The 57,671-nt window shown below is 42.6% G+C and carries 49 protein-coding genes (2 of these 49 cut by a window edge); 16 read left to right on the forward strand and 33 right to left on the reverse strand.

The genetic code is table 11. The features are described 5' to 3' along the window. The 3 genes from glmS to J2X69_RS18760 form a co-directional block, all read right to left on the reverse strand. Positions 1-260 carry the 5' portion of a glutamine--fructose-6-phosphate transaminase (isomerizing) gene (gene glmS / locus J2X69_RS18750; RefSeq protein WP_310106798.1) on the reverse strand. 1,582 nt of this gene lie to the left of the window's left edge, so 260 of the gene's 1,842 nt are visible here — the first part of the coding sequence; its start codon is at positions 258-260; the stop codon falls past the left edge of the window. Positions 261-382: 122 nt separating this feature from the next. Beyond that, positions 383-1,834: a DUF4270 family protein gene (locus J2X69_RS18755; protein WP_310106801.1), complete on the reverse strand. Its 1,452-nt coding sequence runs from the start codon at positions 1,832-1,834 to the stop codon at positions 383-385. Then, on the reverse strand, positions 1,755-2,573 hold the full coding sequence (locus tag J2X69_RS18760) for a glycogen/starch synthase (protein ID WP_192347290.1): 819 nt from the start codon (positions 2,571-2,573) through the stop codon (positions 1,755-1,757). The genes J2X69_RS18755 and J2X69_RS18760 overlap by 80 nt, the downstream gene beginning before the upstream one ends. Positions 2,574-2,702: 129 nt before the next feature. On the opposite strand from J2X69_RS18760, the gene panC reads away from it, so the two are divergent. The 6 genes from panC (at position 2,703) to J2X69_RS18790 (ending at position 7,948) form a co-directional block, all read left to right on the forward strand. Continuing rightward, entirely contained in the window at positions 2,703-3,551 is an 849-nt protein-coding gene (panC, locus tag J2X69_RS18765; protein ID WP_310106806.1) for a pantoate--beta-alanine ligase, read from the forward strand. Between the two features lie 21 nt (positions 3,552-3,572). Beyond that, positions 3,573-3,920 (forward strand): aspartate 1-decarboxylase, encoded by a 348-nt coding sequence (gene panD / locus J2X69_RS18770; protein ID WP_057936936.1) that lies wholly within the window; start codon positions 3,573-3,575, stop codon positions 3,918-3,920. A 14-nt stretch (positions 3,921-3,934) separates the two neighbouring features. Then, a complete protein-coding gene (locus tag J2X69_RS18775; RefSeq protein ID WP_310106814.1) occupies positions 3,935-4,924 on the forward strand; it encodes a lysylphosphatidylglycerol synthase transmembrane domain-containing protein in 990 nt (329 codons plus the stop codon). Positions 4,925-4,955: 31 nt separating this feature from the next. Continuing rightward, entirely contained in the window at positions 4,956-5,642 is a 687-nt protein-coding gene (locus tag J2X69_RS18780; RefSeq protein WP_310106818.1) for a zinc metallopeptidase, read from the forward strand. A 98-nt stretch (positions 5,643-5,740) separates the two neighbouring features. Continuing rightward, entirely contained in the window at positions 5,741-6,880 is a 1,140-nt protein-coding gene (locus J2X69_RS18785; protein ID WP_310106822.1) for an acyl-CoA dehydrogenase, read from the forward strand. A 138-nt stretch (positions 6,881-7,018) separates the two neighbouring features. Further along, the gene (locus tag J2X69_RS18790) at positions 7,019-7,948 is read left to right on the forward strand and encodes an AraC family transcriptional regulator (protein ID WP_310106826.1); all 930 of its coding nucleotides are present in this window, start codon (positions 7,019-7,021) and stop codon (positions 7,946-7,948) included. On the opposite strand, the gene J2X69_RS18795 is transcribed toward J2X69_RS18790, so the two are convergent. From J2X69_RS18795 to J2X69_RS18810, 4 genes are all read right to left on the reverse strand, one after another. Then, on the reverse strand, positions 7,941-8,720 hold the full coding sequence (locus tag J2X69_RS18795) for a geranylgeranylglyceryl/heptaprenylglyceryl phosphate synthase (protein ID WP_310106829.1): 780 nt from the start codon (positions 8,718-8,720) through the stop codon (positions 7,941-7,943). The genes J2X69_RS18790 and J2X69_RS18795 overlap by 8 nt on opposite strands. Next, positions 8,692-9,075 (reverse strand): hypothetical protein, encoded by a 384-nt coding sequence (locus J2X69_RS18800; protein WP_310106832.1) that lies wholly within the window; start codon positions 9,073-9,075, stop codon positions 8,692-8,694. Before J2X69_RS18800 ends, J2X69_RS18795 begins: the two co-directional genes overlap by 29 nt. 1 nt (position 9,076) lies before the next feature. Further along, the gene (locus J2X69_RS18805) at positions 9,077-9,433 is read right to left on the reverse strand and encodes a phage holin family protein (protein ID WP_310106836.1); all 357 of its coding nucleotides are present in this window, start codon (positions 9,431-9,433) and stop codon (positions 9,077-9,079) included. Positions 9,434-9,503: 70 nt separating this feature from the next. After that, a complete protein-coding gene (locus J2X69_RS18810) occupies positions 9,504-10,103 on the reverse strand; it encodes a YkgJ family cysteine cluster protein (RefSeq protein ID WP_310106839.1) in 600 nt (199 codons plus the stop codon). Between the two features lie 173 nt (positions 10,104-10,276). Here J2X69_RS18810 and J2X69_RS18815 point away from each other — a divergent pair, with 173 nt between their 5' ends. The 6 genes from J2X69_RS18815 (at position 10,277) to J2X69_RS18840 (ending at position 17,857) form a co-directional block, all read left to right on the forward strand. Beyond that, positions 10,277-10,999, forward strand: coding sequence for a TIGR00730 family Rossman fold protein (locus J2X69_RS18815; protein ID WP_310106843.1), 723 nt, complete (start codon positions 10,277-10,279; stop codon positions 10,997-10,999). A gap of 140 nt (positions 11,000-11,139) precedes the next feature. Next, the gene (locus J2X69_RS18820; RefSeq protein WP_310106847.1) at positions 11,140-12,078 is read left to right on the forward strand and encodes a lytic transglycosylase domain-containing protein; all 939 of its coding nucleotides are present in this window, start codon (positions 11,140-11,142) and stop codon (positions 12,076-12,078) included. 191 nt (positions 12,079-12,269) lie between these two features. Then, a complete protein-coding gene (uvrA, locus tag J2X69_RS18825; protein ID WP_310106849.1) occupies positions 12,270-15,101 on the forward strand; it encodes an excinuclease ABC subunit UvrA in 2,832 nt (943 codons plus the stop codon). 80 nt (positions 15,102-15,181) lie between these two features. Beyond that, positions 15,182-16,234, forward strand: a complete 1,053-nt coding sequence (locus tag J2X69_RS18830) for a histidine kinase (RefSeq protein ID WP_310106852.1) — start codon at positions 15,182-15,184, stop codon at positions 16,232-16,234. 15 nt (positions 16,235-16,249) lie between these two features. Further along, positions 16,250-16,984: a response regulator gene (locus J2X69_RS18835; protein ID WP_310106855.1), complete on the forward strand. Its 735-nt coding sequence runs from the start codon at positions 16,250-16,252 to the stop codon at positions 16,982-16,984. 117 nt (positions 16,985-17,101) lie between these two features. After that, positions 17,102-17,857 carry a response regulator gene (locus J2X69_RS18840; RefSeq protein ID WP_310106858.1) on the forward strand — a complete coding sequence of 252 codons (756 nt, stop codon included), beginning with the start codon at positions 17,102-17,104 and terminating at the stop codon, positions 17,855-17,857. 96 nt (positions 17,858-17,953) lie between these two features. Here the strand turns inward: J2X69_RS18840 and J2X69_RS18845 are convergent, their stop codons facing one another. From J2X69_RS18845 to ileS, 5 genes are all read right to left on the reverse strand, one after another. Then, on the reverse strand, positions 17,954-18,175 hold the full coding sequence (locus J2X69_RS18845) for a hypothetical protein (protein ID WP_310106861.1): 222 nt from the start codon (positions 18,173-18,175) through the stop codon (positions 17,954-17,956). A 310-nt stretch (positions 18,176-18,485) separates the two neighbouring features. Then, the gene (locus tag J2X69_RS18850) at positions 18,486-19,832 is read right to left on the reverse strand and encodes a PhoH family protein (protein WP_310106864.1); all 1,347 of its coding nucleotides are present in this window, start codon (positions 19,830-19,832) and stop codon (positions 18,486-18,488) included. A gap of 191 nt (positions 19,833-20,023) precedes the next feature. Then, positions 20,024-22,963: a DEAD/DEAH box helicase gene (locus J2X69_RS18855; RefSeq protein WP_310106866.1), complete on the reverse strand. Its 2,940-nt coding sequence runs from the start codon at positions 22,961-22,963 to the stop codon at positions 20,024-20,026. Positions 22,964-23,216: 253 nt separating this feature from the next. Continuing rightward, complete coding sequence (locus J2X69_RS18860) at positions 23,217-23,849, reverse strand: lipoprotein signal peptidase (RefSeq protein ID WP_310106868.1); 633 nt, start codon at positions 23,847-23,849, stop codon at positions 23,217-23,219. Between the two features lie 16 nt (positions 23,850-23,865). Beyond that, the gene (ileS, locus tag J2X69_RS18865) at positions 23,866-27,240 is read right to left on the reverse strand and encodes an isoleucine--tRNA ligase (RefSeq protein ID WP_310106916.1); all 3,375 of its coding nucleotides are present in this window, start codon (positions 27,238-27,240) and stop codon (positions 23,866-23,868) included. 909 nt (positions 27,241-28,149) lie between these two features. Between ileS and tnpA the strand changes: the two genes are divergently transcribed. Continuing rightward, positions 28,150-28,608 carry an IS200/IS605 family transposase gene (tnpA, locus tag J2X69_RS18870; protein ID WP_310106870.1) on the forward strand — a complete coding sequence of 153 codons (459 nt, stop codon included), beginning with the start codon at positions 28,150-28,152 and terminating at the stop codon, positions 28,606-28,608. Between the two features lie 437 nt (positions 28,609-29,045). Here the strand turns inward: tnpA and J2X69_RS18875 are convergent, their stop codons facing one another. Continuing rightward, a complete protein-coding gene (locus J2X69_RS18875) occupies positions 29,046-30,161 on the reverse strand; it encodes a Fic family protein (RefSeq protein ID WP_310106872.1) in 1,116 nt (371 codons plus the stop codon). A 169-nt stretch (positions 30,162-30,330) separates the two neighbouring features. Here J2X69_RS18875 and J2X69_RS18880 point away from each other — a divergent pair, with 169 nt between their 5' ends. After that, positions 30,331-31,362: a glycoside hydrolase family 43 protein gene (locus J2X69_RS18880; protein ID WP_310106874.1), complete on the forward strand. Its 1,032-nt coding sequence runs from the start codon at positions 30,331-30,333 to the stop codon at positions 31,360-31,362. A 208-nt stretch (positions 31,363-31,570) separates the two neighbouring features. Here the strand turns inward: J2X69_RS18880 and J2X69_RS18885 are convergent, their stop codons facing one another. The 19 genes from J2X69_RS18885 to J2X69_RS18975 all read right to left on the reverse strand — a co-directional run bounded on the left by J2X69_RS18885 (position 31,571) and on the right by J2X69_RS18975 (position 54,577). Beyond that, positions 31,571-32,095: a GNAT family N-acetyltransferase gene (locus tag J2X69_RS18885; RefSeq protein WP_192347350.1), complete on the reverse strand. Its 525-nt coding sequence runs from the start codon at positions 32,093-32,095 to the stop codon at positions 31,571-31,573. An 83-nt stretch (positions 32,096-32,178) separates the two neighbouring features. Next, complete coding sequence (gene prfA / locus J2X69_RS18890; RefSeq protein WP_310106877.1) at positions 32,179-33,258, reverse strand: peptide chain release factor 1; 1,080 nt, start codon at positions 33,256-33,258, stop codon at positions 32,179-32,181. A 301-nt stretch (positions 33,259-33,559) separates the two neighbouring features. Further along, on the reverse strand, positions 33,560-33,778 hold the full coding sequence (locus tag J2X69_RS18895; RefSeq protein WP_310106879.1) for a hypothetical protein: 219 nt from the start codon (positions 33,776-33,778) through the stop codon (positions 33,560-33,562). A gap of 219 nt (positions 33,779-33,997) precedes the next feature. Beyond that, positions 33,998-34,447, reverse strand: coding sequence for an Hsp20/alpha crystallin family protein (locus J2X69_RS18900; RefSeq protein ID WP_310106881.1), 450 nt, complete (start codon positions 34,445-34,447; stop codon positions 33,998-34,000). Positions 34,448-34,827: 380 nt separating this feature from the next. Next, on the reverse strand, positions 34,828-36,168 hold the full coding sequence (locus tag J2X69_RS18905) for a TRAP transporter large permease (RefSeq protein WP_310106884.1): 1,341 nt from the start codon (positions 36,166-36,168) through the stop codon (positions 34,828-34,830). Positions 36,169-36,251: 83 nt separating this feature from the next. After that, on the reverse strand, positions 36,252-36,725 hold the full coding sequence (locus tag J2X69_RS18910) for a TRAP transporter small permease (RefSeq protein ID WP_310106886.1): 474 nt from the start codon (positions 36,723-36,725) through the stop codon (positions 36,252-36,254). Next, a complete protein-coding gene (locus J2X69_RS18915) occupies positions 36,709-37,842 on the reverse strand; it encodes a TRAP transporter substrate-binding protein (protein WP_310106888.1) in 1,134 nt (377 codons plus the stop codon). Before J2X69_RS18915 ends, J2X69_RS18910 begins: the two co-directional genes overlap by 17 nt. Then, entirely contained in the window at positions 37,839-38,093 is a 255-nt protein-coding gene (locus tag J2X69_RS18920) for a hypothetical protein (RefSeq protein WP_310106890.1), read from the reverse strand. Before J2X69_RS18920 ends, J2X69_RS18915 begins: the two co-directional genes overlap by 4 nt. A 63-nt stretch (positions 38,094-38,156) precedes the next feature. Next, positions 38,157-39,170, reverse strand: coding sequence for an AraD1 family protein (gene araD1, locus J2X69_RS18925; protein ID WP_310106892.1), 1,014 nt, complete (start codon positions 39,168-39,170; stop codon positions 38,157-38,159). A 35-nt stretch (positions 39,171-39,205) separates the two neighbouring features. Continuing rightward, complete coding sequence (locus J2X69_RS18930) at positions 39,206-40,000, reverse strand: SDR family NAD(P)-dependent oxidoreductase (protein ID WP_310106894.1); 795 nt, start codon at positions 39,998-40,000, stop codon at positions 39,206-39,208. Positions 40,001-40,002: 2 nt separating this feature from the next. After that, positions 40,003-41,172 (reverse strand): enolase C-terminal domain-like protein, encoded by a 1,170-nt coding sequence (locus J2X69_RS18935; RefSeq protein ID WP_310106896.1) that lies wholly within the window; start codon positions 41,170-41,172, stop codon positions 40,003-40,005. 63 nt (positions 41,173-41,235) lie between these two features. Next, positions 41,236-42,948, reverse strand: coding sequence for a GH39 family glycosyl hydrolase (locus J2X69_RS18940; protein ID WP_409014447.1), 1,713 nt, complete (start codon positions 42,946-42,948; stop codon positions 41,236-41,238). 247 nt (positions 42,949-43,195) lie between these two features. Beyond that, on the reverse strand, positions 43,196-44,875 hold the full coding sequence (locus J2X69_RS18945; RefSeq protein ID WP_310106919.1) for a GH39 family glycosyl hydrolase: 1,680 nt from the start codon (positions 44,873-44,875) through the stop codon (positions 43,196-43,198). A 251-nt stretch (positions 44,876-45,126) separates the two neighbouring features. Further along, complete coding sequence (locus J2X69_RS18950) at positions 45,127-45,807, reverse strand: DUF3823 domain-containing protein (RefSeq protein ID WP_310106898.1); 681 nt, start codon at positions 45,805-45,807, stop codon at positions 45,127-45,129. Positions 45,808-45,823: 16 nt separating this feature from the next. Further along, a complete protein-coding gene (locus tag J2X69_RS18955) occupies positions 45,824-47,743 on the reverse strand; it encodes a RagB/SusD family nutrient uptake outer membrane protein (RefSeq protein WP_310106899.1) in 1,920 nt (639 codons plus the stop codon). A gap of 19 nt (positions 47,744-47,762) precedes the next feature. Then, entirely contained in the window at positions 47,763-51,203 is a 3,441-nt protein-coding gene (locus J2X69_RS18960; protein ID WP_310106901.1) for a TonB-dependent receptor, read from the reverse strand. A 154-nt stretch (positions 51,204-51,357) separates the two neighbouring features. Beyond that, the gene (locus J2X69_RS18965) at positions 51,358-52,455 is read right to left on the reverse strand and encodes a FecR domain-containing protein (RefSeq protein ID WP_310106903.1); all 1,098 of its coding nucleotides are present in this window, start codon (positions 52,453-52,455) and stop codon (positions 51,358-51,360) included. 323 nt (positions 52,456-52,778) lie between these two features. After that, positions 52,779-53,372 carry a sigma-70 family RNA polymerase sigma factor gene (locus J2X69_RS18970; protein ID WP_310106906.1) on the reverse strand — a complete coding sequence of 198 codons (594 nt, stop codon included), beginning with the start codon at positions 53,370-53,372 and terminating at the stop codon, positions 52,779-52,781. A gap of 191 nt (positions 53,373-53,563) precedes the next feature. Beyond that, a complete protein-coding gene (locus J2X69_RS18975) occupies positions 53,564-54,577 on the reverse strand; it encodes a dipeptide epimerase (protein WP_310106908.1) in 1,014 nt (337 codons plus the stop codon). Between the two features lie 92 nt (positions 54,578-54,669). Between J2X69_RS18975 and J2X69_RS18980 the strand changes: the two genes are divergently transcribed. Together J2X69_RS18980 and J2X69_RS18985 are read left to right on the forward strand one after the other, a co-directional pair. Then, on the forward strand, positions 54,670-56,154 hold the full coding sequence (locus tag J2X69_RS18980) for a M14 family metallopeptidase (RefSeq protein WP_310106909.1): 1,485 nt from the start codon (positions 54,670-54,672) through the stop codon (positions 56,152-56,154). A 130-nt stretch (positions 56,155-56,284) separates the two neighbouring features. Further along, positions 56,285-57,016 carry an SIMPL domain-containing protein gene (locus tag J2X69_RS18985; RefSeq protein ID WP_310106910.1) on the forward strand — a complete coding sequence of 244 codons (732 nt, stop codon included), beginning with the start codon at positions 56,285-56,287 and terminating at the stop codon, positions 57,014-57,016. Here J2X69_RS18985 and J2X69_RS18990 read toward each other — a convergent pair. Further along, positions 57,013-57,671 carry the 3' end of a hypothetical protein gene (locus tag J2X69_RS18990; protein ID WP_310106912.1) on the reverse strand. Its footprint extends 928 nt past the window's final position, so 659 of the gene's 1,587 nt are visible here — the last part of the coding sequence; its start codon lies off the right edge, out of view; it ends in the stop codon at positions 57,013-57,015. The two genes, J2X69_RS18985 and J2X69_RS18990, sit on opposite strands and share 4 nt — an antisense overlap.

Raw genomic sequence — 57,671 nt, forward strand, 5'->3', positions numbered from 1 at the left:
TGGGCGTTGGTATCATTCGGCTCACCGTGGGTGGCCCAGCGGGTATGGCCTATTCCTATTTTGGAGGTCAAATCGGAGCCAGAATCTAGATGCTTCTCTAATTCGGATACCTTCCCCTTCTTTTTGTATATGCTTAGTCCTTTACTGTCCAATAGTGCCACACCTGCACTATCATATCCTCTGTATTCCAATCTTCTCAGACCTTTGATGATTATCGGTAAAGCTTCCTGCTGCCCTACATATGCTACGATTCCACACATATTTAAAAATTCTTATGGTTTAACTGAACTTTGACAAAGAAACAGCTTTCGTGCCAAAAAAAATAATCCACTTCCCGAAAATCAGGAAGTGGATTAGAATGACTTTTCAAAATTTGAGAATTCTATCTGGATTTAGAGTAGATGACCTTTACCTTGATTTTGTTCTTATCTACTTTAAACTGCCTCAGTGAAGTACCAAATTGATCTGTTGTAAGATTTCCTTGAGGAGAAAGTGGATCTGTACCTAGACTTGTCCTTCTCTTATCCACTATATTACCTCCATATAAGATCCAGTCCTTTCTTGTCAGGTCTCCCCTGAAAAGCGCATTGATATAAGCCGATATATTTTGACCATAGAGCTTTTTATCAGAAATATAAATAAAACTCGCCGGGAACTCCACCAAGGGTACCTTATTGGAATCACTGTCAATGCCTACCTGAGCTCTATTTGCATCCTGTATGGTATAATATTTTCCAGCGGGGTTTGCCAGAAAGCGATTGCTCCCGTCTGAAAAATAAGCTCTAAAATATGTACTGGGCAGAACACCTTCAGCAGGATCCTCTATTGCCCCAAGTTCCAAAGACACGTTGTTGAATATAACTCCGGAAAGCGTATCCAAAAAAGCATCAAGAGGGCTGGTATCTAATTTGATAACCATTCCCAGACCTGCCTTTATCCCTACAAGCGGCCCCACATCGTAAGACTTTTGATACTCGGTCACGGCATCAGTGGGAGTGCCGCTTCGATCACTTTTGATCCCGCTAAAATTTCTTGAAGAGGAAGTCGAAATTGAGTATAAAGTAGAAACTGTATCAGAAGCCGCATTACGATAGTAGACTTTTATTGCTGTATTAGCGCCCAACCTTACCCTTGCAGAAGAATTATCGCCTTCTTTCGCTTTTAATGCGATTCCCGGAAAATACTCCCTGAATGTGAAGAGGTTATTGAATTCAGCCCCAGCCCGCATCTTATTAAAAATCTCCTCTGCAAATTCTTCCTCCAACTGAAAAGAGGCAATAGAATCAGTTTTCTCTCCAAACACTATCTCTCCTGCAGTAAATGGGTTCTCTTCGTAAGACAACTCATCAAAATTGTAATACAAGGTATCCAGTATAGGCTCTGTCAACTTATGAATAGAGAAACGCTTTGGCCCGCCCAAATTAGTCCCGTTAATATTTATAATATCAACAGTGAAGAAGATGGAGTCAAGTAGCGCATTGGACTCCGGGCGCTTAGCTCTGGAATCAATAAACGTTCTAGAATACCCGGTAGCTGATGTTTTTCCGAAAAAAGGATCAACTTCTTCCCCTACAATCAAGATATTTTGATTGGTAGTATTGAAAGAATCCAGTAAAACCACCTCTGCAGGCAATACAAACTCCTCAAAAACAACACCGATTTGGTTGTTTCCGGGAGCCAGCTCTATGCCGACAGTGGCAGGGTCACTACAGGAACTGATAAGAAATAGGGACAAGATGGCCCCAAAGGCCAGATTAACCGGCGAGATTTGTGTAAATGCCGAACAGCTCTTCGTGAGCTTGTGCTTCTGATTCTGCTTCAATGCTGATGTCAAACTTCTTGTCTTTTGAGAAATCCTCGATTAGTTGGTTTAATTCTGCGGAAACTTCACCGCCTTTGACCACCAAGTCGGCGTACTCCATGCCCATCTTGATAAATCCTGTAAAGTCTTTGCTTTTCAAAGGTGCTAAAATAGCGTCATCAATATCCACCATCTTAACCTTGTTTAACAAATCATCGCCAAAGGTATGGGAAAATCCGTTGTTGTAGATCGCAAATACTGACTTAGTATCTTTAAATAAAGGCTCACTCTTGTAAGTAGTCTTCAAATACATAGGTATTAAGCTGGTCATCCAGTCGTTACAATGCACGATATCCGGAGCCCAACCCAATTTTTTCACTGTTTCGATAACCCCTTTGCAGAAGAAAATTGCCCGCTCATCATTATCCTCGTAGAATTTCTGCTGCTTATCGTGGAATACATGCTTTCGCTGGAAGTAATCTTCATTGTCGATAAAGTATACTTGAAGCTTTGCATTTGGGATGGAAGCCACTTTAATTACCAAAGGTTTCTCCTCTTCTCCTACCGCAATATTAATCCCTGACAATCTCACCACTTCATGAAGCCTGTTCTTTCGCTCGTTGATCAGGCCAAATCTCGGTACTAGAATCCTGATCTCCATGCCACGCTCTTGCATAGCTTGGGGAAGGGCTCTTAGGAAATTTGCGACTTCGGATGTTTGGAGAAAAGGGTTGATTTCACTGGCAACGTAGAGGATACGTAATTTGGACATGCTTATTGGATTTTATGTTGAAGGTGAAAAAACAACTGCGCAAAGATAATAAAAAAAGCCTTAAAAGCCTTGATTTGTTGAATAATAATATACATTTGCCCCTATTTACCCATTCTAAACCCTATTCCGTTGCACCTAGTCCATACTGGAGCCGATTGGCACAATTACTGGCTTGAATCACTCAAAAACGGTAAATCCATAGCTTTGGTCCCCACCATGGGAGCGCTTCACGAAGGTCATCTTGACCTTGTGAGAAAAGCCAAACTAGAAGCTGATATTGTAGTCGTTTCTATCTTCGTAAACCCTACACAATTCAACAATCAAGAAGATTTCAATAACTATCCATCTACTATAGATGAGGATCTTGCCAAACTTAGGAATGAAAATGTTGACTTTGTTTTCATTCCCGATACAGAAACCATTTATCCTGAAAAGCCAAAATTAAGCATCAATTTTGGCGAGCTTGAAACGGTATTGGAGGGGGCCTTTCGCCCGGGTCACTTCAATGGAGTGGGAATAGTGGTTTCCAAACTTTTCAACATCATCAAGCCTACCAAAGCGTTCTTTGGACAAAAAGACCTTCAACAAACCGGTATTATAAAACGGTTGGTGAAAGACCTCTCTCTGAATATTGAGCTTACAATAGTCCCTACACGACGGGAGGATGATGGATTGGCGATGTCCTCAAGGAACCTACGCCTATCACCGGCCGAAAGGGATCAGGCTTTGATTTTAATTAGCAGCCTGACTAAGGCCAAGCAGGAACTTTTAGCAGGCAAGCAATGGTTTGAGGTGCAGAATCAAATCACACGCGATTTTCGGGAAACGCCTTTGGCAACATTAGAATACTTCGAACTGATTCACCCTGACAGCTTTATGGTTTATACTGATTTTGATTTCAATCAAAAGTCATCTATCTGTGTAGCTGCTTATCTGGGAAAAATCAGATTAATCGACAACCTGCCAATAATTCCTTAATTTTGCCGCAAAATTAAACCGATGCAAATTCAGGTACTGAAATCCAAGATCCACCGGGTGAAAATCACCCAGGCGGAACTGCACTATGTAGGCTCCATCACAATCGACGAAGATCTGATGGATGCAGCCAATCTCATCGAAAATGAAAAGGTCCAAATAGTCAACGTCAATAACGGTGAACGGCTGGAGACTTACGTGATCACGGGAGAAAGGGGCTCAGGACAAGTATGCCTGAACGGTCCCGCAGCCAGAAAGGCACAGGTAGGAGATATCGTAATCATCATTTCCTACGCCGGAATGGAACTGGAAGAAGCCAAAAAATTCAAACCGGTGTTGATCTTCCCCGACGAGCAAAACAAACTCATCTGATGGGGCTGAAAAGCATGAAACAATTCGTCCAGATTGTAATTTCTCTAGGAGTTGCAGTCTGGATTTTTTGGTTTTTATACAAAGACATCGCCTTTGATTCATTGCTTGACCAAATCATGGCAAGCAATTGGGCATGGATTATATTGTCCCTATTGATCTCTATGCTTGCTTATATGATTAGAAGCTGGCGCTGGACTTTGCTCATAGATACAGAAGACGGGACAAAAGTAAGCCTAGGTCGAGCCTACCACGCTCTGATGGTAGGCTATTTAATTAATATGCTTATCCCCCGGGCCGGCGAAGTAGCACGATGTGGAGTTCTCTCCCGAACCAATGGAACCTCCACCGGCTATCTCATCGGCACGGTGATCGTAGAGCGAAGCATAGACCTGTTATGTCTTGTCTCCACAATTCTTTTGGCGTTTTTTGTAGAACAAGAGCTCTTCTTAAATCTAGCCGGCCAGTTAGTCGATGTAGCGTCCTTAGGTCAAAAAATCATTTCAAATCTTCCGCTGGTGATCGGCGGAATTGCCGTTTGTGTTCTCATAATTTGGTATGTATTCAGGAGATTTGCTGACAATGGATTAGTCAATAAAATCCAGCATTTTTTTAGGGAGATTCTTTCAGGGCTCAAGAAAATCGGGGAACTGTCCAACCCGGCAGGATTCTGGACAAGCTCTATTTTTCTTTGGTTTTTGTATTTTTTGACCATGTACACCATATCCTTAGGAATTCCCAGCACTGCCAATTTGTCCGCCGGCGAAGTCCTCCTAGTAATGGTAATGGGTAGTATTGGCATGATTGCACCTGTTCAAGGCGGAATTGGAACCTTTCATGCATTGGTGGCCTTTATTTTGATACAACTGGGTATATCGGAAGTGGACGGAAAAATTTTCGCCGCTATTATCCATGGCACCCAAGTAATCCTTGTGTTGGGAGCCGGCCTTATAAGCTGGGTAATAATGATGAAATTACCTGTTTGGGAAAAACCCAAAGAAACATAATACGTATTCATCTTTTGCAACTAATAACCTTATGATCATACTAATTGTAGTCGTTTTTGCCATTGCAGGATTCGTGGTGAGCAGCAAACTGAAAAGCAAATTCAAGAAATACTCTCAAACACCTTTACAGGCAAATCTTTCGGGTGCCGAGATCGCGAAGCTCATGCTCGCAGACAATAACATAACAGATGTGCAGGTGGTATCTGTGGAAGGACAGCTTACCGACCATTATAATCCTGCCAACAAGACGGTAAACTTAAGCCCTGATGTGTACTATGGAAGAAATGCAGCTGCGGCTGCAGTAGCCTCCCACGAATGCGGACACGCAGTCCAGCATGCCACCTCCTATGCGTGGCTGAATTTAAGATCAACCTTGGTTCCATTGCAAAATAGTGCAGGAAAGATCTTGAACATAGTCTTAATCGCATCTATTTTAGGAAGCTTTCTCATCCAAATGCCATATGAAATTATTGGTTTTATCGTAGTTGGCGCTTACAGTATTATCACCCTATTTTCCTTGGTGACTTTACCGGTGGAATTTGATGCAAGCAACAGAGCGCTGGCTTGGGTCAAAACAAGAAACATCGTAACGCCTGATGAATACGCTATGTCCAAAGACGCACTGAAATGGGCAGCAATGACTTATGTGGTAGCTGCACTTGCTGCGCTCACTACCTTGGCTTACTACATAATGGTTTTCTTCGGAGGACGGGATTGATACAGATCAAATAAAATTTCTGAAGAGGGGCAAGTTTTGTCCCTCTTCTTTTTTTGGCATATATTCCTAGCAGATAGCTAAACCCAAAAGAGAATAGTATGCATTTTGAACTTACAGAGGAGCACCTCGCCGTGCAGGAAGCAGCGAGGGATTTTGCAAAAAACGAACTGCTCCCCGGAGTAATACAACGGGACATTGAGTCCCGATTTCCTGCCGAGGAGATCAAAAAAATGGGCAACCTCGGCTTCATGGGGATGATGGTCGATCCCAGCTATGGTGGAGGAGGTATGGATACGATTTCATACGTCATTGCGATGGAAGAACTGTCCAAGATCGACGCTTCAGCATCCGTAGTGATGTCTGTCAATAATTCGCTTGTATGCTGGGGATTGGAGAAATACGCTTCCGAAGAGCAAAAGGAGAAATATCTTAAACCCTTGGCATCAGGACAGAAACTGGGAGCTTTTGCTTTGTCGGAGCCGGAAGCGGGTTCTGATGCTACTTCCCAGAAAACCGAAGCGTACCGAAATGGTGACCATTATGTATTGAACGGCACCAAAAACTGGATAACCAATGGCTCAAAAGCAGATACTTACCTGGTAATTGCCCAAACTGATCACAGCAAAGGTCATAAAGGGATATCTGTTTTTATCGTGGAAAAAGGCTGGGAAGGATTCACACCGGGACATAAGGAGGATAAACTGGGCATTAGGGCCTCTGACACTACTTCGCTCATGTTTACAGACGTGAAGGTCCCTGTAGAAAACAGAATAGGGGATGAAGGCTTTGGATTCAAATATGCCATGGAAACATTGAATGGCGGAAGAATCGGAATTGCTGCACAGGCACTGGGTATTGCTGCCGGAGCATATGAGTTTGCTCTGGCTTACTCCAAGGAGCGCAAGACTTTTGGCAAACCAATCAGTCAACACCAGGCGATTCAATTCAAGCTTGCGGACATGGCTACTACCATTGAAGCCGCTAGACTATTGGTGTACAAAGCGGCTTGGCTGAAAGATCAGGGAGAAGATTATTCTCATGCGTCTGCGATGGCAAAACTCTATGCGTCGCAAGTCGCAATGGATGTAAGTATCGAAGCAGTACAGATACACGGGGGCTATGGATATGTAAGAGAATATCATGTAGAACGCCTGATGAGAGATGCCAAAATCACCCAAATTTATGAAGGAACCTCCGAGATTCAGAAAATAGTCATATCCAGAGGCATACTTAAATAATAACTACTTTGTTCAGAAAACGGCATAATTAAATAATCGTATGCCCTTTTTAATTATATTAATACCATCCATAGAAAATCTATGAAACTTTGTTAGAAAAATCATATTTTTGATATTAAGTTTTTTTGATACTTATTCATGGAATATTACAACAAGGTTATCGAATCAGTCAATGTTAGGTTTATTCGGGGGAATAATTTCCGAATAGAAAAACCTGTGTCAGTGAATGATTATGCCGAATCGGATAACACCCTGATTCTACTCCATCATGGCACGCTCAAATTCGGTGAAGACCAAGAACTTTTAAACGAAGGCGAAGTTCTTTTCCTCCCCGCTGAACAGAAGACTAAACTTACGCTGGGCAGTGGAGCCAAAAAAGGCGAAATATCCAAAGAGCAATTTCAGGAGAATAAGAAAAAGCATCTTCAGAGTATCAGTTTCAGAGAGATAAAGAGTACTGAAGATGACTGCATTTCTATCCTTGGCTTTGAGTCCAAAGTATTTGATGTGGTCAACTTTTTTAATTCCCTGGACATCCCTCCGTTTATCATTCGCTTCAATGATAGACTCGCGACGATCGTTGAGGATCTGATGAAGGAAGTAGAAGTAAGTAATGTGGGCAAAGAAAGGGCATTGAAAGCCAACACAGAATTGTTGGTAATCGAGCTGCTTCGCCACATTCTTAAAAACAGATTGTTCTTGGAGGAACTTTCTACCAATGCTACCTACTTCAAGGATCCCCGTCTGATAGATTTATTCAATTACATCAAAACCAATCTTGGCGGAGACTTATCCAATAAAATACTGGCTAAGGTGGCCAATGTATCTGAAGACTACGTGGGGCAGTATTTCAAAATGCTGACCGGGATCAATCCGCAAGACTACATAGAATACCAGCGAATGGAAGCTGCTGTGGAGCTTTTGCGAACAACCAAAAAATCAATCCGAGACATAGGAAAAGAAATTGGCTATAAAGACACGGCTTATTTCTGTCGCAGATTTAAGATGATGTATGGAGTTCCTGCCGGAAAAATGAGAAGGAGAGATTCTCTTATTAACGTTAGTTGACGTTTAAAGAAAGATTAAACAGTACTTTATATTCCAAGACCTTCGCTAAAAAGCCGGGGTCTTTTTCTACGGCATTGCCTATCACCAAAAGATCTGCACCACTTTCGTAGGCAATTTTTACTTTTTCCAACGAATCCAGTCCTCCACCGACTATAACTGGATTACAGATTGCTGACTTCACTAATTTTATCACCTCCGAAGATACCGGGGATTTTGCCCCGCTCCCGGCATCCATATAAAAGTATTTCATCCCCATGTAAAGCCCTGCAAGGGCTGTTGCCTTAGCTAAGCCGGGATTGGAGTTGGGCAAAGGCAGTGTTTGGCTCACGTATTGCACGCTGGTGATTTCCCCCTCGCCGACCAGCATATATGCAGTAGGTAGGGCTTCCAATTTCATCTGCTTTATGATGGGTGCTGCGAGTACCTGATGTCCGATGAGGTATTCGGGGTTTCTGCCTGAGATCAGCGAAAGGAATAAAACGGCATCTGCTTCTTCAGCCAGTTGCACTTGAGAACCGGGAAAAATAACGACCGGAATTTTGCCGGCTATTCTTTTCAGTGATAGGACTACCTCTGTGAAATTATCGCGACTTAATTGACTACCTCCTACAAATATCAAATCCAGACCGGAATCCTTGACCCAGGCATGGTTATATTCAAAAAATCCTGCATCTGTAACCTTGTCCGGATCAACCAGCCAAGCCAAGCCCTTTTGTCCTGTGGTATAAAACCTCTTTAAAATTTTACCTACCTTCTTCTTGGACTTCGGCATCTCCCTGCTGAGCAGTAAATAGGTTGGGCAGAAATTTTTCTTTGGCAAAAGCAAGTCCCAATATCAACAGACGCTGACCCATACCCGGCCAAAATGAAGACTTAGAGCTTTCTGTAAGTTTCCTCTCAATATCTTTGGTGAGTAGTCCTTCTCTTTCCAAAACTTCAAGAACTTCCTCAGTTTTACGGTCTTTTCGGGTTTTCCGGGTTTTTACTATAGCCAAAGCAATCAATCCTCCTACCAAAACCACCCCGCCGATTTTCACCCAATCTCCTGATTCTGCTTTGAATAGTTCATATTGTCTGGCCAGAGTTTCCTGTAGTTCCTCTTCCTTCTTTTTCAATTCCTTATTCATTCTATTGACGTTTTTTGAACATTCTCACCCTAAAAATAAACCCTTTTAAGCCCTTCTGCATTTTCTCTTCAGTGGGGTCATTATCTCTCAATAAGAACAAAATCAGGAGTATTATCAGGTAAATCAACCCAACCAACAAGAAACCCATATGGGGAGATTCAAAACGCTGGCTTAGATAAAAGGCCAGAGAAAGGCTAAAAAACAACAAAACCAATAAGAGGCTACCTCCCATCAACACGAGAAAAATTATTCTGGTCAATATCCCCGCAACCTGTTCCTGTATTTCCAGTTTGACCAGATCTACTTTGGTTTCTACTATCCCTTTTATAGTCTGTATTATTTCTCCGATTCTTAGCATAATTAAAAACTTGTGAGATTTTACCCTTGAAATATTACACAATATACTTCAATTGGCAGGAGCAAAAAAATTATGCATTCACATCAGCTTCCTGCTCCTCGTAAAACTTATATCTCAAAACAAGTTCCAATGCAAAAGCAATAGCCTCATTTATGGTGAATTGTTGGCAAAGAGACTGGTCGATTTCGTCTAACCGGCTGTAGAAAGCCGTAGCAAGCGGAATTTCCATGTCATCGTTTATTCTTTCGCTGGCCAGCAAAAACTCTTCAGGTTTCTCTTCCTTCAATATTTTGCAGATTATGAGGTCTTTTTTGCCATATTTGGTTCTTCGGGCCGAAGCGGCAAACAATCGGCAAATCATTCCTCTTTTGGCATGACTCCCGCAAAACCCCTTCTTCCCGTCTTCTGACTGTGCTCTATACATCACACAGCTAGCCCCTTCATCCTTGCTTTCTACTAATGTAAGGGTAGATTCGGCCAATCCTTTATCATAGAGATCAAAGGCCAATGGAAGAAATTCCAAGGGAGATGCCGGTACTTTTGGATTTGCACAGCAAAAGCCACATCCGGCTACACATCCTAATCCACTCTCAGAAGCAAATTGCTTTGTTTCTGACTCTAGCTCACCGAACACGTTCAGTGTAGCTTGAGATTTTTCAGCGAGATTCATCTCTTTATTTTCAAATAAGGCGTAAAAATACACCGGACTTAGCCGTTTGATTCCAATAAGCAACTATTTTTTTATATTGAGCATCAGCAGTTTATCAATAGATCATCTGAATTGTGGGGAAGACACCGTCCATTTCAGCGAAGAGATCGTTTTCTTTAAATAAAAAGTAGGATATGAGCAATCTAGAAAATCAAAATGCAGAAGATAAAATCCGCCTAGCATTCAAGGAGCGGGATTGGAGCGAGATCAAAAGCGCCGATTCCTGGGTGATTTTTAAGGTAATGTCCGAGTTTGTGGAAGGGTTTGAAAAACTTGCCAAAATCGGTCCATGCGTATCAATCTTTGGCTCTGCCAGAACACCACGGGATCATAGTCACTATAAAATGGCTGAGGACATAGCCGCCAAACTTGTTCGTCATGGCTATGGAGTGATCACCGGCGGTGGACCGGGAATCATGGAGGCAGGCAACAAAGGAGCGCATTCCGAAGGAGGAAAGTCCGTGGGGCTGAATATTGTATTGCCATTTGAGCAATTTGACAATATTTACATTGATCGGGATAAGCTGATGACCTTTGATTATTTCTTTGTACGGAAGGTAATGTTTGTCAAATATTCCCAAGGATTTGTGGTACTACCCGGTGGCTTTGGCACTATGGATGAATTTTTCGAAGCATTAACGTTGATTCAAACCAATAAAATAGGAAAGTTTCCCATTGTGCTGGTAGGTAAAGACTACTGGTCAGGTCTGGTAGATTGGATAAGAAAAACCTTGCTGACACATCATTACATCAATGAAGTGGATCTCGATCTTTTCGCGGTGGTAGAGGATGCTACTGAGGCGGTGAAAGTGATTGACGATTTCTACAACAAGTATTTGCTGAGCCCGAATTTCTAACTCTGAGCTCAACACTCCAGTACTTTCTGAAAGATTCTAATCAGTTCCCGCAGACCTGATTGTAATTGTAGGCAGTTTGGCTCAGAAGAAGACGCAAATTTCTGCGGATATTTTTCTTATTCATTTCTTATCCTTATTACATGAACAAATATCATCTAATCCCCCTTTATGTCTTGGTAATTCTTTGTCTGGCAATGACAGGATATGCCACATGGAAAACGCCGGCGGAGATACCGGTGGAACCCAGTGTGGCAGAGGTCCAAATACTACAGACTATGCCATTAGTCTCAAGGGATACGGTCAGGTTATTTGATCTTCCCGATGAGCTGACGTTTGCGGGGGAGCTAGTTCCGTTGGAAGTTGACGATGTCAAAGAGCGGTTGGAGCGGGAAATTTATGTGAATGCTTATTGGCAGTCAAACATGATTTTGCTGATGAAACGGTCAAGCAAATTTCTTCCTGAAATAGAGAAAATGTTGAAAGAAAACGGCATTCCTGACGATTTCAAATACCTCGCAATGGCCGAGTCCGCACTGATGAACGTAGCCTCTCCAGCCGGTGCAATGGGTTTTTGGCAGATTCTGGAATCTACCGGCAAAGAATACGGACTGGAAATATCCAAAGACGTGGACGAACGCTATAATCTTGAAAAAGCAACCCTAGCGGCATCAAGATATTTTAAGAAAGCACATGCAAAATTCGGAGATTGGACAGCAGTCGCCGCCAGCTATAACATGGGGCAATCCGGATTTTCACGTAGGCAAGAGGATCAGATGGCCAGAAGTTATTATGATTTGTATCTGAATGATGAAACGAGTAGATATTTGTTTAGGATTTTGGCCTTCAAGGTAATCTTCGAAAACCCAAAAGAGTTCGGGTTTTATCTGCGTGAATCAGACTATTATAAAAAACCTGTGCTCAGAAAAATAACTGTAAACGATGATATCAAAAATCTTGCAAGCTGGACCAGACAGCAGGGCAACACCTACAAAGAACTCAAACTTTACAACCCTTGGCTACGCGATAAGGATTTGAATGTGAAACGGGGAAAATCCTATGAAATTCTTCTTCCCGAGTAATTTCCAAAAGTATAGGCACTGCTGAGTAACTAGTATAAAAACTTCACTAGTGATGCTTGCACCAAAGGACAGAAAACCACTTATTCAATCAATGAACCAATCTTGCTGTCTTGGGTTATACTCTTTGAAGTTTACTACCGTGTCCGGCCTAAAATCCGTACCTTTGCCATTTAAAATTGCCAGCCGATTATATGAGCCAAGTCACTCCTGCACAGGAAGAATACATAGAGATTTTTGGAGCCCGAGAGCATAATCTTAAAAACCTGGACCTGAGGATCCCACGAAATAAGCTCGTGGTAATCACCGGTCTGAGTGGTAGTGGCAAGAGCTCCCTTGCGTTTGACACCATCTATGCGGAAGGACAGCGTAGGTATATGGAATCATTTTCAGCCTATGCCAGATCCTTTTTGGGTGGTATGGAGCGTCCTGATGTGGATAAAATCAACGGGCTCTCTCCGGTAATAGCAATCGAGCAAAAGACTACTTCCAAAAACCCCCGCTCTACCGTCGGTACAGTCACTGAGATATATGATTTCATGCGTTTGCTTTATGCAAGAGCCGGAGAAGCATATTCTTATTTGACAGGATCCAAAATGGTGCGGCAAACAGAGGACCAGATCATCGACTTGCTGTTTACCAACTTTCTGAACAAGAAACTATACATCCTTGCTCCTGTAGTAAAGGGGCGAAAAGGACACTATCGTGAGCTTTTTGAGCAAATCCGAAAAATGGGTTTCTCAAAAGTCCGTGTAGACGGAGTAGTCATGGAAATGGTGCCCAAAATGCAGGTGGATCGCTACAAGATCCATGATATTGAGATCGTCATTGACAGAATTGTCGCAGAAGAATCCGACCGTTTTCGCATTACTCAATCCCTAAAATCTGCTTTGCAACATGGCAAAGGAGTCATCATGATCCGGGATGAAGAGGGAGAGATTCATCATTTCTCCAAATACCTGATGGATCCGGAAACCGGGCTTTCTTACGAAGAGCCCGCACCAAATACCTTTTCCTTCAATAGCCCGTACGGAGCCTGCCCTACCTGTAATGGTCTTGGAATCACTGAAGAAATCACCCGTGAGAGTATTATCCCGGACCCGAAACTCAGCATCACCAGAGGAGGAATAGCGCCGCTTGGTGAATACAGGGATATTTGGATTTTCAAAAAAATAGAAGCAATTCTCAAGCACTACAAGTGCAGCATGAGTACTCCTATCGAGAAGCTGCCGGAAAATGTGGTAGAAATTCTTCTCAATGGTGATAAAATAGAAGTGGCGGTAGATTCCGTAAAACACCCGGGAACGAAGTGGCATACCACCTTCGAGGGGATTATTAACTTTTTGAAAAAATATCAGGAAGGCAGTTCGGATAAGATCCAAGACTGGGTCAGTGAATACACCATTACACAGACTTGTCCAGATTGTCACGGGTATAGGCTGAAGCAAGAAGCACTACATATCAAAATAGACGATACCCATATTGGCCAGTTGGCAGTGATGGATATCCGTTCGTTGGGAGAATGGTTTGTTGGGTTGGAAGATAGACTCTCTGAAAAGCAAAACGTAATTGCGGCAGAAGTACTGAAGGAGATCCGAAAAAGAATCGGATTCTTGCTGGATATAGGTTTGGATTATTTATCTCTCAATAGACCTCTTCGGACACTTTCCGGAGGTGAGGCTCAGCGGATCAGATTGGCTACGCAAATCGGGACTCAATTAGTCGGAGTGCTCTATATTCTGGATGAGCCTAGTATTGGACTCCATCAGCGTGACAACGAAAAACTGATTCAGGCACTTCAGAGCTTGCGTGATCTTGGCAATTCTGTATTGGTCGTAGAGCATGACAAAGACATGATGCTGGCGTCGGATTATTTGCTGGACATGGGCCCGGGAGCCGGCAGGCATGGTGGAAGTATCGTAGCAGACGGCACACCTGCACACATTCTACAAACAGGCGGACTCACCGCCAAGTACCTCTCGGGAATGATCGGATTACCTGTTCCGACAGTACGAAGAGAAGTAAAAGATAAGGCTCTTGTAATCAAAGGTGCAACTGGCAACAACCTCAAGAAGGTGGATCTTAAACTACCGCTGGGCACGTTGATTTGTATTACCGGAGTTTCGGGAAGTGGGAAAAGCACCTTGATTCATGAGACACTCTATCCAATTCTGAATCAGCACATCTACCATTCCAAGAAAAGTCCAATGCCTTACGAGAGTGTAAAAGGACTGGAGCATCTGGACAAGGTGATAGAAGTGGACCAGTCCCCAATAGGCCGAACACCGAGATCAAATCCTGCTACCTACACGGGTGTATTTTCTGATATACGGACTCTTTTTACCGAACTCCCTGAAGCCAAAATCAGGGGCTACAAGCCTGGGCGTTTTTCTTTCAACGTAAAGGGAGGAAGATGTGAGGATTGTGAAGGTGCGGGCATGAAACTGATCGAAATGGACTTTCTGCCAGATGTACATGTACCATGCGAAACCTGCAAGGGTAAACGCTACAACCGGGAAACTCTGGAAATTCGCTACAAAGGAAAATCTATTTCCGATGTACTGGATATGACTGTGGAACAAGCAGTGGAATTCTTCGACAAACTCCCTAAAATCCTGAGAAAAATCAAAACGCTCAATGATGTGGGATTGGGTTATATTACGCTCGGTCAACATGCGACGACGCTGTCCGGAGGTGAAGCCCAACGTGTCAAATTGGCGACAGAACTATCCAAAAAAGATACCGGTAAGACCTTCTATATCCTTGATGAGCCTACTACCGGGCTTCATTTCCAGGACATTGAATTACTGATGCTGGTAGTAAATGGTCTGGTGTCCAAAGGGAATACCGTCTTGATCATCGAGCATAATATGGATGTGATCAAAATGGCAGATTATGTAGTGGATCTGGGACCTGAGGGAGGAAATAAAGGCGGAACAATAGTAGTACAGGGAACACCTGAAAAAGTGGCGGCTACGGAAGGCAGCTATACAGGTAGATTTCTTAAAATGGAATTAAATAGCTAACAAGGGTTATAATCAAAGGTATCCTCCTTTTATCACATTAAGAAAGAGGAGACACCTGCGTTATTTATCTTTGGGCGATTATGAACAGAACAAGGCTGTATTGGTTACTTCAAGTGCTCGGGTGGGGAAGTTTTGCCGCCGTGAGTATCTTTTTGGCTTCCCTTTCCAGAGGTGTCACCGCAGTTCAAATCTGGGCATTTATTGTCCTAGCGGCCACTAACCTTATTTCTACCCACTTTTTGAGGTACATAATCAAAACCTACAATTGGTTTAAGCTTAGCATAGGACAGCTTTTGTTCCAATCGCTACTGGCCATAATAGCGCTATCGTTGGCTAATTTTGTAGCCCAGATTCTGATAAACATTGCCTTTGGCACCCTAAATCCTGCCGAAGATTTCAAAATCTTAGTGATCCTTGCCAACATATTTCAGGCAATTCTACTATATGCACTATGGTTTGTGATGTATTTCTTGGTGCACTTTTTGGATAATTATAACACCACACTGAAATACGAGGCCAAGATCAATGAAATAAGGCTCAATCACCTTAAAAGTCAGCTTAATCCCCATTTTATTTTCAACGCGCTCAATAGCGTACGGGCACTGGTGGATGAGGATCCTACCAAAGCAAAAACTGCTATCACCAGAATCTCGAATATGCTGCGTTTCTCACTGATGATGGATAAAAAACAGACCATAGAATTCAGTGAGGAACTTAATACTGTAAAAGACTATCTGGAACTGGAATCTATTCGTTTCGAGGAAAGACTGAAGGTACTTTACCAAATCGAGGACGAAGCCTACAGCTATAAGATCCCGCCCATGATGCTACAGACCATCGTAGAAAATGGAGTCAAACACGGTGTGTCTAATCTGGTAAAAGGCGGGACGATAGAAATCAAGTGCAGGGAAGGACTGCACGATGATTTGTATATTCAAGTCAAGAATAGCGGACAGCTCACCCATCAGCCTTCTTTGGTTTCCGAAGACGAACAAGGTCACGGGCTGAGCAATACGGTACAAAGACTTAAGCTAATATATGGAGATAAAGCAAGCTTCCGTATCTTCAACTCAGGGAATCAATTCGTTATCACAGAAATAAAGATTCCTAAACAAAAAGTCACATTTGAATAACAAACTCAACAAAAAATGCGAGCAATTGTAATTGATGATGAAAGATTAGCACGCAAGGAGCTGATCAACCTCTTAAACCAACTAGAAAGTGTAGAAGTGGTAGGCGAAGCGGTAAACGTGGATGATGCCAAGGATAAAATTGACCAGCTGAATCCGGATGTCATTTTTCTTGATATTCAGATGCCTGAGAAAACAGGCTTTGATCTACTGGAAGAGCTGGACAACGTCCCTCACGTGATCTTTACCACAGCTTACGATGAATATGCGTTGAAAGCTTTTCAGGTAAATGCCCTTGATTATCTTCTGAAACCCATAGAGCCAAAGCGCCTTGAAGAGGCCATTGCCAAGCTTCAGGGAAAAATAGACGGTTTTGCGAAAAATGAAGAGAACCCGTCCGTACACAGTCAGAAGAAACTTACCCTTGATGATCAGGTCTTCGTGAAGGACGGAGATAGATGCTGGTTTGTGAGGCTATCCAATGTTCGGTTATTTGAGTCTGACGGGAATTACATTAAAGTGTATTTTGACAACTTCAAGCCGATGATACATAAGTCCCTGAATGCCTTGGATGAGCGTCTGGATGAGAAATCCTTCTTTCGCGCCAGTCGAAAGCATATCATCAATCTAGGATGGGTGGAAGGAATAGAACCGTGGTTTAACGGTGGTCTGGTGGTTACCCTCAAAGGAGGAGACAGAATCGAGGTCAGTAGAAGGCAAGCTGCGAGATTTAAAGAAATGATGAGTTTATAGCTTTTATACCCAAAAAAAAGCATTTGATTTCACTGATATATTTAGTAACTAGGGAATAAATAGACCTATGGGTCAGAATAATCAATTTCACTCCCAAAACGCATCTGCCAACTATTTATGAAAGAAGAGCGGATATTAATCGTCGAAGACGATATCAGCATCGCAGAAAATATACAGGAAATATTAGAACTCCTGGGTTATGTCAACACAGACATTGCCAATTCAGCCAATCAATGTATTAAAATTATTAAGAAGTATCGTCCTGATCTGATATTCATGGATATCAAGCTAAAAGGCGATAAGGACGGAATAGAGCTTGGAGAAATCGTAAAGAAAATGGTGGATGCACCGTTGGTTTATGTGACTTCTTATTCCGACCCTACCATTATTGAGAGGGCAAAACGGATAAATCCCGCGGGCTTTATTGTCAAGCCCTTCAATACAAATGACATTCATGCCATCGTCGAGATCGTTCTCTACAATAAGCGTACAAAGCCTGCAAGTGATGTAGCTGCGGTAGTTCCTGCCAATGACAGTCCTTATCTTGTAACTGATGCTGTCTTTATCAAAGCGGACAATGCTTTTGAGCGCGTTCCATACAATGATATCTATTATATAGAAGCCGATGGAAATATGGTCACCATTTTCACTAAGAAAAGGGACTTTAATATCCGCAAATCAATGAAGGAAATAGAGGAAATCCTTCCCTCTCAGCTATTCCTCCGGGTACAAAAGTCGTATATAGTACAGATGGGGCAAATAGAAAGCTTCAGCACCAAAGAAATCACACTCATGTCCGGAGCAATTGTACAAGTGGGCCGACAGTACTACAACAGTTTTCTTGCCAAGCTAAGTACCATCACAGAAAGTTGAAAAAAAGGTGGGCTAATACCCACCTCTTTCTATTAAACAATCAACCAAATCTACCCTTACGAGTATTGTTGTTGGGTATTTCTCCCAGTTAGATTATCAAAGAACCGAGAAATCGGTTCTTGTTTTTTTGAATTCATATGCTTTTTCAGCTTGTGAATTAGAGGATATGCCGGTATTGTAAGTTGGTTCAGTATATTCAATAAGGGCAGTCTGCTGTGCAAGATTAGTCTCGACTTTAGCTTTCCAAACAATGGTAATTGCCATTACGAAACCCAATGCAGCACAAATGTTTTTTTGGGAAAATAGTGAAGTGATCATGGCAGTAATAAGTTGGTTTAATTTCTATAACCACTTTATTCCAAAAAGCGACCCAAAACATCAACTATCTTAAAATCAATAAGTTAATTATTATTGATGATTATACTGTGCACGAATATGGACATATAAAACCCATAGATGAACAATTACCCATCGATCAGAGGGTTACACTAAAAAGACAAATTTTCCGAAAAGATACTTCGCAATACGTTTGTCTCGCTCAGAACTGAGTTACCAACACGCTAGTACAACTCGTCTGTAACGCAAACAAGCTCCAATCGGAGCTTTTTGATTAATATATAGAGTAGGTTTATAACAACTCATTGGCAAGGTTTGCCAGCTCTGAGCGCTCTCCTTTCTCCAGTTTGATATGCGCATAGAGCGGATGATCTTTGACACGATCGATCAGGTAGGACAATCCGTTACTTTGGGAGTCCAGGTAAGGCGTATCGATTTGGAATACATCGCCGGTGAAGATGATTTTGGTATTTTCTCCAGCTCTTGAGATAATCGTCTTGATCTCATGTGGGGTAAGATTCTGTGCCTCATCCACGATGAAGAAAATATTCGAAAGTGAGCGTCCACGGATATATGCCAGGGGTTGGATCACCAGCTTTTCCTGATTTACCAGTTCTGTGATCTTCTGAAATTCCCTATCCGTTTCCTTGTACTGATTTTGGATAAATTTCAGATTATCCCATAGCGGCTCCATGTAGGGATTCAGCTTGGATTTGATGTCTCCCGGAAGATACCCTATGTCTTTATTGCTCAAAGGCACAATAGGCCTAGCCAAGAAAATCTGCTTATACTCCCGTCTTTGCTCCAGTGCTCCGGCTAGAGCCAGAAGGGTTTTCCCTGTACCGGCCACACCTTGGATAGATACCAAGCGGATATTTGGATTGGTGATTGCGTGCAGCGCAAAAGTCTGCTCCGCATTTTTTGGCTTAATATTATAAGCCAGCTTCTTGTCTACGCGCTCAAGAATGCTTTCTTCAGAGTTGTAATATGCTAAAACTGAATTCTTGTCACTTTTGAGAATATAGTATGCATTAGACTTCCGCTTGCGGGTTCCCAAGACAGTTTTAGCCTCAACGTATCCTTGTTCATATAGTTTGTTGATATGCTCCGGATCTATATTGTCGAGAATGTATTTGCCCGTATTTTCCAGCTCAACGATATTCTTGATTTTGCCGGTTTCATAATCCTCCGCCAGCAAGTCTAGAGACTTCGCCTTTAGTCTAAGATTGATATCCTTACTGACCAAAATGACCTTTCTGCCTTTATCGTGCTGCTTGAGGTATAGTGCACAGTTTAGAATCTTGTGATCATTCTTCTCCTCGCCAAAAATCTCATTGGCATTGATCTGATTTTCCGGATTCATCAGCACCCTAAAATTCCCCTTGGTCTTCCCGTTCAAAGGAGTCCAATTGTGAATCATCTGGTCCTGCGAAAGTTTATCCAGCAATCGGATGAATTCACGGGCTTCAAAATTCTTGGTGTCATTGCCTTTCTTGAATTGATCAAGTTCCTCCAGCACAGTGATCGGGATGACCACATCGTGCTCGGCAAAATTCATGATGGAGTTGTGTGCGTAGAGGATCACTGAAGTATCCAACACAAAGATTTTCCGATCTTTATCGGATTTGGCTCTAGGCATGCGCAGGTATTGTAGTGGTATTGTCGTGGTACTATGTGATTTAATTTAGAAAAATAATCGGGCTATTGTCAACGTTTCAGCGAGAATTTATGGTTAATTAAATGTAACTACCCCCTATACCTTTGACTATCAAACCAATAAAAAAAGGGCAAAATTTATGGTTTTGCCCTTTTTAGAAAAATCAACGTTTCTTACGCCAATAGTGCTGCAATATCATCTTGTCCCAGACTCTTCATAAAGCTCTCTTCAGTATTGATCAGCTCTCCTGCCAGCGCCAGCTTACGGTCTTGAAGTGCCATGATTTTCTCTTCCACAGATCCACGGGTGATGAATTTATAGATGATGACTTTGTTTTCTTGTCCGATTCTATGCGCCCTATCAATCGCCTGAGCCTCCACAGCAGGATTCCACCATGGATCAAGTAAGAATACATATTCAGCTTTGGTCAGATTCAAGCCTACTCCACCGGCTTTCAGGGAAATCAAGAATACCTTTATGTCTTCATTTTCCTGGAACTTCTCCACTTGTGCCTGACGGTCTTTTGTAGCTCCATCCAGATAAGCGTAGGAAATTCCCTCCTTCTCAAGGTATTCCTTCACGATCCCCAAATGCCTTACAAATTGGCTAAACACAAGCACTTTATGTCCTTCAGAGATTGTAGATTGAAGCATATAGGTCACATCTTCCAACTTACCGGATTCGCCCTCATAATCGTCCCGGACTAATTTCGGGTGATTGGCGATCTGACGAAGCTGGGTAAGTCCTCGCAGTAATGTGAATTGCTGATTGTTACGACCGGTATTCTGGATGTCAGAAATAATCTTTTCACGATAATAGCTTTTCACCTCTTCATACACTTCTTCTTGTGCGGCACTCATGTCAGAATACTTCACGTTGGTGATTTTCTCAGGCAAGTCCGTAGCTACCTGAGACTTCAATCTTCTCAGGATAAATGGCTTGATCATCGCATGCAGCTTGGCAGATTTATCCAAGTCTCCCTGCTTTTCTATCGGCAGCAGAAACTGCTTCTTAAATGAATTCTGATTGCCAAGTAATCCCGGGTTGATGAAATTCATCTGCGACCAAAGATCCATCGTGCTATTTTCTACAGGTGTACCCGTCAAAATCAATTTTTGCTTGCTCTTCAGCTGATTTACCGCTCCTGCGATATTACTTCCAGGGTTTTTGATTGCCTGGGATTCATCCAGAATGATATAGTTGAAGTAGAAATCCTTAAGAACTTCAATGTCAAGTCGGGTAATACCGTAAGAGGTGAGTACCAAATCATACTCTCCAAATCTCCATGGATCTTTGATACGCTGAGTACCTGAGTAAACCAGGATTTTTAGGTCAGGAGTAAATTTCTTTGCCTCCAGCTCCCAGTTATAAATCAGGGAAGTAGGCATTACCAAGAGGGAAGTCAAGCCCGCGTTTTCTTCCATCTCATGCGCTAGCAAAGCGAGTGTCTGGACGGTCTTGCCCAAACCCATATCATCAGCCAAGCATCCACCAAACTTAAATTCATTGAGGAATCTAAGCCAATTGTATCCTGCATGCTGGTAAGGACGAAGAATCCCTTCAAAATTACTCGGTAAAGAATATTCCTCTATTGATTCGAAATCCCGAAGCCTTTCAAGTTTCCTGCTGAGCGTGACTTGGACTAGATTCCCTTCCTCCATTTCCTTAGCCAGAGCTAAATGGTGTTTGCGTAGCACCATGGTATTTTCATCTCCACGGTCTTCCATGAAATTGAAAAGCTCAGAGTAATTCACAAACCAGGATGACGGGATCACAGCAATTTCCCCATTGGGCAATTCAAATTCTGATTTCCCCTGAAGCAAAAGCTTTCTCAGCTTCGCAAAAGGCACAAGGTAAATCCCGAATTTGATCAGCGCTTTCACATCAAACCAATCGATATTTTCATTGACCTCTATGGAGATCTGTGCCTTACCAATATTATAAACTTTGCCTTTGGCATTCGGCTTTTGGACAATTTTGATCCTCTCTATATCCAGAAAATCCTCGTTTTCCCCGATCCACTCGAAAGCTTCTGTTTTGGGTAGCGCATCTTTTCCTATTTTGAACTCCAAGCCTTTATCCCGAAGCATTTTCAGATACGCTTTTTCTTTTTGCGTACTGCGGATTGTCTTATAGAATGTATAGCTGTCATTCCCTTCTTCCAGTCTTACGGAAGCGCCATGTTTTTCAGAGCTTGGTGTCTGCACGGGAAAATCAATACTTCCGTACTTGAACCGAAGCTCGAAGACGATCTTATCTTCCTCCAGTTTCTCTCCGTCCTCTCCAAAGAGATTTTTACCTGATCCACCCGGCAAATCACTGATATTTATAAATACCTCCGGTGTGCCTCGCTCAATATTAATGTCAAAACCAACCGATTCCACATCGAACTGGGAAATCAGATTGGCCATAAAGCCACGGTAATAACTAGGCTCTATACGCTTGTCGATGACAATAAATTTTTTGTTCAGAAATGCCTTGAGCTTCCTCCCGTCAATTCCCTTCTCAAAGTGAAAGAGTTGACCTTGGACAATCAGCCATCCAGGTTCATTGCTGATAAAATAGCCGTTCTTGTATTGCCAGTCAAGTTTCTCTCCTTTGAATTTGATGGTAGGCCAATAATGTGTGTTTTCTTCGTTTTTGTGAAAATGAAACAATACGCTGGCCCGCTCGGCATTTACTGTTATTTCTTTCCATACAGGATTGCCATCACTCCCCATTTCAAAAAGTCTCTTCCCGATCAGCAAAGGCATTATTTTCGAGCGTTTTTTCTCGATTACTTCCTCTATGGCATCCTGCGTTTTTTTATCCTCCGTTTTGGGATCAAAAATTTTAGCCAAATATTGCTTTGGCCGTATATTCCCTCTTTTGATAAAAGGCTTTACTACCACTTCGGGATTCATAGAATCCATGATCTTTATCAAATCATAGTCTGTCTTGTCCAATCCCGAATCAAATTCACCGGCATTTGCAGAACTGATATTTTGATAAGCTAGAGAAAGTCTTCCTTGAGGGTCTATCTGTACTACGAAGGATTCAATAAGTAGCCCTAGGTATTCATGGCTATAAATAGAGTAAACTATCTGAAAGGGTTTATCAGAATTAACTATCATATAATTATCGGAATAACAGAGCTTCCAGGGATTTGGTGTTAAGCAAAAGGAAGCTTAGTCTTGGTTATATATCCCAAAAAAGGGAAATGCAAGTTGAAAATTACAAAAAATACAGCTCAAATGCACATTTTAAGCCAATTATCTGCTGTAAAACATTAAAAGTCCCTAAAATCGTCAATTTTGATTCTAGGGACTTTTAACAATTAGGCATTAGAAAATCTACTATGGCTTCAAACCGCCTCAATAGAAAAAACTATTCCGAAATCTGATCTACTTCCTCTTTATTAGAATGCTTCACTTCTCCCGGTTTTTCAGGAAAAAACCTTCCTTGAAAAATCAAAATCATGGCTACGCCGATGAATATAGCCGCATCGGCCACATTGAAAATCGGCCACAATGCCGTATAGCTGCCTCCCCATACCGGAAGCCACTCAGGCAGATTGCCCTCCCAAATATCAAAGTAGAACATATCTACAACCTGACCGTGAAACCAAGGCGTGGAGGCATTATATGGAGCATTGTTTAGCCAAACTCCATAGAAAACAGAATCCACCAAATTGCCTATAGCTCCTCCCAAAATCATGGCGATACATACTATATATAAACTCGGCTGTTTTTTCTCAATGATGTAGTATAAGTAATACCCTATTCCCACCATCGCCACCAAGCGAAAAGAGGTCAGGAGCAATTTACCATAATCCGAGCCCAGCTCCATGCCGAATGCCATGCCCGGGTTCGTAGTATAATGCAGCTTGAACCAGTCTCCGAATATTGGAATCTGACCGGGAGATCCAAAATCCATCTGGAAGTGAACTAGCATTTTCACCGCTTGATCAATAATGATAACCAATAGGGCGATGCCAAAGTATTTTAAGTATTTAGTCATTATATGCGTTTTACCATCAGGCTTTTTCCACCAGAACAGCTAGTTCAAAATCATCCATATCAAGTACTGTAGCTCCCTCCGTCAGTGCGGATAGCTCTAGTTTCAACGCTTGTACCTCAGTTTGGATATATTCTCCAAAAGAAGCTATCGCATTTTTCACCAACTCATTCTCTTCGGCGATCTTGATGTTAATCTTATCCTGCACTTCCAGCCCCATATCCTTACGTAAATTCTGGATACGGTTTACCAAATCCCTCGCGATTCCTTCTTCCTTCAGATGATCCGAAAGCGTGACATCAAGTGCCACAGTAACTCCCTGATCGGAAGCAACTGACCAGCCGGGAATATCCTGAGACGTGATCAGAACTTCTTCCAGAAGCAATTCCAGACTTTCGCCATCCACATCCACGGCAACTTTGCCTTCACGCTCGATTTCTGCAATTTCAGCCTGTCCCCACGAATTGATCGCAGCAACTACGAATCTCATTTTTGGACCGAGCTTCTTGCCCAGCACCGGAAGATTTGGCTTCACATTCTTCACCAAGATTCCCGAAGCATCATCGATAAACTCAATGTCTTTGATATTCACTTCTGATTTGATCAGTTCTTCCAAATGAAGTATCTGAGCTTTGGTCTTCTCTTTCAAGATTGGAATGAGAATTCTCTGCAATGGCTGACGCACTTTCACCTTCTCTTTCTTTCTCAGCGAGTGAACCAAAGAGGATATTGTTTGCGCCAATTCCATACTTTCCTCCAGATCACCATTGATCAGCCCGGAATCCGCAGCAACCCAATCCGTCAGATGCACAGATGCTTTGGAATCGGATCCTGATTCAGTCAGATTCTGATACAACCAATCCGAGTAGAATGGCGCAAAAGAAGACATCAACTGGGTAAGTGTGAGCAAAGATTCATAAAGCGTCTCATAAGCAGCCTGCTTATCCGAATTCATTTCACCTCTCCAGAACCGCTTTCTGGCCAGCCTCACGTACCAGTTGGAAAGCTGATCTACCGTGAAACCCATGATCGCGCGGGTAGCCTTGGTCGCATCATAATTATCCATCGCTTCCTCTACCTCAGCAATCAATGATTGCAGCTTGGAAACTATCCACTGATCCAGTTCGGCCCGTTCTCCCACAGGAACCATTTTGGCTTTGTCATAGACAAAAGCATCCAGATTCGCATATAGCGCAAAGAAATTATAGGTATTCTGAAGCGTGCCAAAGAAGCGGCGCTGCACTTCCGTCACTCCGTCCAGATTGAATTTTAGGTTATCCCAAGGATTGGCATTGCTCAGCATGTACCAACGCACTGCATCAGGGCCGTATTCTTTCAGAGTTTTGAAAGGATCCACGGCATTGCCCAGTCGTTTGGACATTTTATTGCCATTCTTGTCCAGCACCAATCCGTTTGCAATCACGTTTTTGAAGGCTACACTGTCAAAAAGCATCCCGGCGATGGCATGAAGGGTGAAGAACCAACCTCTTGTCTGATCCACTCCTTCCGCGATGTAATCTGCAGGATAGTTGGCTTTGAAAATGTCCTCGTTTTCAAATGGATAGTGCCACTGTGCATACGGCATCGCTCCGGAATCAAACCATACATCGATCAGATCAGGTTCGCGGAACATCTTCTCTCCTTTGGCAGAAACCAAGATCACGTCATCCACATAGGGACGGTGAAGATCTATTTCCTTGCCTTCGTAAGGAGATTTTTCCATAAAACCTTTGGCAATGGATTCTTCAATGGCTTGCTCAAGTTCGGAGATAGATCCAATGCAACGCTCCTCTGTCCCATCTTCTGTTCTCCAGATAGGCAGGGGTGTACCCCAGAATCGCGAGCGGCTCAGGTTCCAGTCCACCAGATTTTCCAGCCAGTTGCCAAAGCGTCCGGTACCTGTAGCTTCAGGTTTCCAGTTGATCGTTTTGTTCAGCTCTACCAAGCGGTCTTTATATGCTGTGGTTTTGATAAACCAGCTATCCATGGGATAGTAAAGGACCGGCTTATCCGTTCTCCAGCAGTGCGGATAGCTGTGCTCATATTTTTCGACCTTGAAGGCCTTGTTTTCATTTTTCAGAATAATGGAAATGATCACGTCGGTGTTTTTGTAGTCCGTCGCATTCTCATCATCCTCGGTGTAGTTTTTCACATAGAAATCATCCACACCATATCCTTTATGGGCAGTTATTCCATGTTCAGCTACTTTCTGCACCAGGTATTCACCCACGGTAGAGATGAATTTTCCCTGCTTATCCACAATAGGAATATCCTTGCCCTGCTCATCTTTTACGAAGACACCCGGCACATTATTCTGTGCCAGTGTTCTAAAGTCATCCGCACCGAAGGCTTTGGCGAGATGCACTATTCCTGTACCGTCTTCAGTAGTCACATAATCACCTGAAACGACCGTAAATGCCGGATGAGGAAGTGCCAAACCGGCTATAGGAAACAACTGCTCATATTCCCAGCCCAGCATTTTCTTTCCTTTGAATTCTTCGATTACCTCAAAAGGAATCAATTTATCCCCCCCTTTATAGTCTTCCAGCTTAAGATCAGCTGCTTTCGGATTCAGGTAAGCACTCATTCTGGCTTTCGCCAAGATCACGGTGCAGGCATCATAGGTATATGGGTTGAAAGTCCTCACTTTCACATAATCCAAGTTCTCGCCGATTGCCAAAGCCGAGTTGGCAGGCAAAGTCCAAGGCGTAGTCGTCCAAGCCAAGATGTATGTATTCTCCTGACCCTTCAGTTTGAATTGCGCAGTGATGGAAGTGTCTTTTACATCCTTGTAGGTGCCCGGCTGATTGAGCTCGTGTGAACTCAAACCCGTACCGGCAGCAGGAGAATAGGGTTGAATGGTGTAACCTTTGTAAAGCAGGTCTTTCTCGTAAAGTCTCTTCAGCAAACTCCAAAGTGACTCTATGTATTTTGGCTCAAACGTGATGTAGGGATCATCCAAATCTACCCAGTACCCGATTTTCTCCGTGAGTTCATCCCATTCATTTTTGAATCTCATGACCGTCTCACGGCACTTCTTATTGTATTCCTCTACGGAGATTTTCTTGCCGATATCTTCTTTGGTAATTCCCAATTCTTTCTCGACCTGTAGCTCCACAGGCAATCCATGGGTATCCCAACCGCCTTTGCGCTTCACCTGAAATCCCTGAAGCGTTTTGTATCGGCAGAAAATATCTTTCAGCGTACGCGCCATCACATGGTGAATGCCCGGAGTACCATTTGCCGAAGGCGGACCCTCAAAAAATGTAAATGTCTCGGCTCCGTCACGGTTGGCTACTGATTGCTCGAAAATCCGGTTTTCTTTCCAGTACTTCAATACAGACTCCCCGATTTCGGGATAATCCACTTGTTTAAATTCCTGATATGTCTTCACTGTATCCTTTCTTAAGGGCAAGTAGGTGATAATTAATTTTTGGGCGTGTCCCCGTCTGAAAAAGCCGGGGTCGGGCTATCCGCTGTATCCACCTCCCCCGATAACTATCGGGGGAGGTGGATGTCGCTTCTATCCCTCACGCAATCAAGGAAACATCCTCCTCAAAAGCAGGCACAAAGATAGAAGAAATCCCCCTTTGTGGGAGGATGAATCGGAAAAAATGGTAGGTGCGCAAAATGTTCGACCCACTCCGGGGTCGTCTCTTGATACCAAAATGGTTTTTCTAGTAGTCTTTGACACCGCTGGTGTAGATTTCTCCACAAAGCCATTATGTATTTTTTGAAGATCCCAGAGGGATCACATTTTACTAAAACCGACGTTGGTATGAGCTGATATTGATCCCAGAGGGATCATAGGCTGTTATCAACCAAATTAACCTACGCTTGCTTGGCCACGGTTACTATGACGAACGCCGCAATCTCAAAGAATCTTCGATCCATTCCCGGGTCGTAATCCAATTTGTAGCTAGATCCCAGTAGTCTTTGAGGCCGCTGGCGTCTTTCAATACCTTTCTTTAATTACCAATACTGGACAACATCAGTAGATCTAAGATGATTACCCTCTTTTTATGTGCTCTCTATGAAGTTTATTCTTGCTAAAGATTTGAATACTCAAAAGTGAAGTGATTCCAGAGGAATCGCAGATTACTAAAATTTTTCAGTCAGGTTAAACGCTTGATCCCAGAGGGATCAAATACTACTAAACATGCCGTAACCAATTGTTTTCTTGATTTCGGAGGGGCTATATTAAAAGTAAGAAATTAGTAGTTGTTTCGATAGTAACACACTTGTAATTTTATTATCTTAAAGCCCTTTTTATCAATTGGTTAAAAACATAAACTTTACTTACATGGCTAATACTTTTTCGCAGATATACCTGCATCTAGTCTTCGCAGTACAGAACAGAAACGCTTTGATCAATCCAAGATGGGAACTTGAACTCTACCAATACATCTCAGGCATCATTCGCAACAAAGGGCAAAAACCAATGATAGTAAATGGTATGCCAGACCATATTCATTTGCTTGTGGGAATAAAGCCTAATTTGGCTTGTTCAGATTTGGTGCAGGAGATCAAAAAGTCCAGTAATAAATGGGTCAATGAATCAAAGCACTGCAGATTCAAATTCAAATGGCAAGATGGTTTTGGAGCATTTTCTATCAGCCAAAGTCATGTTGACCGCACTTACAAATACATTGCAAATCAAAAAGAACATCATCGAAAAAAGACTTTCAAGGAAGAGTATTTATTGCTACTGGAAAAATATAAAATAGATTTCAAAGACGAATATTTATTCGAATGGCTTTAGGTTATATTCGACCCACTCCGGGGTCGTTTGTCAATTCAACCGATGTCGTTGCTAGTAATATGTGACACCGCTGGTGTCGATTTTTACCTCCACCCGATATTGAGAGTCAATTGACGATCTCCGGGAATTTTTCCTCTTTCTTTCAAACCAGATCCCGGAGGGATCATAGGCTGCTTATAAACCAAGATCCTAGTAGTCTTTGACGCCGCTGGCGCCTTTCTGTGTCATGAACCTATTCAAGTGCTAGTACTATTTGACACCAAGGGTATCTATTCGGGCAAAAGTCTAGCAATTCCGGAAGAATCCAAGGTAACTGAATGTCTCATTAATGATCACTTTCCGCATCCAATGGAATCTAAGACTACTAAAACCGAGTAGGATATAATTTTATCTGGAGTTTCAGCCCACGATTCCAGACTCTTGATACTTGTCTCTTGCTACTTACTACTAATCACCAACTCATAACTCACACTTCTCCCTCCTCCTTTAGGCAAAAAGATGCCTAACTCAGCCAAAACCTGTAAATCCCGGGTAGCCGTGGCTTTGGAAGCTTTGGTGATCACCATGTATTTCTTTGCCGTCATCCCACCTTCAAAGCCAGCTGGCCCTTCGGCAAGCATCCGGTTGATGGCTTTCGCCTGGCGATCATTCAGCACATCCTTGAAGCGATCAAAGAATTTGACTTTTTGGAGTGTGAAGTTGATCAATTGCTCCGCGCTCAGCTGTGCGTGATAGACCGTATCAGCGAAATAGTCCAACCAAGCCGAGATTTCGTTGGAGCTTTGACCGCGCTTAAGGGCATTGTAATACTCATTTTTCTTAGCTTCAATCGTACCCGAAAGGCTGATTAATGTGGCATGTCCTAAGCCCTGGTGCAGGGCTTTTTCTGCTAAAGCCCGACCAATACGACCATTTCCATCCTCAAAAGGGTGAATTGATTCAAAATATAAATGTGTGATCGCAGACCGGATCAGCGGGTTGTTTATCGCCTCAGAATTGCCGGGAGCAGTCTTGTTGAACCAAGAAATAAAAGAGGCCATTTCTGCAGGAACTCGAACCGAAGGTGGTGCTTCAAAATGCACGGTTTCTTTCCCTATGGGTCCGGATACGACCTGCATAGGAGCAGTGCTCGCACGCCATTGCCCGGCAAGCACGTAGCGATTGCCCTCCATCAGTAGCTTATGCCATTCGAAAAGTACTTCTTCTGTCAACTCTAGCACAAAATCAGTTCGTACCTTGATCATTAGTTGGGCAATGCCTTTGGCACGCAGATCTTTGACAAGCAAAGGCTGCTCCTCATGAATACCGAGATTCTTCTTGATAGAAGACATCACATCCGTACGACTGAGAAATTCCCCTTCAATTTCCGAGGTTTTAATTGCCTCGACTACCATCATTTCCAGAAGCAATTCAGTCTGATTTCCTTCGGACAAACCAATGAGCACACCGGATAGTTGCCCGGATTTCATGAGAAAATCCAGCAGTATTCTCCCTGACTTCCCTTCCTTATAGGTGAAGTTTGGCCAACCCGACTGTTCCCAATTGTAACTCATGAGCCAAATATACAACTTATTCGGCTCAAAAAATACTATATCATGAGCCGAATAAATGGATTATTCGGCTCAAGGTATAAAAACCTTCCAATTATCGCACTTTTACACCAAGAGCATTTCCATTTGATACGCTCTTCTTAAATTTCCAATTCATTTGATTTTAGCCGATATGAAACTTACCTATTCTATAATGACAGGCGCTTTGGCACTAGCTTTTTCCTGCTCCTCTCCAAAAGAAACCAACGTAGAAGAACCTCTGAAACTTTCCGGAAACCCCATTTTAGAGGGCTGGTATGCAGATCCTGAAGGAGTTGTTTTTGGAGATAAGTACTGGGTATATCCGACTTTTTCGGCAGGGTATACAGATCAATTGCACTTCGATGCTTTCTCTTCCAAAGATCTGGTCACATGGGAAAAGCATGTAAATATCCTTGACACCGCAGCAATCAAGTGGGCAAGACAAGCGATGTGGGCACCGGCTGCGATTGAAAAAGATGGGAAATATTACCTGTTTTTCTCTGCAAATGATATTCAGCGACCTAGCCGTGACGGTTGGGATCCCACAAATGACATCAATCATTTCGGAGGATTGGGAGTGGCGGTTGCTGATTCACCCGGTGGTCCTTTCAAAGACCACATAGGTAAGCCTTTGCTGTCTGAGTTCCACAACGATGCGCAGCCGATAGATCAATTTGTATTCAAGGATACTGACGGCACTTATTACATGCTGTATGGAGGATGGAGTCATTGTAACATAGGCAAGCTAACTGCTGATTTTTCAGGATTTGAGCCGTGGGAAGACGGTGAACTTTTCCATGAAATCACGCCTGAAGGTTATGTGGAAGGCCCTTTTGTATTTATCCGCAATGGAAAATATTACTTTATGTGGTCTGAGGGAGGCTGGGGCAATGATAGCTATAAAGTAGCCTATGCCATGGCAGACCAAATCACAGGACCATGGGAGCGGATTGATACCATTCTGGAATCGGACACTACTATCGCCACAGGAGCTGGTCACAATTCGGTTATTCAAAAGCCGGAAACGGATGATTGGTATATGGTCTATCATCGTAGACCTATTCCAAATGAAGGTAGGGATCACCGGGTAACGGCGATTGATGTGATGGAATTCAATGAGGACGGGACGATCAAGCCGATCAAAATGACTTTCAAAGGAGTGGAAGCCAATCCTATTAATTAATAAGAGTAAGCCCGCCGCCTATATATGTTATTTCATGGGGCGGGGGTAATAGCCTCCACGGCTAGGCAAAGATCCCGGCTAGTCTACTTCCAGAAACAAAATATCCTGCCGATCTTTCTCAATACCGGAATAAGTATTCATGAAATAACCTTCGTGTCAAATTAAGGTTGGGAATACTATTTCGCCGGGACCGGGAAATTTTAGCCTGTTACTGTTCCCCTCGGATATTTACATATTGGAATATGTCTCCTACGGTGGTGTTTTTCACAAAAGCTTTTTTCAGTATTGCTTCGGGAAAATAACCTGCTTTTTCCAGAACATTCATGGATTGTCCGTTGAAATCATAGACCTGGGCAAAGATGCGCTCGATGTCAAATTTCTCAAAAATATACTTGGTGTACAGTTTTACCGCTTCGGTAGCTATTCCTTTGCCCCAAAAGGGCTCACCTATCCAAAAACCCAGCTCCATATTGGTGCGGAGTTCATCTTTTCCTCTCTCAGAGCCTATAGAGCCGGCCAATCTTCCCTCAAACTCAACCGCAAAATTCTGTGGAGGATTGAACTTCTGGTTGTGCTCTATCCAATAGCGCGCATCATGGATCGTATAAGGCTGCGGATAGCTGTCCTTAAGATTCATTGCAATCTTCGGATTATTGGCCAAAGGATAGAGCTGATGAAAATGAGCCTCATTCCAGGTCACTAGTCTTATTTCTCTTTCTCCGGTAATAATCATAAAAGTCAGATGGTTAATTCTTCAAGATAATAGGCTAATCGCAGAATCAATAAATTCTAGGCAATTTTATGCAAATGCCCGGCCTATTCTTCTAATCCGCTGGTGTTCATCCGATCAAGATTTTCGGCAAATCTCAATGCGGATATAAAATCCTCAATATGTCCATCCATTACCTCGGGGAGGTTATACACAGTTTTATTGATTCTATGGTCTGTAACTCTTGACTGTGGATAATTGTAGGTTCGGATCTTATCTGACCGGTCTCCGGAACCCACCATAGACTTACGCTGCGCTCCCACAGCATCATTGTGCTTGGCAAGTTCGATTTCGTAAAGCCGGGATCTCAATACTTTCAGGGCTTTCTCGAAGTTCTTGATTTGCGACTTTTCATCCTGACAGGTTACAATCAGCCCTGAAGGCTCGTGAGTCAGACGCACCGCTGAATAGGTAGTGTTCACCGATTGTCCACCCGGTCCTGATGAGCAGTAGGTGTCTTTTCGGACATCGTTCATATCAATGTTCACTTCCACTTCATCCATCTCGGGCAATACTGCCACAGATGCCGCTGAGGTGTGAACCCGCCCTTGGGATTCTGTAGCAGGTACCCGCTGCACACGATGAACGCCGGACTCATATTTCATCCTGCCATACACGTCATCCCCTCCGGAAATAGTGGCAATAATTTCTTTATATCCTCCGGCAGAGCCAAAGGTCAAATCCAGCACAGTTAATTTTAGATTCTGTCTTTCGCAGAAGCGCTCATACATTCGGAATAAGTCTCCCGCAAAAATAGAGGCTTCATCCCCACCGGCTCCGCCTCTGATTTCCAAAATACAATCCTTGGCATCATTTGGATCCTTAGGTATCAACAATTGCTTCAGTTCATTCTCAAGCTCTTCTTTTCTAGGTCTGAGTTCGTCCAATTCAGCCTTGGCCATTTCTTTGAAATCAGGATCCTTTTCCTTATCAAGAACTTGTTTAGAACTGATAATATTCTGCAGGACTAAATTGTATTCATCGTAGATCTTTACAATTTTTTCCAAGTCTTTATATTCTTTGGTCAGCTTGGCATATTTGCTCATGTCTGCCATAGATTCCGGCAGGACTATTAATTGCCCGACTTCCTCGAAGCGCTCTTTGATTGATTGTAATTTGTCCAGCATAGTATTTAAATCGCTGCGCAAAAGTAGACAAATTTATCGGGAGGCAGAATAGTAGGCTAGGTAATAAAACCGAATAGGACCTATCTCCTCTCTACTCAAATACGTCTTGAAGACATGAATTGACAAAAAAATCCCCTCTGTTCAAAATCGATGATCATGATTCAGAGAGGAAGTAGTTTGGTGATCATTGGATCACCTAAGCCGACTTATCCAATTGCATTTTAACTAGATTAAACCGGAAAATCCATCGAGTTAGAAGCTCTCCCGGAAATAAACCAAAACAGATAGGAAATAATCATTCTCAATGAAAATCACGAATCATTTGTTTATTCTGATCATACGAAACCGGATTCAATTTGCGGGCAAGCCCTTTACGTTGCAACCAATAGTCCAATTCCCTCGCCTCGGAATTTTCGAGCAATTGCTTTGCTTTCCTATATTCTTTCTCAAGTAGTTTTTGGTCAAAACTTACTTTTTCGAGTATGCTTTTATAGTAATTCAGAAAAGAACTCTTATTCATTTTTACACTACTTTTAGTTATTCAACATTCAAACAAACTTGCACCGGCAATTCTCCGATGCTGCTAAATGATCTGCTTTTTCTAAGTAGTTGTCAGCGACCTAGAAGCAAATCTTTTCAGTATAAACCTGTGCAGTTACCATTTCAAATATTTAGCCACTAAGGGAATCAAAAAACAGTGGGCATACCTCAAAAGGTTGCCCACACTTGTACTTAATTATTAGGCAATTTGAATGCTTCTTGCAGGTTTTTTCTTTGCTTCTTCCCGCTTCGGAATGATCAGTTGAAGAATTCCGTCTTGATACCTTGCTTCTATTTTGTCATTCTCCACTGTATTTGGCAAGTAGAAGGATCTTGTAAAGGCACGGTAGCTAAATTCTCTGCGAGTATACCCCACGTTGTCATCGCTGTGATTTTCTGAATTTTCGGATACTTCAGCTTGAATGGTTAAGGTGTTATTGTCAAGTTCCACCTTAAAATCTTCTTTTTTCATACCCGGAACAGCCATTTCTACCCTAAAATCATTCCCGGTTTCAGCGATATTTACCCGGGGCAGGGTGTTACTTTCAATTGTCCGGCCGATACCTGCCGCATCAAGCCAATCAAATAATCCTCTGCCCGGAAAATCATCAAATAAGGTTGTGGCAGGGCTTAAACTGTTTCTTTTCATTAATGTGTTCATTGCTTTACATTTTTAATAGTTAAACAAGTAAACGTGCCTAATCCGATCAGTGCCTTAATATTATGTAAGACTATCGAACCAAGCTACTAACAAAAGAATCGCGATTCCATGGGGTAAAAAACAAGTCGAATGCCAAATCGGATTCACGTGAATTTTGTCAGTTTTTTACTGAAAAAATGACAGTTTCCTGAGCGTCATAGCATACATATTTTCCCATATTTCTGTGAAGGAGAAAACAGCTGTGAGAATAGAAAAAATCCAGCCCGAACATCAAACTGGATTAATAATCAATAATAAACCCTTTGCTTCTGATCAAACCTAATAGGATAGTAATGAATACATTACGATGAGGTAAAATGGATAGTTCATTATTTCATCAAGGATGGAAGGAAAGTGGACACCGGCGGATAATAGGTGATGATCAACTGTATGACTAGCATGACCACCAAAAACTTTAAAATAAAAGGGGTGATTTTAGCTATTGAAGTATTGCCCACTGCACTTGCCACGAAAAGTGTAGAGCCTACAGGAGGGGTGACCAAGCCGATAATCATGTTGGAAACGACCAAAATCCCAAAATGAACAGCCTCAAGTCCTGTATCCATACCGATAGCGTGGCTAATCGGTAAAACGACCGGAACAACGATCAATAAACCGGGGCCTGCATCAATGAACATCCCCAAGAGTAACAGCGTGATGTTCAGAAAAATAAGGATGACAATTTTACGTGCTTGAAGTGCCATTTCAGGACTAAGATCAGAACCAAAGAAGTTAACCATCTGATCACTTAGCCCCAATAATCCTTCAGTCAGTGCTTCGGGTACTTTTCCAATAGCCAAGGTCCAAGCAAACAAGCTGGCACAAGCTATCAAAAAACTCAAAGACGCGGTAGTCTTGGCTGCGGAAACCAAAATGTCAGGCAAATCCCTGATACGTAGTTTTTTGAAAATAAAAAAGCCTACCACTCCGGCGTAAACCACAGCTACAGCCGAAGCTTCTGTCGCTGTGAATACTCCTCCCATAATCCCAACAAATATGATTAGCACTAGTAGAATTGGAAAGAAAGATCCAATCAGACTTTCACGAAGTTCTTCGAAATCAGCCTTCTTCTCTTTGACTATCTCCATTTTCTTGGTCATAAGGACCGACATTAGAATCAAGCTAATCCCAACCAGTATTCCCGGGATTATCCCCGCTATGAACAATTTCTCAATGGACACATTTGCCAGTGTGCCATAGATCAGCAATAAAATACTGGGTGGTATCAGTGCCCCTGTGGTTCCTGAACAGGCAGTTAAAGCAGTCGCAAATGCCCTGGAATATCCATTCCTTTCCAATGTGGGAATCATAATACCGCCAATCGCTGCCACAGTGGCGGCAGATGCTCCGGATACAGCACCAAACATCTGAGATGAAACAGTGGTAACAGCAGGCAAACCTATTCGATAATGACCAATAAAGGCTTTGACCAGTCTGATTAGCCGCTCAGACAGCCCACCGAAATTCATCAGTTCACCGGCCAATATGAAAAAAGGGACTGCCAAAAAAGAGTAAAAAGTAGATAATGATCTTGTGGTTTCCAATCCAACCATAATAGGATTGACTCCCTCAAAAACCAGTGCAGCCAATGAAGACAGCAACATAGAAAACGACACAGGGACATCCAGAAATATCAGAATCAAAAAAACGATAATCAAAACGGTTCCCATGGTTATAATTGATTGCAGTTGGTTTTTATATTAAGATTGGTACAATAGTGAGAGGCACAATTGATATGAAGCGAAGTCTTTCATCACAGGTTATTTTCTTCTGCTCTGCCCTCTTTAAATTCTCTCAAGGTTATCTGAACTGCATAGTAGAGCATCATCAAGCAGCCTATCGGGCAGATCATATACACATAAGCTCGGGAAATCTCCGTAGCGGGCATAGTCCAAAAGCGTACATTCCATGCGACTATAGTACTGAAATACAACAGGATAAGGATAGACAGTATTGATATCAATTGCTGCATTACCTTAAAATATTTTTGAGCACCTCCCTTAATTCTGTCTGTCAAAAAATTAAGCACGTAATGGGATTTATCTTTTACCCCCAATGCAGCTCCGATAAAAGTCAGCCAAACCAATAGGATCTGAGCCAATTCATCAGCCCAATACAATGAATGTTGAAGTACAAATCTGCAGAATACATTACCGGCCACTACGATCACCATGGCAGCAAGTATCACTATCACTAAATTCCGGACAAGTCTATCTAATAGAATCATAGTATTCGTAGTTTTTGATTGATTCATAAAGTGAATAAGAAACGGCTGGGTAACTCTTGAAAAAGTGTACATAAACAGGCTCCACAGCTTTTAAAAACCCGGCTTTATCCTCCACTTCATTGATGCGGACTCCAACCCGTTCGATCTGACTTATGGCATCGAGTGTAGTCTCTTCCCAGATGGAATTGAATGCAGGAATAATTTCCCGGGAGACCTCTTCTATTCTGCGTTTGTATTTAGAATCTAAGGATTCCAACCAATCACTGTTTGCTATCAAGACATGCTGATCTGTCGTATGCTCCGTGAGTGTAAAGCAATTAATACCGGCTTCATGATATCGTGAAGAGATAAATACCTTGGCGCTGTTTTCTGCACCATCCACTACTCCCGTTTTTATCCCCTGATATAATTCTGAGAATGGGAGAGGTGCTGCACTTGCTCCCATGGCATTGATCGTACTGATCATAGTAGGGCTTTCCATCACCCTGATTTTGAGTCCCCCCAGATCAGCAGGGGAGTTTGGACAAGGGATGTCAGTGGAATACTTATAAAACATGTTGCGAAAACCCGCACTGTAAAATCCAAGTCCCTGAAGATTATGTTTAGTCAGCATCTTCAAGATTTTTTTGCCCGGTTCCCCATTTAGAACACCCTGATGATGGGCTTCATTCCTGAACAAATAAGGAAGGTTGAGTAAGCCAAATGCAGGTTCGATAGCAGTAACTACAGCTGTATTCACCTGCACCATTTCCACTACTCCAAAATATCCTGCCTCCAATAACTGCCTCTCTGAGCCTATAGCTCCCTGGTCATAAAACTCCACGTCAATCTCACCTTGTTTGATACTATCTTTTAAGGAAGCCTTTTCAAGTTCAGCTTTAAACAAATTCGAAACCTCCCAAATTTTGGTATCCGCATTCAATTCTAAGCCTAATCTAAAACGAAGTTTGACCGAATCCTCTGCTGATTCTTTCTCTCTTTGGACGCATCCTGCACTCAATAGGACTACGATACCAGCAAGAAATAGAAGCTTATTGGAGATGTACAGTGTTTTACTCCAACAGATGGAATCCCCTTTTGATCTTGTACATTCCGAAAGGTTAATGATCAGACTCACAGGACTTTAATTCGACTATGTTCCCATTTACCGTTTACTAACCTTGGAATATTCAGCGGATTACTGTTTTTCAAAGCATCCGGCAGCAGATGATCCGGGAAATGAAGTGTGGGAAGCTGGAATTCTGATGGAGTGGCATAGGCAAATTCCTCTGTAAGGAATTCATTGGTCGAAGGTGAGAATGCCCTAAAACTCTTTTCTACTTCCCTGCTTTCCTTGTTTCCGATATAATTTTCTGTTGGTATATTCATGTAGTAAATAGGTTTGAATTGAGTTTTTCTTGATGAGAACTCTGAGATCGAGTGTTTCTTTCGTTACAACTGTGTGATCACCGGAGGAACTTGTTTTTCCGGATTTATAACCTCTACCGAATTTTGCAAGGCTCTTCCCAGCCCATTCCACTGAATGGACATCTTATCCTCATTTTCCAGCATAACCTTATTTCCAAAGCTGAAGGCATCTGCCCCGAAAAAGTGAACATGAGCCTGTAGAGGAATTCGATGTGAATCATATTTAAAATGATGAAACTCCAGGTTCGCCAAGTTGTGGCACATATTCTTTTGTCCCGAGTTAATAGCTGAATTCCAAATAGTCTGGCCGTTGCGGGAGATGGATACTTCGCCGCTATAGCTTTCAAAATCCGCATCAATCACCGCTTCAGGGCCAATAGCACATTCCCTGATTTTTGAAGGGGCCAAGTAGAGGTAATTGGCTTTTTCCATCACATGGTCCGAAAATTCATTCCCTGTACTGAGGCCAATTCTCCATGGTTTTCCGGCTCTATCGATAATGTAGAGCCCGGCAATTTCCGGCTCTTCTCCTCCATCATTGGCAAAATACGGCACTGTCAGTGATTGTCTGTGGGCTCTTAGCACAGCTCCGTTTCCTTTATAGAACCATTCCGGCTGTACCCCAATCTCACCTGGAGTAGGCGAACCGTCTTTCACACCCATTTGATACATCCGTAAGCTATCGGTAGGCTTTTCCTCCAAATCCCCATGCATCATCTGTCTATTCAATGCGCTGTTGTGATGGGTCAGTCCTGTTCCCGAAACCATACAGTGAAAAGGAGACTCGGGATGATCAAATGAAGGGAGAAGTTTCCATTCACTTTTTCCCTGATACACCGTGGAATAATCAAGTGTTTCATCTGACAAGCTGTCAAGAATAAGCGACTTCAAATTCTGTCCGTTGTCCAGAGCGCTCAAGGCAAGCTCATAGACAGCCCGGAACCCTGTTAGAAATACCAGTTCCGGTTCCCGGACCATGGCGATCCTCCGGCCATGTGCAGGATGAATTACTTGTACCAGTCTTAGTTTATTTTCCATTGTTGAATTGAGTTTGGGATTAAGGTCCGGAAACACTATTGTGCTACCCAGCCACCGTCGATTGAAAATCCTGCCCCTGTGACATAGCCGGATGCGGGACTAGCCAAGTACAGGGCCAGCCCTCCGATCTCATGGGGTTCGGCCCACCTGCCCATGGGTATTTTTGAAATAAAAGCCTCAAATTTCTCTGCGTCATTCTCTAGTGGGAGATTTAGCTCTGTTGCAAATGGTCCGGGAAGAATGGCATTGACTGTAATTGCCTCTTTGGCCACTTCCATGGCAAGGGATCTGGTCAGTTGTAGGATAGCACCTTTGCTGGTAGCATAAGGAGTTCGCTCCGCAAAAGCAGTCAGAGAAAGCATGGATCCGATATTGATGATGCGGCCATAGCCATGCTTCTTCATGATAGGAACCACTTCTCTACATGCCAACCAAGCACCTGAGACATTTACTTCTTGCACCTTATTAAAATCCTTCAGGGAAATTTCCTCTATAGGTCCCCGTATATTTATCCCGGCAGAATTGATCAATATGTCAATCTTCCCAAATCTCTTTACAGTATCCGATACGGCTTGCTTTACACTGGTTTCGTCTGTGACATCACATGCTACACTCATCGTCTCGGCACCGTAAGCCTCTCGGATAGCATCCGCTGCCTCCTCATTTTCCTTGATGGCTCTTGCGGCCACACAGATGGCGGCTCCTGCCTCTGCCAGTGCATTAGCCATAGCCCTTCCCAGCCCGCGGTTGCCTCCAATGATAAGTGCTGTCTGTCCCGTAAGCTTAAAAAGCTCCAAAACACTTTTGATGTTGCTATTAGTCGTTGTCATACTTATTCTGTGATTTCAAACTGATCAATAAATTCTTCCTTAAGTGTAAGGCCTACACCTGGTAGGGAATCGTCCAACTGTAGGCAGCCATTTTCGGCTATAGCTTCTCCATCGAAGATGTACCAGAACATCTCATTTCCAACCTCAATTTCTGTCTGCGGAAAATACTCAGCCATAGGACTCGCAAAGGAGCTCATGACTACATGTAGATTGTGCATCTGTCCTCCATGGGGAATTACTTCTATTCCGTGTGCATGGGCTAAAGTGCATATCTTTTGAGCTTCGGTGAATCCTCCTACCCTGTTGGTATCAAACTGGAAAATATCCAGGGCTTCTGCCTGAATGAGGTCATGAAATCCATAGCGCGTATATTCATGTTCACCTCCTGAAAGTGGTATCTCTGTACTTTTTCTCAGCTTTGAGAAATTGTGGATTTCATCAGGAAGCAATAATTCCTCTGCCCACCTCAATCTATAGGGTTCCAGCGCTTTGAGAAATTGCTTGGCATAGGAATAATTAAATCCCATATAGGCTTCCATCATAATTTCTACTTCATCGCCTACAGCTTCCCTGACTACCTTCACCATTTCTACATTTTTCCGCATACCCGCAGCACCCTCGGTAAGTGGATATCCACACCTCAGCTTCATTCCCAAAAAACCCTCGGATTTATAATGAAGTGCCTCTTGCTGAAGACTGTCCAGATCTCGGGTATATAACCTACTATAATAGGCCGGGATCACTTCTTTTGTTCTTCCTCCCAGCAGCATAAACACAGGCTGGTTCATATGCTTTCCCTTGATATCCCATAGTGCAATATCCAATGCACTTATTGCAGCCAATGCGGCTCCTTTCCTTCCATAGGCAACAGATGACCTATACATTTTCTCAAATAAGTATTCTGTATTAAGAGGATTCTCACCAATCAACAGCTGCTTTAGTTTAGAGTCTATGATCAGTTTGCAAACGTCTGGGCAAAGCCCCGCATTTCCGTATCCTACATGGCCTTCATCAGTATGTATTTCTACTACAAGCCAGCTGAAAAAACGGAAGGGAGCCTGAGAATCTTTTTGGAAAGGCAGCATGCTTAGGGGAGTTGCAAAAATGGTATCACTTGTTTTTACAGGTCCTTTCCATTGATACAGTTTAGATTTGATGGCGGTTATTTTCATTTTCTTTAAGTAAAGATTTTGAGAGTGAATTAATAATAATCTGAAATGAGAGGTGGAAGCAACTCACCAGTCTATTTTTAGCAAAGACACACCTTGACGGGGAAGGAAAAATTCTGTATTGAATTCACCTTCATCTATCGTAATGGACCGTGGTTCACCCATTGTCTCCAGCTTGCCTGACTTTTCGAGTTCCGCTACCTGAGCCTGAGATGGATTCTGGGGTGAGCCCATTTCCTTCCATACCTGATAGGAATTGCTGGTCTCATCATCAATCCTGAAATGGGTCAAAGTGACCTTCTCTGACGGTACTCCATTAACATTTAGGTTTATTGAAGCAAATTCTCCCTTAGCATCTACATCATGATAATTCCAGATCATTACTGCTGCAGTATTGGCTGCTTTGGAAATTGAAGCAAGAGCTCCAATGTCTTCCCAGTTTCGGATGCTGGTATTTACCACCGAGTCCAATCCGTACATTTGATCGGAAACCACCTGCACACGCTTGCCTTCCATCATGGCAAACATTCGAAAAACATTCAGAACCGGTTTGTCTACGCCATTGGTAGCCAGATCACGAAAACCATGAAACCAAGGCTGATCTTCAAATTCAAACGACCAAGTCACGGCTCCTTTGAAGTTTACTCCATACTTATCTGCCAACTCATATTTCCTGGCAAATGAAGCAGCTGTATAGCTTGAATACATCGTCCCATTTCGGTAGGCATTGGAAGGATTGGTAGTTTCTCCGCAGGCCGCACAGCCTTCGGGGTCAGATTCTCCAATGATGATAGGTAGGTCTTTGAACTTGGGATAAGAGGCCACTATCTTAAAACCCTCGTCAAAGTTTCTGAGATGCCTACCCATATCCATTTGTACTATATCGTCCTCTATTAGACTTGGAGCACCTTTGGCGTGGAACAAAATAGCATCCAGAGGTGATCCTATTTCGCCTGTAGCATAGTTCGTCCCTGTGAGGCAATGCTGCAAGAAAGCATACAAAAATCTAGCACCTCTGGCACTTCCCGGTCCGGTATCATTAGCTCCCCCCATCTGAGCAGTGGGAAGGGCGCGCTTCACCGCATCGGCTGTATAATCGTACAATTTCAAAAATTCGTCTATTGTCCCGCCCCAGTAAGGTGCATCAGGTTCGTTCCAAAGTTGCCAATACCAGCTTTCCACTTCTTCCTGACCATACCTGTCTACACTATGTTTCACCCACTGGAAGATAAGCTCCGCCCACTTGTCGTAATCATTGGGAGGAAATCTCCATCCGGTATGGATATCACCGTAAGGGTCTCCGGGCTTCCAAAAATGTTCGTAAGGTTCGGGCTGAGTGGAGAGTACTTTGGGCATAAACCCGATTTCAACCAATGGCTTTGCTCCATTCTCAATGTAGGTGTCAAAAATCTTATCAATGATGGTCCAATCATACACAGGGTTCCCATTTTCGTCTTCTGTATAAGCGTTGGTAGAGCCCCATTTAAACCTAGCTGTCCCATCTCCCGTGGTGAGCAGGTTATGCGCACGATAGTATACCGGGACAGGACTAAACTCGCCTATCTCGGCGATCAATTTCTTCCCGTCTTTCATATAGGTATAATTGGGCTCATCGTAGCCAAAAAATGACCATACAGGCTCCATTTCCCCTACCTCTTCGTCGAGATCCACGGAGATAGTTACAGCTTGGACTCCCTCATTCTGTGCCCGTATCTCACTCACAACTAAAGTAAATACCATAGAGAGTGTGATTCTTAAGGCTTTATTGTCAAATACCATTGTATAATTTTTAAGCGTTAATTCATGTGATTATTATTGTTTTCTATTGGCCATTCCGAATAGTCGGGGCAGGCTATGGAATCCCTGCCTGGCAGGCAGGTCGCATGGTAAATAATCATTCCAGTGTGTGTTCCCGTAGGTACGGGATCATGCCTGCCTACCGTCAGGCAGGCTCGATTTCATAAAAACCAGTGGGCTGATTTTCAATGCGGAGCAGGCGATCATTGTGAAACATTGCCAGCGCTGATCACCACGACAATCTCACCAATGACACCCCCTGGCTAGGCAGCTCAAATTCCACTTGGGCTTTACCGTCCTCTACTTTAATCCATTTGGGTGAAGTGATAAGCTGAAGCTGCCCGGCTTCTTCCAGTTCCGCAATCTGCTTTTGGGTTGGGTTTTGAGGTGAGCCCATATCCTTCCATGCCTGATAGGAATTGCTGTGGTTTTTGTCCACCCGGTAATGATGCATCAGAACCTTGTCTCCCGGAATGCTTTCAAAGCTTATTGTGACAGGTGCCATAGCTATCTCCTTGTCATCATCATGGTAGTTCCAAACCATAGCTGCAGCAGTATTTTTATCGATAGAGGCAAAAGCATTGATATCCTGCGCTTCTCCCCGTACACTGGATTTTAGGATGCTGTCGAGACCGTAGGCCAATGTTCCATGATTTTTCCCGCCAGAAACCGACACGCGCTGTCCACCCATCAAACCAAACATCCTGAACACATTCAGCACGGGCTTGTCAACACCATTGGTAGCCATATCCCGGAATCCGGCAAACCATTTTTGATCTTCAAATTCAAATCCCCAGGTTACAGCCCCTAAAAAATTGACTCCGTGGCGGTCTGCAAGCTCGTATTTTCGGGCAAAAGAGGCTGCCGTGTAACTGGAATACATGGTGCCATTTCTATAAGCATAGTGCGGATAGTCTTCCTCTGAACATGCAGCGCAACCTTCCGGGTCGGATTCTCCGATTATTATAGGCAAATGCTTCAAATTAGGATAAGAGGCCACTATTTCAAATCCACTATCGATGTCATTCAGTTGACTACTGATACCCATCTGTACTACCCCTTCAATCAATTTTGGGCTTCCTTTGGCGTGGAACGTAATAAAGTCCAGAGGAGAACCGGTTTTTCCTGTCGCATAGTTTTTACCTGAAGTAACGTGATCCAAAAAGGTAGTCAAGAACTCTGCGGCTTTGTCCCATCCCGGTCCCGTGGTTTCGGGGCCGCCTATTTTCGCAGTCGGCAAGGCTCTTTTAACCGCGTCAGCAGTGTAATCATAGAGTTTGATGTACTCTTCGGTCGTGCCTCTCCAATAGCCGATATTTGGTTCATTCCAAAGTTCCCAATACCAAGACTCCACTTCTTCCTGTCCATACCTCTCCACGCTGTGCGTGACCCATTGAAAGACCAATTCAGCCCACTTATCGTAATCTTTGGGAGGATAAGACCATCCTGTATAGATATCATTATAATCAGCCCCGGGCTTCCAATAATGGCGATAAGGTTCTGGCTGTGTAGACAATGCTTTAGGCATAAAACCGATCTGAGCCATAGGCTTCATACCACGTTCGATATAGGTATCGAAAATTTGATCTATTACCGTCCAATCATAGATGGGATTTCCATCACTATCCTCAGTATAGGCATTTGTAGATCCCCATTTCAATGCTGCCCGGGGTCCTTCATCCGTCACCAACAAGCTATGAGCTCTTACGTACACGGGTACAGGACTGAGATCTGCTATTTCTGAAAGTAGTTTTTTGCCATCTTTCATATAGGTGTAGTTGGGCTCATCATAGCCCCACCAAGCCCATGCAGGCTGCATAGCTCCTATTTCATTGGAAAAATCAATCTTGATATGTACACTTTCCTGATTATCGGGTGTTACATCCTGACCATAAGCAGTACCCACCATAGCCAGGCTGAGACCTAGGGATAATAGGTAATCTCTTATTTTTAAATGGGATAAATGAGATTTATTGTTCATTGTTAATTAGTTTGATGTTATTGAAGTTTGGCTGAAAAAAGGACTGAATAGAAAATAATATCCCTATCGTCCTATTTTTCATAGACGTGCTGTGCTAATCGAAATACACTGGTATTTCCCCTATATCTGTGCTTCTAGGGAAGTACCAATTGATTTTCGGGTCTGATCCGCAAAGGACTTCAGTCCACTAGTATCTGTTGGGGAGATGAATAAAGTAATTCAGGGACATCCTTGACCTTTACTCCCAATCGTGCGAAGACATAGCTTTTATCCGACACTGAAGAGGGGATAGTCACTTGTATAGAAAAGGTATCAGAAAGGTCAGCCATCTCATCAGCATTAAGGGTTGCATTTGCCACGTTGATATTTTGATCTACAATGGTAGTCTTGCCCAGATAAAGCCGGACAAACTCCAGATTTTCTTGGGCGCTCACCTGACGGAGATTAAAATCAGCAGTGATCTCCGAACCACCATTATTCTGAAAATCAACATTTTCTAAGGTGTAATATGGGCTCACGGGTACATTTAGCTCCGCACTCCCTTTGACCTGAACATTTATAGTATCTGAATTATACACCCATGGAGCTCCTCTAAGCATGGTAAGCTTATAATCGCCATCAAAAACCTTTGCAGAAAATGTCCCATCCTGATTCACGTAGATGGGAATCTTGGTGAACAGATCGTAGCCGGGTTGCCATAGCTCCAATTCCACACCATTAGACCGTACATTGATCGGCATGCCTTCATATACCACCTGACCACTTATGATTGATTGAGGTGGTTCATAGTTATCAAGTTCACAACCACTGATAACCACTAGCATGCCTAGCAATAAATATAAATTTATTTTACAGTTCATTTTTTTAGAGTTAAGGTTAATGGAATGGATTTCTTACTATTTCAGGATTATTATTCAACACCTCCTGAGGTACCTGTGAGTAATAATTTCCAAGCCTGAAAAATCTTGGAGCCACTTGCCGGGGAGCGGGAAATTTATCATACACATACTTTCCGTGATTTGGATGGCCCGGATGGACAATTCTGTAGCCAAACAATGAATAGTTCATGGCATCCTCGCTAGCTAAGTTTCCATTCCATACCTGATGGGCAATTCTCCAACGCTTGAGATCCCAGACCCTGTGATCTTCAAAAGCCAATTCTACTCTTCTCTCGTTTCTGACTCTATCCAGTGTAAGCGATGCTACAGTCAAGCTTTCAGGGTTAAAACCAGCTCTTTCTCTGAGTGCATTATAAAAGGAGACCGCTTCTGAACTCAACCCCAATTCGAACGCCGCTTCTCCGGCGTTCAAATACACTTCCGCCAATCTAAACCATACCCACCATACATCACTTTGGATAGAACTGGTGGCGCCACTTGGAGAAGGATCGATATATTTTCTAAGGTAAAAACCTGTGGCAGAGACATAATTCTCATTTCTCATGGGACCATCGGCTCCTACAAGAGTGCCATTATCAGAGTAGGTAGAGTTTAGCGTACCTTCCATCCGATCATACTTATTTGAACCCTCATTCCATACATAGACACCTGCTTGCAGATTGATGGGCTGTCCTGCAAAAGTTGTCCCCGGATAGATGATCGTGCCATGGAGCCTTGGATCCTTATTCTCAAATATATCCTGCGGCTGATCGTAGAAAATCCAGTTTTGCTGACCTGCTGCCGTATTGCTGCCCGTCCCCACTCCTTTCAGCCTACCGTCAGATCCGTCTAAATACTCGTAATCTTCTACCAAATTGAGCGATGGGGATATGGCTGACGAACCCGATACATTCGCTACATCCAATCGTAAAGACCGGGGAATATTATTCAACGTAAATGGATGTCTCAATCCTTGGGAAGCACTATAGTCTATGACCAGTATCGCCTCGTTGTTATTGGATTTTTGAGTGACAGCTTCATAGAAATTCTCTCCCGGATGTGGGTTGTTTTGATATAAACTATACACATTACTGTCAATGATCTCCTTGGCTGCCTCGAGTGCACTGGTGTAATAATCATCCGCACGGCCGGAGGGAATTCCTACCTCCCCACCCGGTAATTCAATGGGATTCGTTGAATTATATTTGGCTAAGGAACCTGCATAGAGCATTGCCCTACTTTTCAGCGCCAGTGCGGTGAAGCCATTTGCCCTAGTCTGACTTCCTGAATTTCCCAGCTTGTCTTTGATCTCATCCAATTCATCTCTGATGAAATCATATACAGCTTCCTCAGAATCTCTCGGACGACGAAGGGGAGATGGATCACCACTGAAATCATAAATAAGCTGAGAAGTAATGATGGGAACGCCTCCCATACGCTTTACCAATTCAAAATAATTTAAGGCTCTGAGAAACCTCAATTCTGCAATGAACTGCTCTTTTTGAGTTGGATTTACTTTTGCAGATTCTGTTTTATCAATATTTTCAATTGCCAGATTTATATCCCTGATCAGGGTATAATTCCAGAGGCTCCACCTAAGGAATGGATAGTTTATTATATTATTTCTGATTTCGTAATCAAAATTGCTTACCCCTGACCAAATCGCTTCATCATAGGCTGCATAGTCTTTCCAGCCACAGTAAACGTCTGTACTCCCGCAATTGCCGGTTTCTGTAAAATCTGTGTGTTTTGGCAATCTGCTATATATATCAGAAATAACACTTGTGATCAATTCAGGATCACTCCATACCTGCTCGTCTGTCAAAATAGTCTGCGGCTCCCGTTCTAACCAGTCTGCACAGGATCCTAACCCTAAAACAGCAAGAGCTATTAATAAGTAGTTATATATACTTTTCATGAGTGTAGTCATTATGGGTTTAAAGTGTAATATCAAAGCCAACAGTGATTACCCGTTGAGTAGGGTATCTCAATCCTGAATCAATGGCCAATTCGGGATCTAGACGGATGTCTTTCATATTATCAAAACTGAAGAGGTTGGAGCCATTCATGTACAGTCTGGCTGCATTGATCCCCACGGAACTAAGTATTTTTGGTGGAATGGAGTAGCCCAACTCCACTCTCTTAAGACGTAAATAATTAACATTTCTCCTCCAAAAATCGCTTTGCCTGTAATTTGCGTGGCCTGAATTTTGGCGGTGAACAGGGTATTTTCCTTCTATCCATTCACTATTTGGATCATACAAATCTGCTCTGTGCCAGCGATCATTCAGCAGCCACTCAGGCGAATTATGCCCTCCCTGAAAAGGAAATTTGAGCTCTAAGTTCTGGCTGAATGAGTATAAACTCCCTCCGGAAAACCCAAAGGAAAAATCGATTCCCTTATATTCCACGGACCCATTGATACCATAGGATAGAATTGGATTATCATAGAGATTATAGCCAATGGGACGCATATCCATTTCGTTAATTATTCCATCATCGTTGGAATCTTTGTAAATAAAGTCTCCGGGCAACAGGGTTGTATTTCCCTGACCGTCATTATTGATTAAATGATTGTCTATTTCTTCCTGCGTCTTAAAACGTCCAATCACCTCATAGCCAAAGGATACACCTGCCCATCTATCCTGAGTACCATTTCTATATTCATCCCATGAATTACCAAATCTTGGCAGATATGGATCCAGTATCCTACGACGTGCCAGCGTAGCATTCACTCCGATGGTGAAAGTCAGAGGCCCATTTCCTCCCCGATAATTGAGCATACCTTCCGCTCCCCGAAGCGCTTCCGATTCTAAATTTTCCAGTGGCAGTGTATACCCTACTTCGCTGGGAAGCAGCACATCGTACTTGGCTGCAGGCAGACCTGTTAGCCTTCTTTCAAAAAGATCAAATTCACCGGAAAGTTTGTTGTCAAAAACAGAAATTTCCAAGCCTATATTCGTCGTGGTACTTTTGGCCCACGACAGGTTGGTGACCGGAATCCCTCTTGGTCTAGCTCCTGTCACCACATTTCCGTCTAGGAGATATTGACTTGTTCTGAAGTCCGCTCCTGCCAGATAGCCCCATGGGGTAATGTTAACCTCCTGCCCTGCTTGTCCCCAAGATCCTCTCAGCTTGAGTTCGGTAAGAAATCCAAATTTCCCTTCCATAAACTCCTCTGCAATGATCCGCCAACCTGCAGAAATTCCCGGAAATAACCCCCAGCGCTTATCCGGATCATAGAGATAAGAGCCATCATATCTTCCCAACAGATCCAGAAGATACTTTTTCTTATAATCGTAAGAGAACTTGCCCACATATGAAGTCCGTGCGGAAGTAGCCCACGTATTTTCGAAATTATTCAGCTCGATAAAATTGATCAGAGGAGAGTAATTATTTGAAGGGACGGCTTCTACGCCTGCAAAATCAGTTTCTGTATCCGCTATCTCAAAAGCCAATACCCCGGAAATGCTGTGGTTGACGAAATCCCTGGAGTAAGACAATTGAATTTGAGAAAATTGCTCGGTAATAATTGTCCTGTTTTTGGTTCTGAGGGGACTGGCAAAACCATCCGTGACCATGTAATTATCTGATTCAGGATCATAGATGTAAGCATCATAGCTGAATCGCTGTCTTTCGAAAGTATTCAGTTTTCTGGAATGGGAATAAGTAGCCCGCGCTGTAAGTCCAAAATCAAATTCATATTCTGCGAAAAAGTTACCGGTGAAGTTTGACCATTGATCTTCCTGAAAGCCAGCCACCTCTCTAGTAAATGTGGAAGGCAATCTTGTAAGAAACCTTACATTCCCATTTACATAATTGGGGTTTCCATTGGCATATATGTTCTCCATAGGCCAGGAACTATTCGTGCCCAGAAGTGCATTCCAAATCGGATCATCTCGCCCGGGTATAGCCACATTCTCTCTGTTCTCAACTCGTGCACTGATCTGGGTGCCCACTGATAATCCCTTGTGCAGCCTTGCCTTTAGGTTTGCCTGGATATTGGTTCGGTCAAAAGAATGGCCTTTTAACACATAATCCTGATTTACATGTCCGGCAGAGAAGAAATAGGTGATGTCCTCAGATCCTCCTGAAGCACTGGCATTGAGGGAATATTGGCCTGCATTGGGATTGTTAAACACATTGTCATAATGGTTGTATGACTCATATCCCGGTTCGGTACCCAGCCTCCATTTTTCCAATTCTTCCCTAGAGATGGTTGGTGTTTGTCCTCTATTTTGTTCGATCTCCGCCTGCGAGCGCTTGAAAGTGTAAGCATTTGCCGGAGGGTCAAATGGAAAGCGGGTGTTATTCTGGATTCCGTAGTATCCATTGAGTCTGATCACAGGAGGTTGATTGGCCTTTCCCCTTTTTGTGGTCACCAATACAACCCCGTTTGCCGCCCTTATTCCGTAAATCGCCGCAGAGGCATCTTTAAGAATGGATATTTTATCAATATCGTTAATATTCAAATTATTGAATTGACCGGAGGTCTGGGGGATTCCATCTATGACATACAGAGGATTTCCCATATTCCTAATCTGCAACTGGGTATTGGATCCTGGTCTGGAATCACCCTCATAGGAATTGGTCGTTCGGGACGTTAAACCCGGAATCCTTCCTACCAAGGCTTCCGCTGATGTGGTAGCGGTGGTTTTCTCTATATCCTTGGAAGTGACTGCACTGATTGCTCCGGTCATCTGGATCTTTTGCTGGGTACCATACCCTGTCACGACTATCTCATCAAGTGAGGAATCATCGTACTCTAAAACCACCTCTACGTTAGTCTGATTTCCTACCAATATTTCTTGGGTAAGGAATCCTATAAATGAAAATCTCAGCGTTCCTCCTTCGGGCACATTAATGCTAAAAGCCCCATCTATATCTGTTGCGGTTCCTTGGGTTGAGCCTTTGACCAATACACTCACACCCGGCAAGGGTTCTCCATCCGGATCCCGCACCACTCCTTTTATGAGCTCTCTAGGAGCTCTGGTAATTGGGGCACGATCTGTATGATCCGCCTTTTTTACATGGATGTTCCTGTCGACTTGTTTAAAATTAAGTTTGTATTGGGTGGCCATTTCCAACAATAAATTGTAAAGCGTCTTACCCTCGCTCTGAAAGGAAATGGGAGGAAGATCCTTAATCTCCCGTGTGGCAAAGACAAAATTGAACTCGGTGGCTTTTTCAAGTTTGTGAAAAGCTTCAACCGCCGCTACGTTGTGTAGGGAAAGATGAACCTGTACTTCGTCGATACTTTTCACCTGGGCATTGCCATTCCATGCCAAAAGAAAACTCATGGTAAGGCATTGAAAAACAAAGGCAATGAAGAATAACTTAGTCATGTATAGCACATGCTTTAATAGACATTTTTTCATATCTTTAGGGTCGTTTATTTAGGCTATTGTTATTGAATAAATGAACTGGGAATGGAATTATTTTACAGAATCGGTTCCATTCCACACTGATGGTCATGGGTGTTACAGCACCCGTGGCCATTTATTCTTCGGATTTAATTTCCCATAGGCAGGTTTATTTAAAGTATATTTTTACCTGATCTTTTTCTATCTCAAAATCAAACCTTGCCGAATAGCTTAAGCCTTCCAGCACGTTTTCTAAGGTCTGATCCTTAAATGCTCCCGAAACCTCTATTTCGTGTGAGCTCTCATTATACAAGTATATTTCTACACCATACCAGTTCTCCAACACCCTTTTAATCTCGGAAAAAGGGGTTTCCTTAAAGTAAATTGTCTTTGATGTCCAGGCAATAACCTGCTCCTCATTGAATAGAGCTTTGTTAGAGTTCTGGTTTTCTACATCTATGTTCAATGCTTCGCCCGGCATCAGACTAATCAGCATTTTATCCTTAAAATTGAGTTCAACCTCTACCCTGCCTGTTGTAAGCGACACATCTATAGGCAGCCCGCTATAAGCTTTGATATTAAATGAGGTGCCTATTGCGGTGGTCATCACAAGACCTGTTTTCACCCGAAATGGACGGGAACTGTCTTTTGCCACTTCAAAAAATGCTTCACCTTCCAATTCTACCTGACGCTGGTCAGACTCAAAATTTTTGACGTAGCGTAACCGACTACCTGAATTGAGAATTACTTTTGAACCATCACTCAAGGTTAAGCTAGACTTCACTCCCGGAGGAGAATTGAAATCCTCAATCACCACGGGTATTCCTGCTTGAAATTCGGCTTTTTGATGAAATGCTATTCTTGCCAAATACACCAGCATCACGCCCAGAACCAAAACGGCTGCTAATTTTAGGAGTTGATTGGCCTTTATGTATCTAAGATATTCCGGTTCAAAGTTCCTAATGGTACTCTCCGCATTCAATGGAACCGTATTGTCTTGTTCATCCTCTTGGTTTTGTTCGGCAGCTGTAGCTTTATGGATATTATTCCAAGTATTTTCCAGTCGCTCCGGACTCACCTCTTGGGTGTTTCTGGATAGATTTAGGATGATCTTCTTTGCCTGAATTATGTCAGGATACTTTGAAGGGTTTTCTTTTAGGTATTTTGTCCAATACTTCTTATTCGAATTTTCAGGAAAAAGTATCCAATTCCGGAAATCCGGATCCAGAACAAAATCTTCAACTTTAAAATCCTCCTTATTTCTCATATTATATGCATTCATATAAAGGAGTCCATATAAAGAGAAAACTATCCTTCCAAAATCAGAATATTTTATTTTTTCTGTAGAGGTTCGGTTCTGCCGTTAAACTGAATGCTTGAGGAGATGAAAAATCAGATAAAGAGATTAATCAATAATTGGAAAGCCGGACTAAGAAATCACTGTACAAACCACTGTTGACTGATCTCCGAGGCAATAAACCCGAATTATTCATTAGAAAATCTACTACGGCTTCAAACCGCCTCAAAAACAGTGGGAGAATGAATATCGTGGAGAAATAAAAATAGCGTAAGTAGTTGTGCTGATTCTTATTACAGCAGTATGGCAATACTTAGTAAGAACACCACTTTTTTCAGACTGCCAATTGCTTTCCAAGCCAAGGTATATACAGAGCTTAGGTTGATGCCCATCAAACTGGAAACCTCTTCATAGGAAAGCTTTTCGAAGAAAAGGAAAAGAATCACTTCCTTTTGCCTCATAGGGAGCGCATCGATAGAATTAGCTAATTTTTTTTTTACGTTTTCGTCCGTGTAGGCATCTATGATCTGAGTCTCGACAGACTCAATATAAAAATTCTCCTCCAGTGCAGATTCAATATCCTCTGTCAGAAATTTCTTTTCCCGCTTACTTTCCCTATACATTTTATGGGTAAGGGATTTGAATAGATAGACTTTTACATTGTCTGCTTTTTGTAAACTTTTATGGTATTTCCATAGGTCAATAAAAACCTCTTGTATGGAATCCTGCACAAAATTAATTTCATAACCCTTCGCACATCCGTACCTAAACAAGTCCTCGGAAAAATGACGGTATAAACCTTCTAACCCATTTCTTTCCCCATCTCTAAGCATTTTCCAAAGTGTATTTGGATCCCTAGAGGAAAAACTGTTTGTTTGGGTTTTCACAGTATAATTTTTGGGTTTTACTATCAATCACCCCAAATTAATACTAATGATAAGCAAAAACAAGAATAAATTTGGATTCCGATTTATTGGCTTAGACCAAATTATAGTTTCAAAGGGTTACCTACTAATCAGGTTAGGAGGAAAGCCATTCAGAATCCTGATCCCCATCTTTAGAGAGTTGCTCTATCTGCTCAACCAACCATTTCAGCGCCTATTCCATTTCCCTCAGGAAAGATTACTTTTTCAGGTGTGATTACAATCCCTTTAGCAGGATCATGTGAGAGCAGCATCGCTCCATCCATATCCACATAATCCAACAGGGGTGCTATATGCGCGATTGCCGTGATTCCTACAGAAGATTCTGTCATGCATCCCACCATGGTTTTCATTCCGAGCTTCTTTGCCTCATGGATCATTCTCAGGCCAGGAGTGATTCCTCCTGCTTTTACCAGTTTCACGTTGATTCCGTGGAAAAGCCCATGGCATTTCTTCACGTCAGCTTCTACTATACAGCTCTCATCTGCGATCACCGGAAGTTTGCTGTGCTTGAATACTTCCTTCATTCCTTCCAGATCATCCTTTCCCAGCGGCTGCTCCATAAATTCCACTCCCAGCTTTTCCAGCTCTACAGAATAGGCTATGGCTTGCTCCGCATTCCAGGCACAGTTTGCATCAATTCTGAAAATGGCATCCGTATGTTTTCTGAGCTCACGGATAATGGCCAAATCATCAGAAGTACCCAATTTAATCTTGTAGATCGGCCAGTGAACTTCTTTCATCTTTGTGACCATCTTTTCGACAGAATCTATGCCTATTGTAAAGTTGGTGATTGGAATATCGGAAGGGTTCAGCCCCAGCAGTTCGTATAGTTTTTGACCCTTCTTTTTTGCATAAATATCCCAAACCGCCATATCCAGTGCGCACTGCGCAAAGGGATTGTCTTTAAAAATTTCCCTCCCAAGATCCCAAAGTTCCTCCGGGGTTTCCCACTCAGCTTTTTCTACGATAGGCCTGAATTTCTCCAAACTTTCCATCATATTGGTAATGGTCATTCCATAGAAAGGATTTGTCGTAGATTCGCCCAATCCATAATATGCGCCATCTTGCAGTTTTACGATGAGGGTATCTTGCACATCCCTGCTTTGATGGGCGATGGTGAATGTATGTTTTAGCGGAAGATCTACAACTTGATAAGATATGTCCATTGTGGAAAATATTCGATTTGATGTAAAATTAAAGGCTTTACTCTTGTTTGACAGGCAGAATTACATTTTATTCAAGGTAAATAGAAAAAATTATGAAAGCCAGATTTAAACTTTCGAACAGCTTGTTTTTGCTGTTTTTAATTTTCGCTTTTAGTTGTAAAACAGCAAAAGTCTCAGCACCTGAAGTCACGGCTACTGTAGCGGCACTTGAATCAGCCTATTTCCAATTCAAGGAACCCGCTATCACACACAGGAGATTCAGGCATGCCGACCTTCAGCCCTTGATTCAGAAGCATTCGGTTGCTTTTAGGATCACCACACTTGGGGAGTCGGTGGAGGGAAGAAGCATTTCCAGTTTGGATTGGGGAACTGGCAAAACCAAGGTGATGCTATGGTCCCAGATGCATGGAAATGAAAGCACGGCTACGATGTCACTTTTCGACTTATTTAATTTTCTGGAAGCAAGTGGGGATGAATACGATGAACTACGGGATCTATTGAAATCAAAGCTGGATCTTAAGTTTATCCCAATGATCAATCCTGATGGAGCAGAAGTATTCAAAAGAAGGAATGCACTTGATATCGATTTGAATCGGGATGCTATTTCGCAGATTTCACCGGAAGCTGTGATCTTAAAAGGGGCCAGGGATAGTTTTGACCCTGAGTTTGGGTTCAACTTACACGATCAGCAGATTTATTATAATGTATCAGGCACCCCAAAGCAAGCTACTATATCCGTACTGGCACCTGCATACAATTATGATACAGATGTAAATGAGGTAAGGAAGAGGGCAATGCAGACGATCGTGGGAATGAATCAGATACTCCAAGATGTCATTCCGGGTCAAGTGGGAAAATATGACGATGCATTTGAGCCCAGAGCTTTCGGCGACAATATGACCAAGTGGGGAACAAGTACCATTTTGATCGAATCCGGTGGGTATCCCAATGATCCGGAGAAGCAGTACATCCGCCAGCTGAATTTTATGATTATCCTTAATGCGCTGGAGCAAATCGCTACCAAAGACTACGAACAGTACACTACTACACAATATTTTGAGATTCCTGACAATGATTTAAAATTGGTAGACTTGCTTCTCAATGAGCTGCAGATCCCGGCCAATGGAAAATACTTTCCTATGGACTTAGCAATCAGAAGACGTGAGAGTAGTGCAGAAGGCTCCTATTTCGTCACCGGATCGGTAGATGATCTGGGTGATATGCAGGTGTACTTTGGCTTGGAGGAATTTGATGCTTCGGGATTGAGCTATGGGGAGGGTAAAGTCTATGAAACTGTTTTTGAATCTGTGAATGACCTAGACAGGGCAAAAGCACTGGATCTTTTAAAACAAGGATATATAGCCGTGAAAATTAGCGCCGGCGCAAAAGATGAGTTGCATCAGCTTCCGATTTTGGTTTTAAAAAGTACTGATAATTTCCCTTTCGGCTGGAAAATGGGAGAATCCACTAATTTCTTTTTGGAGAAAGACGGGGTCCGAAAATATGCTGTTGTAAATGGCTATTTGATTGATCTGGAGAATCCTAAAGAGCAAGATCTCAAGCAGCGGGTTTATTAAGATTCTAGCAGGGACAAACCGGATAGGAAGGAACTTTCGGAAATCAATTTAATCCACAGTTAAACATTCTTAAACCCCGTCACTTGGCGGGTTATTTGTTACCTAGATGCTGGATCTAATTTTTACAACCATGAAGAACAATCTCTCCGCAATCCTTTTTGCCCTAGCAATCGTCATCGCATCAATAGTTCTCGGCAATGCAGTGATCAACCGAAACCGACCTCAGGGCACCATCAATGTCACCGGTTTGGGTGAAAGCAATTTCACCTCGGATCTGGTGGTGTGGGAAGGCAATTTTAGCCGTGAAAGCTTCGACTTGAAATCTGCCTATGCTGACCTTGAAAAAGACAAAAAGCTCGTAACTGACTATTTGATATCAAAAGGTATTCCTGCCGAGAAACTGATTTTCAATGCAGTAAACACCAATCCAAAATATCAGCAGAATTACTCCAATGACGGCAGATATCTCGGACAGACATTTGATGGATACACACTAAACCAATCCTTAAAGATAGAATCCAAGGAAATAGAAAAAGTAGAGAAAATCAGCCGTGAAATAACAGAATTGCTGAATCAGGGAATAGCCTTCTACTCCCAGTCGCCCCGCTATTACTACACAGAACTAGAATCTCTCAAACTGGAAATGATAGCCAAAGCGACCGAGGATGCAAGAATCAGAGCCGAACGGATTGCCGAAAACTCCAAGGGAGACCTCGGCAACCTCATCTCAGCGAATATGGGAATCTTCCAGATCACAGGCCAAAACTCAGGGGAAGATTATTCTTGGGGTGGCACCTTTAATACCGCCGACAAAAACAAAACAGCCTCCATCACTATGAAGCTTAGTTTTGAAGTGGATTAATTTAATATCTGACCCAAATCTAATTTTGTTATATAAAACTTTGACTTATTTCGCATGAATAAATATTGGTATCGATCATCTTTAAGATTAAATGAGTGATAGGATATTATTCTTTTTTTGAAGTCTTTATTCTTTTTGATGTTAGGAATGTAGCTTTCCTTATATTCCCCAAATTCATTTCTTATAGCATACTTTAAGTCAAAACTTTCAGTATCTAAAAACATTAAAATATCCTCTCCATCTACCATTCCATGTAGATACGAGCCTTGGATATAGGCGATATCCCCATTGAACTCTCTTTCAATAGTTGTGATAGAATTCAGTTGTCCATCTGAAATATTCATTTCAAAAATATCCCCTCCAAGCTTAACAGTTCGAGCAATTTCTGTTTTGCTAGATTGGACATAATAAGAATGAAAAAGTTCTGAAAATAAGCTGATGCTTCCATCGGAATTTATCCTTGAGAAATTCAAATTCAAGAATATGGCATTTGCTTTTGAAGATTTTTTCAAATATCCAGAAGCAATCCTTGCTATAGTTTGCCCTTTTCTAGGTAGGATTTGAGATATTTGACTTTCTGAAAATTCGATTTTCTGTGTTTTAATATCTTCAAAATTGTCTGACTCCATAGTATAAACTACTAATCCTCTTACAA

Origin of the sequence: Algoriphagus sp. 4150, from assembly GCF_031457395.1 — a bacterium.
In the GTDB taxonomy this organism is placed as follows: Bacteria; Bacteroidota; Bacteroidia; order Cytophagales; family Cyclobacteriaceae; genus Algoriphagus.

Bases quoted from the DNA above. Each gene is read 5' to 3' on its own strand.
- J2X69_RS18760 (WP_192347290.1), bottom strand. From the start codon at position 2,573: ATGTCCAAATTACGTATCCTCTACGTTGCCAGTGAAATCAACCCTTTT.
- panD (WP_057936936.1), top strand. From the start codon at position 3,573: ATGCAAATTCAGGTACTGAAATCCAAGATCCACCGGGTGAAAATCACC.
- J2X69_RS18775 (WP_310106814.1), top strand. From the start codon at position 3,935: ATGAAACAATTCGTCCAGATTGTAATTTCTCTAGGAGTTGCAGTCTGG.
- J2X69_RS18780 (WP_310106818.1), top strand. From the start codon at position 4,956: ATGATCATACTAATTGTAGTCGTTTTTGCCATTGCAGGATTCGTGGTG.
- J2X69_RS18785 (WP_310106822.1), top strand. From the start codon at position 5,741: ATGCATTTTGAACTTACAGAGGAGCACCTCGCCGTGCAGGAAGCAGCG.
- J2X69_RS18790 (WP_310106826.1), top strand. From the start codon at position 7,019: ATGGAATATTACAACAAGGTTATCGAATCAGTCAATGTTAGGTTTATT.
- J2X69_RS18795 (WP_310106829.1), bottom strand. From the start codon at position 8,720: ATGCCGAAGTCCAAGAAGAAGGTAGGTAAAATTTTAAAGAGGTTTTAT.
- J2X69_RS18800 (WP_310106832.1), bottom strand. From the start codon at position 9,075: ATGAATAAGGAATTGAAAAAGAAGGAAGAGGAACTACAGGAAACTCTG.
- J2X69_RS18805 (WP_310106836.1), bottom strand. From the start codon at position 9,433: ATGCTAAGAATCGGAGAAATAATACAGACTATAAAAGGGATAGTAGAA.
- J2X69_RS18810 (WP_310106839.1), bottom strand. From the start codon at position 10,103: ATGAATCTCGCTGAAAAATCTCAAGCTACACTGAACGTGTTCGGTGAG.
- J2X69_RS18815 (WP_310106843.1), top strand. From the start codon at position 10,277: ATGAGCAATCTAGAAAATCAAAATGCAGAAGATAAAATCCGCCTAGCA.
- J2X69_RS18820 (WP_310106847.1), top strand. From the start codon at position 11,140: ATGAACAAATATCATCTAATCCCCCTTTATGTCTTGGTAATTCTTTGT.
- uvrA (WP_310106849.1), top strand. From the start codon at position 12,270: ATGAGCCAAGTCACTCCTGCACAGGAAGAATACATAGAGATTTTTGGA.
- J2X69_RS18830 (WP_310106852.1), top strand. From the start codon at position 15,182: ATGAACAGAACAAGGCTGTATTGGTTACTTCAAGTGCTCGGGTGGGGA.
- J2X69_RS18835 (WP_310106855.1), top strand. From the start codon at position 16,250: ATGCGAGCAATTGTAATTGATGATGAAAGATTAGCACGCAAGGAGCTG.
- J2X69_RS18840 (WP_310106858.1), top strand. From the start codon at position 17,102: ATGAAAGAAGAGCGGATATTAATCGTCGAAGACGATATCAGCATCGCA.
- J2X69_RS18845 (WP_310106861.1), bottom strand. From the start codon at position 18,175: ATGATCACTTCACTATTTTCCCAAAAAAACATTTGTGCTGCATTGGGT.
- J2X69_RS18850 (WP_310106864.1), bottom strand. From the start codon at position 19,832: ATGCCTAGAGCCAAATCCGATAAAGATCGGAAAATCTTTGTGTTGGAT.
- J2X69_RS18855 (WP_310106866.1), bottom strand. From the start codon at position 22,963: ATGATAGTTAATTCTGATAAACCCTTTCAGATAGTTTACTCTATTTAT.
- J2X69_RS18860 (WP_310106868.1), bottom strand. From the start codon at position 23,849: ATGACTAAATACTTAAAATACTTTGGCATCGCCCTATTGGTTATCATT.
- tnpA (WP_310106870.1), top strand. From the start codon at position 28,150: ATGGCTAATACTTTTTCGCAGATATACCTGCATCTAGTCTTCGCAGTA.
- J2X69_RS18875 (WP_310106872.1), bottom strand. From the start codon at position 30,161: ATGAGTTACAATTGGGAACAGTCGGGTTGGCCAAACTTCACCTATAAG.
- J2X69_RS18880 (WP_310106874.1), top strand. From the start codon at position 30,331: ATGAAACTTACCTATTCTATAATGACAGGCGCTTTGGCACTAGCTTTT.
- J2X69_RS18885 (WP_192347350.1), bottom strand. From the start codon at position 32,095: ATGATTATTACCGGAGAAAGAGAAATAAGACTAGTGACCTGGAATGAG.
- prfA (WP_310106877.1), bottom strand. From the start codon at position 33,258: ATGCTGGACAAATTACAATCAATCAAAGAGCGCTTCGAGGAAGTCGGG.
- J2X69_RS18895 (WP_310106879.1), bottom strand. From the start codon at position 33,778: ATGAATAAGAGTTCTTTTCTGAATTACTATAAAAGCATACTCGAAAAA.
- J2X69_RS18900 (WP_310106881.1), bottom strand. From the start codon at position 34,447: ATGAAAAGAAACAGTTTAAGCCCTGCCACAACCTTATTTGATGATTTT.
- J2X69_RS18905 (WP_310106884.1), bottom strand. From the start codon at position 36,168: ATGGGAACCGTTTTGATTATCGTTTTTTTGATTCTGATATTTCTGGAT.
- J2X69_RS18910 (WP_310106886.1), bottom strand. From the start codon at position 36,725: ATGATTCTATTAGATAGACTTGTCCGGAATTTAGTGATAGTGATACTT.
- J2X69_RS18920 (WP_310106890.1), bottom strand. From the start codon at position 38,093: ATGAATATACCAACAGAAAATTATATCGGAAACAAGGAAAGCAGGGAA.
- araD1 (WP_310106892.1), bottom strand. From the start codon at position 39,170: ATGGAAAATAAACTAAGACTGGTACAAGTAATTCATCCTGCACATGGC.
- J2X69_RS18930 (WP_310106894.1), bottom strand. From the start codon at position 40,000: ATGACAACGACTAATAGCAACATCAAAAGTGTTTTGGAGCTTTTTAAG.
- J2X69_RS18935 (WP_310106896.1), bottom strand. From the start codon at position 41,172: ATGAAAATAACCGCCATCAAATCTAAACTGTATCAATGGAAAGGACCT.
- J2X69_RS18940 (WP_409014447.1), bottom strand. From the start codon at position 42,948: ATGGTATTTGACAATAAAGCCTTAAGAATCACACTCTCTATGGTATTT.
- J2X69_RS18945 (WP_310106919.1), bottom strand. From the start codon at position 44,875: ATGGTGGGTACTGCTTATGGTCAGGATGTAACACCCGATAATCAGGAA.
- J2X69_RS18950 (WP_310106898.1), bottom strand. From the start codon at position 45,807: ATGAACTGTAAAATAAATTTATATTTATTGCTAGGCATGCTAGTGGTT.
- J2X69_RS18955 (WP_310106899.1), bottom strand. From the start codon at position 47,743: ATGAAAAGTATATATAACTACTTATTAATAGCTCTTGCTGTTTTAGGG.
- J2X69_RS18960 (WP_310106901.1), bottom strand. From the start codon at position 51,203: ATGAAAAAATGTCTATTAAAGCATGTGCTATACATGACTAAGTTATTC.
- J2X69_RS18965 (WP_310106903.1), bottom strand. From the start codon at position 52,455: ATGAGAAATAAGGAGGATTTTAAAGTTGAAGATTTTGTTCTGGATCCG.
- J2X69_RS18975 (WP_310106908.1), bottom strand. From the start codon at position 54,577: ATGGACATATCTTATCAAGTTGTAGATCTTCCGCTAAAACATACATTC.
- J2X69_RS18980 (WP_310106909.1), top strand. From the start codon at position 54,670: ATGAAAGCCAGATTTAAACTTTCGAACAGCTTGTTTTTGCTGTTTTTA.
- J2X69_RS18985 (WP_310106910.1), top strand. From the start codon at position 56,285: ATGAAGAACAATCTCTCCGCAATCCTTTTTGCCCTAGCAATCGTCATC.